Annotated in this window: 46 protein-coding genes (1 of these 46 running past the window's edge); 29 read left to right on the top strand and 17 right to left on the bottom strand. The window is 67.8% G+C overall.

Going from position 1 to position 57,671, the window contains the following annotated elements:
- Positions 1-1,295, bottom strand: partial view of a RimK family protein gene (locus ASD82_RS05375; protein WP_056716545.1) — the 5' portion only. 193 nt of this gene lie to the left of the window's left edge; 1,295 of the gene's 1,488 nt are visible here — the first part of the coding sequence; the start codon lies at positions 1,293-1,295; the stop codon falls past the left edge of the window.
- A gap of 245 nt (positions 1,296-1,540) precedes the next feature.
- Between ASD82_RS05375 and ASD82_RS05370 the strand changes: the two genes are divergently transcribed.
- Positions 1,541-2,008, top strand: coding sequence for an N-acetyltransferase (locus ASD82_RS05370; RefSeq protein ID WP_200950228.1), 468 nt, complete (start codon positions 1,541-1,543; stop codon positions 2,006-2,008).
- A gap of 12 nt (positions 2,009-2,020) precedes the next feature.
- Here ASD82_RS05370 and ASD82_RS05365 read toward each other — a convergent pair whose 3' ends face one another.
- Entirely contained in the window at positions 2,021-2,710 is a 690-nt protein-coding gene (locus ASD82_RS05365; RefSeq protein ID WP_056716556.1) for a hypothetical protein, read from the bottom strand.
- 112 nt (positions 2,711-2,822) lie between these two features.
- Here ASD82_RS05365 and ASD82_RS17655 point away from each other — a divergent pair, with 112 nt between their 5' ends.
- The 16 genes from ASD82_RS17655 (at position 2,823) to ASD82_RS05290 (ending at position 18,427) form a co-directional block, all read left to right on the top strand.
- Positions 2,823-2,978 (top strand): lipoprotein, encoded by a 156-nt coding sequence (locus ASD82_RS17655; RefSeq protein ID WP_157599192.1) that lies wholly within the window; start codon positions 2,823-2,825, stop codon positions 2,976-2,978.
- Between the two features lie 13 nt (positions 2,979-2,991).
- Positions 2,992-3,852 (top strand): diaminopimelate epimerase, encoded by an 861-nt coding sequence (dapF, locus tag ASD82_RS05360; RefSeq protein WP_056716539.1) that lies wholly within the window; start codon positions 2,992-2,994, stop codon positions 3,850-3,852.
- Between the two features lie 82 nt (positions 3,853-3,934).
- A complete protein-coding gene (locus ASD82_RS05355) occupies positions 3,935-4,621 on the top strand; it encodes a DUF484 family protein (RefSeq protein WP_056716536.1) in 687 nt (228 codons plus the stop codon).
- 7 nt (positions 4,622-4,628) lie between these two features.
- The gene (gene xerC / locus ASD82_RS05350) at positions 4,629-5,534 is read left to right on the top strand and encodes a tyrosine recombinase XerC (protein ID WP_056716533.1); all 906 of its coding nucleotides are present in this window, start codon (positions 4,629-4,631) and stop codon (positions 5,532-5,534) included.
- Positions 5,535-5,684: 150 nt separating this feature from the next.
- Positions 5,685-6,221 (top strand): ATP-dependent protease subunit HslV, encoded by a 537-nt coding sequence (hslV, locus tag ASD82_RS05345; protein WP_056716530.1) that lies wholly within the window; start codon positions 5,685-5,687, stop codon positions 6,219-6,221.
- A 99-nt stretch (positions 6,222-6,320) separates the two neighbouring features.
- The gene (gene hslU, locus ASD82_RS05340; RefSeq protein WP_056716527.1) at positions 6,321-7,664 is read left to right on the top strand and encodes an ATP-dependent protease ATPase subunit HslU; all 1,344 of its coding nucleotides are present in this window, start codon (positions 6,321-6,323) and stop codon (positions 7,662-7,664) included.
- A 27-nt stretch (positions 7,665-7,691) separates the two neighbouring features.
- Positions 7,692-8,324 carry a hypothetical protein gene (locus ASD82_RS05335; RefSeq protein WP_200950226.1) on the top strand — a complete coding sequence of 211 codons (633 nt, stop codon included), beginning with the start codon at positions 7,692-7,694 and terminating at the stop codon, positions 8,322-8,324.
- A gap of 139 nt (positions 8,325-8,463) precedes the next feature.
- Complete coding sequence (gene rbsK / locus ASD82_RS05330; RefSeq protein WP_056716524.1) at positions 8,464-9,348, top strand: ribokinase; 885 nt, start codon at positions 8,464-8,466, stop codon at positions 9,346-9,348.
- Positions 9,349-9,492: 144 nt separating this feature from the next.
- Entirely contained in the window at positions 9,493-11,076 is a 1,584-nt protein-coding gene (locus tag ASD82_RS05325; RefSeq protein WP_056716523.1) for an AAA family ATPase, read from the top strand.
- The gene (locus ASD82_RS05320) at positions 11,076-12,038 is read left to right on the top strand and encodes a hypothetical protein (RefSeq protein WP_056716520.1); all 963 of its coding nucleotides are present in this window, start codon (positions 11,076-11,078) and stop codon (positions 12,036-12,038) included. Before ASD82_RS05325 ends, ASD82_RS05320 begins: the two co-directional genes overlap by 1 nt.
- A gap of 121 nt (positions 12,039-12,159) precedes the next feature.
- Positions 12,160-13,914, top strand: coding sequence for a VWA domain-containing protein (locus tag ASD82_RS05315; protein ID WP_200950224.1), 1,755 nt, complete (start codon positions 12,160-12,162; stop codon positions 13,912-13,914).
- A complete protein-coding gene (locus ASD82_RS05310; protein WP_056716518.1) occupies positions 13,911-14,879 on the top strand; it encodes a radical SAM protein in 969 nt (322 codons plus the stop codon). Before ASD82_RS05315 ends, ASD82_RS05310 begins: the two co-directional genes overlap by 4 nt.
- A complete protein-coding gene (locus ASD82_RS05305) occupies positions 14,876-15,466 on the top strand; it encodes a hypothetical protein (RefSeq protein ID WP_056716515.1) in 591 nt (196 codons plus the stop codon). The genes ASD82_RS05310 and ASD82_RS05305 overlap by 4 nt, the downstream gene beginning before the upstream one ends.
- Positions 15,451-16,803, top strand: a complete 1,353-nt coding sequence (locus tag ASD82_RS05300; RefSeq protein WP_056716511.1) for an AMP-binding protein — start codon at positions 15,451-15,453, stop codon at positions 16,801-16,803. The genes ASD82_RS05305 and ASD82_RS05300 overlap by 16 nt, the downstream gene beginning before the upstream one ends.
- Positions 16,800-17,372: a nicotinamide riboside transporter PnuC gene (pnuC, locus tag ASD82_RS05295; RefSeq protein ID WP_056716509.1), complete on the top strand. Its 573-nt coding sequence runs from the start codon at positions 16,800-16,802 to the stop codon at positions 17,370-17,372. The genes ASD82_RS05300 and pnuC overlap by 4 nt, the downstream gene beginning before the upstream one ends.
- A complete protein-coding gene (locus ASD82_RS05290) occupies positions 17,369-18,427 on the top strand; it encodes an AAA family ATPase (protein WP_056716548.1) in 1,059 nt (352 codons plus the stop codon). Before pnuC ends, ASD82_RS05290 begins: the two co-directional genes overlap by 4 nt.
- Positions 18,428-18,442: 15 nt before the next feature.
- On the opposite strand, the gene ASD82_RS05285 is transcribed toward ASD82_RS05290, so the two are convergent.
- The 9 genes from ASD82_RS05285 to rpmH all read right to left on the bottom strand — a co-directional run bounded on the left by ASD82_RS05285 (position 18,443) and on the right by rpmH (position 29,762).
- Positions 18,443-19,630 (bottom strand): VWA domain-containing protein, encoded by a 1,188-nt coding sequence (locus ASD82_RS05285; RefSeq protein ID WP_056716507.1) that lies wholly within the window; start codon positions 19,628-19,630, stop codon positions 18,443-18,445.
- Positions 19,623-21,902, bottom strand: coding sequence for a DUF5682 family protein (locus ASD82_RS05280; RefSeq protein WP_056716502.1), 2,280 nt, complete (start codon positions 21,900-21,902; stop codon positions 19,623-19,625). The genes ASD82_RS05285 and ASD82_RS05280 overlap by 8 nt, the downstream gene beginning before the upstream one ends.
- 7 nt (positions 21,903-21,909) lie before the next feature.
- Positions 21,910-22,992 (bottom strand): AAA family ATPase, encoded by a 1,083-nt coding sequence (locus ASD82_RS05275; RefSeq protein ID WP_007809840.1) that lies wholly within the window; start codon positions 22,990-22,992, stop codon positions 21,910-21,912.
- On the bottom strand, positions 22,989-24,530 hold the full coding sequence (locus tag ASD82_RS05270) for a DUF5691 domain-containing protein (protein WP_157599191.1): 1,542 nt from the start codon (positions 24,528-24,530) through the stop codon (positions 22,989-22,991). The genes ASD82_RS05275 and ASD82_RS05270 overlap by 4 nt, the downstream gene beginning before the upstream one ends.
- Positions 24,527-25,858: an SWIM zinc finger family protein gene (locus tag ASD82_RS05265; protein WP_056716495.1), complete on the bottom strand. Its 1,332-nt coding sequence runs from the start codon at positions 25,856-25,858 to the stop codon at positions 24,527-24,529. The genes ASD82_RS05270 and ASD82_RS05265 overlap by 4 nt, the downstream gene beginning before the upstream one ends.
- 85 nt (positions 25,859-25,943) lie before the next feature.
- The gene (gene mnmE, locus ASD82_RS05260) at positions 25,944-27,287 is read right to left on the bottom strand and encodes a tRNA uridine-5-carboxymethylaminomethyl(34) synthesis GTPase MnmE (RefSeq protein WP_056716492.1); all 1,344 of its coding nucleotides are present in this window, start codon (positions 27,285-27,287) and stop codon (positions 25,944-25,946) included.
- A gap of 126 nt (positions 27,288-27,413) precedes the next feature.
- Positions 27,414-29,144, bottom strand: coding sequence for a membrane protein insertase YidC (gene yidC / locus ASD82_RS05255; protein WP_056716488.1), 1,731 nt, complete (start codon positions 29,142-29,144; stop codon positions 27,414-27,416).
- 64 nt (positions 29,145-29,208) lie between these two features.
- A complete protein-coding gene (gene rnpA / locus ASD82_RS05250; RefSeq protein WP_082585249.1) occupies positions 29,209-29,613 on the bottom strand; it encodes a ribonuclease P protein component in 405 nt (134 codons plus the stop codon).
- A 14-nt stretch (positions 29,614-29,627) separates the two neighbouring features.
- A complete protein-coding gene (gene rpmH / locus ASD82_RS05245) occupies positions 29,628-29,762 on the bottom strand; it encodes a 50S ribosomal protein L34 (RefSeq protein ID WP_008211413.1) in 135 nt (44 codons plus the stop codon).
- A 193-nt stretch (positions 29,763-29,955) separates the two neighbouring features.
- On the opposite strand from rpmH, the gene dnaA reads away from it, so the two are divergent.
- From dnaA to ASD82_RS05200, 9 genes are all read left to right on the top strand, one after another.
- A complete protein-coding gene (dnaA, locus tag ASD82_RS05240; RefSeq protein WP_056716482.1) occupies positions 29,956-31,290 on the top strand; it encodes a chromosomal replication initiator protein DnaA in 1,335 nt (444 codons plus the stop codon).
- A gap of 244 nt (positions 31,291-31,534) precedes the next feature.
- Positions 31,535-32,635, top strand: coding sequence for a DNA polymerase III subunit beta (gene dnaN, locus ASD82_RS05235; RefSeq protein WP_007809824.1), 1,101 nt, complete (start codon positions 31,535-31,537; stop codon positions 32,633-32,635).
- Between the two features lie 96 nt (positions 32,636-32,731).
- A complete protein-coding gene (recF, locus tag ASD82_RS05230; RefSeq protein ID WP_056716479.1) occupies positions 32,732-33,811 on the top strand; it encodes a DNA replication/repair protein RecF in 1,080 nt (359 codons plus the stop codon).
- 93 nt (positions 33,812-33,904) lie between these two features.
- Positions 33,905-36,337 carry a DNA topoisomerase (ATP-hydrolyzing) subunit B gene (gene gyrB, locus ASD82_RS05225; RefSeq protein ID WP_056716477.1) on the top strand — a complete coding sequence of 811 codons (2,433 nt, stop codon included), beginning with the start codon at positions 33,905-33,907 and terminating at the stop codon, positions 36,335-36,337.
- A 156-nt stretch (positions 36,338-36,493) separates the two neighbouring features.
- Positions 36,494-37,780, top strand: a complete 1,287-nt coding sequence (locus tag ASD82_RS05220) for a tetratricopeptide repeat protein (protein WP_235577681.1) — start codon at positions 36,494-36,496, stop codon at positions 37,778-37,780.
- Positions 37,781-37,993: 213 nt separating this feature from the next.
- Positions 37,994-38,653: an energy transducer TonB gene (locus ASD82_RS05215; RefSeq protein ID WP_056716471.1), complete on the top strand. Its 660-nt coding sequence runs from the start codon at positions 37,994-37,996 to the stop codon at positions 38,651-38,653.
- 97 nt (positions 38,654-38,750) lie between these two features.
- Positions 38,751-39,482 carry a MotA/TolQ/ExbB proton channel family protein gene (locus ASD82_RS05210; RefSeq protein ID WP_007809815.1) on the top strand — a complete coding sequence of 244 codons (732 nt, stop codon included), beginning with the start codon at positions 38,751-38,753 and terminating at the stop codon, positions 39,480-39,482.
- An 11-nt stretch (positions 39,483-39,493) separates the two neighbouring features.
- Positions 39,494-39,916 (top strand): biopolymer transporter ExbD, encoded by a 423-nt coding sequence (locus ASD82_RS05205; protein WP_007809813.1) that lies wholly within the window; start codon positions 39,494-39,496, stop codon positions 39,914-39,916.
- A gap of 6 nt (positions 39,917-39,922) precedes the next feature.
- Positions 39,923-40,327: a biopolymer transporter ExbD gene (locus ASD82_RS05200; protein WP_040673554.1), complete on the top strand. Its 405-nt coding sequence runs from the start codon at positions 39,923-39,925 to the stop codon at positions 40,325-40,327.
- An 84-nt stretch (positions 40,328-40,411) separates the two neighbouring features.
- Here the strand turns inward: ASD82_RS05200 and ASD82_RS05195 are convergent, their stop codons facing one another.
- Both ASD82_RS05195 and ASD82_RS05190 read right to left on the bottom strand, forming a co-directional pair.
- Positions 40,412-41,155: a pyridoxine 5'-phosphate synthase gene (locus tag ASD82_RS05195; protein WP_056716468.1), complete on the bottom strand. Its 744-nt coding sequence runs from the start codon at positions 41,153-41,155 to the stop codon at positions 40,412-40,414.
- A gap of 106 nt (positions 41,156-41,261) precedes the next feature.
- The gene (locus ASD82_RS05190; RefSeq protein ID WP_056716465.1) at positions 41,262-41,906 is read right to left on the bottom strand and encodes a 4'-phosphopantetheinyl transferase superfamily protein; all 645 of its coding nucleotides are present in this window, start codon (positions 41,904-41,906) and stop codon (positions 41,262-41,264) included.
- Positions 41,907-41,986: 80 nt separating this feature from the next.
- Between ASD82_RS05190 and ASD82_RS05185 the strand changes: the two genes are divergently transcribed.
- Positions 41,987-45,451, top strand: a complete 3,465-nt coding sequence (locus tag ASD82_RS05185) for a PAS domain-containing hybrid sensor histidine kinase/response regulator (protein ID WP_056716462.1) — start codon at positions 41,987-41,989, stop codon at positions 45,449-45,451.
- A 15-nt stretch (positions 45,452-45,466) separates the two neighbouring features.
- Here the strand turns inward: ASD82_RS05185 and ASD82_RS05180 are convergent, their stop codons facing one another.
- From ASD82_RS05180 to acs, 4 genes are all read right to left on the bottom strand, one after another.
- The gene (locus tag ASD82_RS05180; protein WP_056716457.1) at positions 45,467-46,912 is read right to left on the bottom strand and encodes a glutamate synthase subunit beta; all 1,446 of its coding nucleotides are present in this window, start codon (positions 46,910-46,912) and stop codon (positions 45,467-45,469) included.
- A gap of 16 nt (positions 46,913-46,928) precedes the next feature.
- Positions 46,929-51,638 (bottom strand): glutamate synthase-related protein, encoded by a 4,710-nt coding sequence (locus ASD82_RS05175; RefSeq protein WP_056716454.1) that lies wholly within the window; start codon positions 51,636-51,638, stop codon positions 46,929-46,931.
- Between the two features lie 148 nt (positions 51,639-51,786).
- Positions 51,787-52,458 carry a response regulator transcription factor gene (locus ASD82_RS05170; protein ID WP_056716450.1) on the bottom strand — a complete coding sequence of 224 codons (672 nt, stop codon included), beginning with the start codon at positions 52,456-52,458 and terminating at the stop codon, positions 51,787-51,789.
- 96 nt (positions 52,459-52,554) lie between these two features.
- Positions 52,555-54,495, bottom strand: coding sequence for an acetate--CoA ligase (gene acs, locus ASD82_RS05165; RefSeq protein ID WP_056716449.1), 1,941 nt, complete (start codon positions 54,493-54,495; stop codon positions 52,555-52,557).
- A 216-nt stretch (positions 54,496-54,711) separates the two neighbouring features.
- Here acs and ASD82_RS05160 point away from each other — a divergent pair, with 216 nt between their 5' ends.
- Both ASD82_RS05160 and ASD82_RS05155 read left to right on the top strand, forming a co-directional pair.
- Complete coding sequence (locus ASD82_RS05160; RefSeq protein ID WP_056716447.1) at positions 54,712-56,085, top strand: carbohydrate porin; 1,374 nt, start codon at positions 54,712-54,714, stop codon at positions 56,083-56,085.
- A gap of 154 nt (positions 56,086-56,239) precedes the next feature.
- A partial coding sequence (locus ASD82_RS05155; RefSeq protein ID WP_056716445.1) for an MFS transporter occupies positions 56,240-57,671 on the top strand: 1,432 nt, incomplete at its 3' end.

Genomic DNA, 57,671 nt, shown 5'->3' with positions numbered 1-57,671 from the left:
GGCTGGGTGGCCTTCAGCGCCAGCTTGACCACCTCGGCCGGCGCGTCCTTCACCGCAATCGTCTCGAAGCCGCCGGACTTCGCGGTGCCCTTGGCGCCGTGGTTGTAGATCTGCCAGTGGCCGCGCGACATGTAGTACTTGCACGCGTACAGCGGCTCGCGGTTGAGCACGCCGATGCGCCAGTCGAATTCGGTGTAGACGTATTCCTGCGCCAGCAGCAGGGCGCTGTGCTGGAACAGGCCGCTGGCCGCGGCGGCCAGCGCCGCCTCGTCCTCGACCTTGACCACGCCGCGCGAAAACGAGCCGTCGGGAATCTTCAGCACCAGCGGGAAGCCCAGCTTGGCGACGACTTCCTTCATGCCCTTGCTGTCGTCGCGGTAGAGGATTTCCGTACGAGGGACAGCAAGCTTGCGAGAGACCATCAGGTCGTTGAGGTAGATCTTGTTGGTGCAGCGCAGGATCGAGCTGGGGTCGTCGATCACCACCATGCCTTCCTTCTCCGCGCGATGGGCGAAGCGGTAGGTGTGGTTGTCCGACGCGGTGGTCTCGCGGATGAACAGGCCGTCGTATTCGGCCAGCCGCTGGTAGTCATTCTTGCCGATCGGATCGACCTCGATGCCGAGTTCCTTGCCCGCGTCGATGAAGGCCTTCAACGCCTTCTTGTTCGACGGCGGCATCTTTTCCTTCGGATCGACCAGCATCGCGATGTCGTAGCGGAACTGCCTGCGCGCGCGCGGCTTGCGCCACAACTTGCGCGAGAAGCGGTCGAGCTCCTCGGCGAAGGCGTCTTCCTGGGCGTCATCCAGCGTGTGCAGGCCCACCGGCTTGATCGAGCTGACCTGCCACACGCGATCGCGTTCGAACTCGATGCGCAGCAGCGGGCAGGGGAACATTTCGAACACCTGCCGGGCAAGGTCCTGCAGCGCCGGGTAGGCGGTCTCGCCGAAATAGACCAGGATGCCGAAGTCGGTGGTGTCGCGCCCGCCGGCGGGCAGGAAGTGGGTGAGCTTCTGGTTGAGGTCGTCGATGTCCAGGCCGTACAGCGAGCGTCGGCGCAGGTCGTTCACCGTGCGCACCGACGGCATCACCTTGTGCCCGCGCGCCTCGGCCAGCAGCGACACGTAGTAACCGGTGCCCAGATATTTGTAACTGCGGCACAGGTTGATCACGTGGGTGCGCTCGTCGTCGCCGCCGACCGGCTTGCGCAGGTAGTCCATCGCGCTCATGACATCGACGGACGGGTAATACGAGCCCCAGTCGGAGGCTTTTTCGACAACGATGACCAGACGGGTCATGACACCACTCAGGCGATGCGGCGACGGCGGACAGGCCTGCGTGGGCAGGGCGGTACGTGCAAGGCGCGCAGTTTGGCACAGCAACCACGCCGCACAAGGGCAGGCGCTGAAGCGTGACTAAACGGCACGACTGCGCTGCGAAGCGCACCTTCGGGCCCGCCGGCTGCTAGAGTCCGCGCGTGCCGACCCATACGCCCCAAGCCTCACCCGACTACGCGCGCCGCGTCGTGGCGGAATCCGCCGACATGCCGCCGGTTCCTGCTGGCACGCGCGTGCGCCGCGCTGCCTCGTCCGACCTGGATGAGCTGGTCGCCCTGGAACAGCGCAGCTTCAGCAGCGACCGGCTCAGCCGCGCGCAGTATCGTCGCCACCTGGACAGCGACAGCGCCGTGGTCCTAGTCGCCACCGGCCATCCCCGGCCGCTGCTGGGCAGTGCGGTGCTGTTCTTCCGCAAGCGCAGCATCGTGGGCCGGCTCTATTCGCTGGCGACCCGGCCCGAGGCACGCGGCCAGGGCGTAGGTGCGGCCTTGCTCGAAGCGGCGGTGAACGCCTGTCGGCACCGTGGCTGCCACGCGCTGCGACTGGAAGTGCGCACCGACAACGCCGCCGCGATCGGCCTGTACGAACGCGCGGGATTCCGGCGCATCGGCCGCTACGAGCGCTACTACCAGGACGGCGCGGATGCGTGGCGCTACGAGAAATCGCTGGACTGAGCGCCAGCTCGTTCAGCCGCCCAGCGGCTGCCCGATGCGCCGCTCGGTCGCCTCGTCCGGCCGCGCCACCAACGCGCCCGTGCGCATCAGGCTCACCGTGTAGTGACCCTGGTCGACCAGCGGCAGGAACGCGCCGCTGCCGTAGACCGTGTCCACTTCGGGCAGCCAGCGCGGGTACTGCTTCTTGAGGTCGAGTAGATCGAAGCCGCCGTTCTCGCCGAAGCCGATCACCGTGCGTGGCGCGTTCATTTCCTGCGCCGCATCGTCATAGCGGCCGGACAGGCGGTCGAGCCGGTACAGCGGCGGCACGCCGGCCAGCAGGGCCGGCAGTTTCCATTTCAGCACCACCGCCTCGATGCGCCACTGGTCTCCCGCCAGTTGCACCTGGCGCGTGCTGCCGTCCGGCCAGTTGAGGGTGACGTCCCAGCGCTGCGGCGACAGGATTCGCGCGTCGATCTCCACCACCGGCGCCTCCTCGCCGAGCAGGCGGTAGCCGCGCAAGGCATAGCCGGCGCCGGCCAGCAGCAGGGTCAGCGCGAAGCAGGTCAGGCAAAGCAGCGCGCGCCAGCTGGCCGCCAGTCGACGACCGCGTTGCAGGCGCTGACGCACGGCCACCAGTTGCACCAGGGTGACCAGTGCAAGCACGGCGGCCAGCACCATCAGCATGGTCGTCGGCAAGCGCAGCAGGGTGGCCCAGTCCATCGTGTTCATCCTCGTCGCCGCGGCCGGCGACCTGCGTCGGCATGATAACCGGCGCCCGCGAAGCAGGGCGGCCGGCCTCGCTATACTGCGCGAATCCACAGGAAATCCCGCCATGTTCCGTACCCTTTCGCTGCTGGCCTGCTGCCTCGTCCTCGCCTTGCTTGCCGGCTGTGGCAACAAGGGCCCGCTGGTGCTGCCGAGCCATCCCGCCGCCGCTTCCACCGCGCCGGCCCCGGCAGCGGTTGCACCGGCCAGCCAGCCGCGCTGAGCGGCGTGACCTGATGCGGCTGCACTTCTCCAAGATGCACGGCATCGGCAACGACTTCGTCGTGCTGGATTGCCGGCAGCACCCGTTTCCGCTGAACCCGGAACAGATCCGTGCGCTGGGCGATCGCCATGTCGGCGTCGGTTTCGACCAGTTGCTGAGCGTCGAGCCCGCGCGCGATCCGTCCTGCGCGTTCTACTACGGCATCTGGAACGCCGATGGTTCGCCGTCGGGCCAGTGCGGCAACGGCGTGCGTTGCGTGGCGGCGTGGCTGCATCGCGCCGGCGCACTGGCGCTCGGCGAGCAGGTGATGATCGAAAGTCCTTCGGGGCCGGTGACGGTGCGCCTGCTGGATGCCCACGAGGTGACCGTGGACATGGGCGAGCCACGGTTCGAACCCGGGCGCATTCCGCTGGTGGCCGAGGCGGGGACGGACCACCACGAAATCCTCGTCGGTGAGCGCAAGGTCGAGTTCGGCGCGGTCTCGATGGGCAATCCCCACGCCGTGGTGAGCGTGGCCGATCTGGCCGACCCGGCGCTGGAGCAGCTCGGTCCGCTGCTGACCAGCCATCCGCGGTTTGCCGAAGGCGCCAACGCCGGCTTCGTCCTGCAGCTGGACCGCACGCAGCTGCGCCTGCGCGTGCACGAGCGCGGCGCCGGCTGGACGCGCGCCTGCGGCACCGGCGCCTGTGCCGCGATGGCGGTGCTGCATCAGCGCGGCGAGGTGGACGACTCGGTGAGCGTCGAACTGCCCGGCGGCAAGTTGCGGATCGATTGGGCCGGCCCCGGCCATCCGTTGTGGATGACCGGCCCGGCCGCCTTCGTGTTCGAGGGCGAATGGCCGGTTCCGGCGGTCGACGGCGACCGGGGCGGTTGAAGCGCGCCCCGGTCCATCGCACACTCGCGCCAGGCGGCACGCATCCTGCGCGTGTCCCGGAACGGTTCGAGGAACTCCGCGCATGACCGCAACCCTGCTCGACGACGCCACCCAGGCCCGGGTGGTCGCCGCTTACCTGAAGCGCCATCCGGAGTTCCTCAGCGAGTATCCCGAGCTGGCGGCCAAGCTGACCATGCCGCGCCCCGAGGGCGCGGTGGCCTCGCTGACGGTCTATCAACTGCAGAGCCTGCGCGACAAGAACGCGGAGCTGGAACGCCAGCTGGCCGAGCTGGTCGCCATCGCCGCCGAGAACGAAAAGCTGATGGAGCGCGTCCATGCGCTGACCGTGGCCCTGCTGCGGGCGAACACCATGGAAGTCACCGTGCGCACGGTCATCGCCAGGCTGTCCGCGGATTTCCACACCGAACAGGTGCGCCTGCTGCTGTTCGGCGACGAGCCCCAGCTGCCGCGCACCGACTGGATGCAGCAGATTCCCGAAGGCGCCAGCGCACTGCCTGAGTTCAGCGAGTTCCTGCACAAGAACGAACCCGTGTCCGGGCGGCTGGCGAGCGAAAAACTCGTGCGCCTGTTCGGCGTCGATGCCCCGCAGATCCATTCGGTGGCGATGATGCGGCTGGGCGACTGCGGCATCCTGGCCATCGGCAGCGCCGACCCGGACCGCTTCCAGCCAGGCATGGGCACGCTGTTCCTGAAGATGATCTCGGCCACCATCACCGCGGCGCTGGCGCGCTCACGGGACGTCTCCTGAGCCGGCGATGACGCCCGAACAACAGGTCGAACGCTGGCTCGGCCGCCTCGCCGAAGAACGCCACGCTTCGCCGCATACGATCGCCGGCTACCGGCGCGACCTGGCCAAGCTGCTGCGCTTCATGCAGGCGCAACGACTGGCCTCGTTCGACGCGCTGGACGCGAACCGGATGCGCACCTTCATCGCCGGCGAGCATCGCGACGGGCTGGCGCCGAAGAGCCTGCAACGCCTGCTGTCGTCCTGCCGCAGCCTGTTCCGCCAGCTCACCCGCGAAGGCCAGCTGGCGAACGATCCGCTGCTGGGCGTGCGCGGCCCCAAGGTGCGCCGCAAGCTGCCCCAGGTGCTCGACGTCGACGAGGCCACCGCCCTGGTCGAGACCGACTGCGGCGGCCAGCTCGCCGTGCGCGACCGCGCGATGCTGGAACTGTTCTATTCCAGTGGCCTGCGCCTGTCCGAACTGGTCGGCCTGCGCTGGCTCGACCTCAACCTCGACGACGGCGAGGTGCGCGTGCTGGGCAAGGGCGGCAAGACCCGCATCGTGCCGGTCGGCCGTCACGCCGTGACGGCGCTGCGCGCACTCGGCGCGGAGCAGGGCATGCCGGCCGACGGTCCGGTGTTCCGCGGCCGCGGCGGCGCGCCGATCAACCCCCGCACGATCCAGCTGCGCATGAACAAGCTGGCGCTGCAACAGGGCATCCCGAAGCACATCCACCCGCACCTGCTGCGCCACACCTTCGCCAGCCACATGCTGGAATCCTCCGGCGACCTGCGCGCCGTGCAGGAGCTGCTCGGCCACGCCGACATCGCCACCACCCAGATCTACACCCATCTGGATTTCCAGCATCTGGCGAAGGTCTACGACGCGGCGCATCCGCGAGCACGGGTGAAGCGAAGGGCGAAAAGAGAGGAGTGAGTGGAGAGGAGTGAGGAATGAGAGAGAGCAGACCACGAGCCCGGCTTTCTCTCGCTTCTCCCTCCTCTTCACTCACTCCTGGCCCGCGCATTGAAGCCCGCCGCCCGCGGCCCCATCTCTTCCGCTCAGACATCCTCTTGCGGAGCTCTCATGGAATCGTTCCACGCCACCACCATCGTCTGCGTGCGGCGCGACGGCCGCGTCGTGATCGGCAGCGATGGCCAGGTCACCCTTGGCAACACGGTGATGAAGGGCAATGCGCGCAAGGTGCGCCGGCTCGGCAAGAGCGGCGAGGTGGTGGCCGGTTTCGCTGGCGCCACCGCCGATGCATTCACCCTGTTCGAACTGTTCGAGCAGAAGCTGGAAAAACACAACAACAACCTCACCCGCGCCGCGGTGGAGATGGCCAAGGAATGGCGCACCGACCGCCGCTTCGGCAAGCTCGAGGCGATGCTGGCGGTGGCCGACAAGGAAACCTCGCTGCTGATTTCCGGCAACGGCGACGTGGTCGAGCCCGAACACGGCCTGATCGCGATCGGCTCGGGTGGCCCGTTCGCCCAGTCCGCGGCGATGGCCCTGCTGGAAAACACCGAACTGGATGCCCGCAGCATCGTCGAGAAGGCGCTGAAGATCGCCGGCGACATCTGCATCTACACCAACCACAACGTGTCGATCGAAGAGCTGTGAATCGGGTATGGGGCATCGGGCATGGTCAGAGTACCCGCGCCCGGTAACCCAAGCCGTTCCGATTCCCGATTCCCTACTCCCCATTCCCGGCGAAGCCCCATGTCCGAACTGACCCCCCGCGAAATCGTCAACGAACTCGACCGCTACATCATCGGCCAGCACGACGCCAAGCGCGCCGTGGCGGTGGCACTGCGCAGCCGCTGGCGGCGCATGCAGTTGCCGGCCGAGATGCGCAACGAGATCACCCCGAAGAACATCCTGATGATCGGCCCCACCGGCGTGGGCAAGACCGAGATCGCGCGGCGCCTGGCCACGCTGGCCAATGCGCCGTTCGTGAAGGTCGAGGCGACCAAGTTCACCGAGGTGGGTTACGTGGGCAAGGATGTCGAGTCGATCATCCGTGACCTGGCCGACGGTGCCTACAAGCTGACCCGCGAGCAGGCAGTCAAGCGCGTGCGCTCGCAGGCCGAGGACCGCGCCGAGGATCGCATCCTCGACGCGCTGCTGCCGCGCCGGCAGTCCCAGCCCACCGACTGGAGCCACGACGCCACGCCCGAGCCCGCCATCGAAAGCGACACCCGCCAGAAGCTGCGCAAGCAGTTGCGCGAAGGCGTGCTGGACGAGCGCGAGATCGAGCTGGATTTCGCCATGAACGTGGGCGTGGAAATCATGTCGCCGCCGGGCATGGAGGAGATGGGTGCGCAGCTGCGCCAGATGTTCCAGAACATCGGCGGCGCCAAGACGCAGAGCCGCAAGCTGGCGATCAAGCTGGCGCGGCCGCTGCTGATCGACGAAGAAGCCGGCAAGCTGCTCAACGACGAGGAGATCCGCGCCCAGGCGATGGAAAACGCCGAGCAGAACGGCATCGTCTTCATCGACGAGATCGACAAGGTGGCCCAGCGCAGCGACCACGGCCACGCCGGGGTCAGCCGCGAGGGCGTGCAGCGCGACCTGCTGCCGCTGGTGGAAGGCTCCACCGTGTCGACCAAGTACGGCCCGATCAAGACCGACCACATGCTGTTCATCGCCTCCGGCGCGTTCTCGCTGGCCAAGCCGTCCGACCTGATCCCCGAGCTGCAGGGCCGGTTGCCGATCCGCGTCGAGCTGTCCGCGCTTTCGGTGAACGACTTCAAGCGCATCCTGCGCGAACCGCACAACGCGCTGACCAAGCAGTACGTGGCCCTGCTGGGCACCGAAGGGGTGGGCATCGAATTCACCGATGCCGGCATTGATCGGCTGGCCGAGGTGGCCTTCCAGGTGAACGAGCGCACCGAGAACATCGGCGCCCGCCGGCTGCACACCGTGATGGAACGGCTGCTGGAGAAGATTTCCTTCGAGGCCGCGGACAAATCCGGCGAAAAATACCTGATCGACGCCGAACATGTAGACAAAAACCTCGGAAGTCTGGTCCAGAACGAAGACCTCAGCCGCTACATCCTGTAAACAAGCCGCTCAGGCGGCTCTGCTAAAATGGACGCCGTGAATAACGTTATCGAATTGAAAGGCACCGGCCAGCGCGCCCAGTTGCGCGAGGCGCAGCAGAACCAGACCCTGATCCGGTTGTGGCGCGAAGGGCTGGAGCACGGCAGCTTCTGCGGTTACGTGGGTGGCGTCGGGCGCGAGTTCTTCCTGCTGTGGGTGGTCGGCGACGGCATCACCTACGACGGCATGTACGTGATGCGTCACCGCGACATCTCCGAACTGGAGGCGCCGGACAAGCACCACGTGTTCTTCGCCAAGGCACTGGCCCTGAAACACATCCAGCCGCGCCCGCCGCGCGGCTTCCCGCTGGACAACATCCGCGAAGTGATCCAGGCCGCCGGCGCCCAGGCGCCGGTGATCGGCGTGCACGTGGACAGCGAGGACGAGTCGGAAGTCTGCTACATCGGCCGCCTGATCGACGTCGAGGAAGACGGCTTCAACATGCAGGAACTGAGCCCCGACGCGGAATGGATGCGTGAGCCCTCGTTCTTCAGCTGGGACGAAGTCTCCACCGTCAGCATCGAGGATGCCTACGCGCAATCCCTGCTGGCCGTGGCCGGCCCCGCCCCCGACCTGCTGCCCGGCGGCGACACCGGCATCGGCCGCGTTCCGTCCCCCTGACATTCAGCTCTTCTCCCTCTCCTGCTTGCAGAGGAGGGCCGGGGGTGGGTCGCTCTTCGCCCCCGCCCAAGCCCGCCCCACCGCCCGCAGCAGCTAAGCTCTCCCCTCCACCGTGAAACCTGCGCAAGGGGCTAGAGGCATGACACGCATCGTCGTCGTCGGCAGCATCAACATGGATCTGGTCACCCAGGCGCCGCGCTTCGTCGGCCCGGGCGAGACCATCCTTGGCGAACGCTTCCTCACCGTGCCCGGCGGCAAGGGCGCCAACCAGGCGGTAGCCGCCGCGCGACTGGGCGCCGAGGTGGCACTGGTCGGTGCACTGGGCTGCGACACCTTCGGCGACCAGTTACACGCCGGACTCGCCGCCGAACACATCGACCTGGCCCATGTGGCGCGCCTCGCCGACTACGCCAGCGGCACCGCCTCGATCACTGTCGCCGACGGGGAAAACCAGATCATCGTGGTCCCCGCCGCCAATGCGCACGTCACCCCCGCCCAGGTCGAAGCGGCGCGCTCACTGATCGAACGCGCCGACGCGGTGCTGGTGCAGATGGAGATCCCGCTGGAAACCGTCGAGACCACCGTGCGCCTGGGTCACCGTCTCGGCGTGCCGGTGATCCTCAACCCCGCGCCCGCGCAACAGCTGCCCGTCGACTGGCTGAAGCTGGCCCGCTACGTCACCCCGAACCAGCACGAGCTGGCGATCCTGCTCGGCGCCGATCCCGGCGAAGACTTCAAGGCGCTGATGCAACGCGCCCCATGCCCGGTCGTGCTCACCCGCGGCGGCGAAGGCGCGTGGTATCGCGAGCAGGGCGAACCGCTGCACCAAGCCGGCTTCAAGGTCGACGTGGTCGACAGCACCGGCGCGGGCGACACCTTCAACGCGGCATTGGCGGTGTTCCTGAAAGAAGGCCTGCCCGCCGCCGTGCGCAAGGCCTGCGCCGCCGCCGCGCTGTCGGTGACCAAGCTGGGCGCGCAGGGCGGCATGCCGCGGCTGCAGGAGCTGGACACACTGCCGGGCTGAACCACGCGCCGACCCGTCGGCGCGCTGCGACACCGACGCGCTTCCGCGCCCTGCGTCGTTGGCCAGAACCCGCCGCATGCGCCAGAATTCGCGCCGAGGCCAAGGACGGCAACGTTGCCGCCGTGGCATGACACAGGGGTCCGCATGTCCGGCTTCAAGCTCTTCCAGCGCGTCTCCAAGGCGCCCACCAATCCGCGTGCCGTGCCGGCCACGACACGCGAGTTCGATGTCGCCAGCCTGTACGAGGGACCGCTGGATGCTGGCGAGGAGACCGCCGCCACGGCGCTCCCGCTCGACGAAAAGCTGCGCCAAGCCTACTTCTGGATCGTCAACAACGCGGTGATCAGTCCGCACTACGACATCGAGTACAACGACGGCGCCGCCGCGGCGTTCACCATCGGCGACAGCAAGCGCACGCTGAACCTGCCCTCGGCGCAGAGCTACTCCAGCTTCATCCTGCTGCCGCTGCTGACCTTCGCCACCCGCCGCAAATGCCTGTTCGTGGGCGGCCCCGGCCGCGGCAAGACCGCCAGCGCGATCCTGATGGGCGTGCTGGCCGGCTATTCGGTCAAGGACGTGCGCCGCGCGATGCAGCACGGCCACCCGCAGATGACCCTGGCCGACCTGCTCGGCAATCCGCTGCCGGCCGACCTGGCCGGCGCGCAGAGCATGGAGGACATCCGCATCGCCTGGCGCAGCTGGCTGGGCATGCGGGTGAAGATCATCGACGAATACAACCGCATCCCCACCCGCACCCAGAGCGCCCTGCTCACGGTGATGGGCGACAACTACGCGGAGATGCTCAACCACGTCTACGAGTGCCCGGAATCGGCCTGGTACCTCACCGCCAACGACGACCAGGGCGGCGGCACCTACCAGGTGATCGAGGCGCTGCGCGATCGCATCGACGTGATCGTGCAGGCGCTGTCGTTCAACCCGCGCTTCCTCGACGAGCTGCTGCTGCGCATCGAATCCGGCGTGCGGCCGGAGGAGATGGTGCCGCCGGAGATCGTCTTCAGCGCCGCCGACATCGACGCGGCCGGCAAGCAGGTCCTGGCGGTGACGGTGCCGGAAGAACTGCGCCGGCGACTGGAGTTCTTCAGCAGCCAGTTCGAGCTGATGGAAACCGCGGGCAGCCAGTTCGAGTACATGACCAAGGACACCGCGCGGCTGTCCGGCGCGGAATGGCACCAGCTCACCGCCGCCGACAACGGTCGCGACCGGCTCAAGGACCTCGGCTGCCAGACCCGCAACGGCCTGTCGGTGCGCAACCTGATGACCTTGCTGGTGTACGCCAAGGCGATGGCGTGGTTCCGCGGCAACCCGGCGATCGAGCTGGAGGATCTGCGCCAGGTGCTGCCGTTCGTGCTGCACGACAAGCTGCAGCCCGACCTCGACGCGCCGTTCTTCGCGCTGCCCGAGCACGCCGCCTTCCGCAGCGACCGGCTGAGCTGGCTGCGCCACCTGTTCGACCTCTCCAACGCCGAATACGACCGGCTGGACCTGGACCGCAACGACCCGGTCGGCGAGCTGTCCGCCGAATTTGCCAAGGGCCTGGATGGACTGGGCGAGCGCGAGACGCGGGCGCGGTTGTCGAAGATCGAGCACCTGGTGGAACAGCGCGCCGCCGGCCGCAAGCTCTACGGCCCGTTGTACGACGACCTGCTGAAACTGAAGTACCTGCACCAGCGCTACACCAACTACCTGAACTGGCTGCGGGCTTCCTGATGGCCGTCAGTGCACCGCTGGCCCGTGTACTCGCGGCCGGCCGCAGCCGCTTCAATGCGCGCGCGGCTGAAGTTCGCCACCGCCATCCCGGGTTCGACGACGCCGCCTTCGCCGGCTTCGTCGGCAGCGCGCTCGATCGCGTGGTGCAGGCCGTCGATGCGGTCGCGCCCGAACGAGTCCATGCGGTGGCGATCGCCGGCTACGACATGGCGCTCGATCTGGTGGCGCAAGGCCTGGCCGGCCCCGGCGCGCGCCAGCCGTGGGTCGATCGGGTGTGGCTGGAACTGGCGCCGCGCCACGCCGGCCTGCTCGCCGCGCAACCGCAGGCGGTGCTCGGCGCGCTGGGCAATGCGGTCATCCAGCTGGGAGAGTGGCCGCAGGTGCGCGTGGCCGACTGGCTGCAATGGATGACCGCGCTGGCCGGCGAGGTGGCCGAGCTGACGCAACTGCGCGCGCTCGGCCAGCTGCTGGCCTGGCGTGCCGGCATGGCGCACTACCGACGCGGTGCGCTGACCGCCGCGAACATCCTGCCGCCCGCACTGGCGCTGGCCGCGCTGGACGCCGACCCGGCCGGCGACTGGCCCGCGCTGCGCGACGCGCTGCTGGCCGATCCCTGGCACGGCGCGCAAAACCTGCCGGACAGCGGTGTGCAGATCGGCGCCTTCAGCGGCTTCGGCGGCCACTTCGCGCAACCGCCGGAACTGCGCGCCGCCGACGAAGGCTTCATGGTGCGCAGCGCGGATCGCCACCGGCTGCTGCTCGCCGACCGCCACGGCGCCGTGCTGCTGCCGGCCAGCGCGGCGGAATTCGAGGCGGCATCGACAAGCCAGGTGACCGCGCCGCCACAACACGTCGCCGCGCTGGGCTGGCCGCGCGACTCGCTGCTCGCGGTGGCCGACGTGCACACGCTGGCGCTGAGCTCGCCGTACACCCACGCGATCGCGCTGTTCCCGCGCCCATGAAACCGAAAATCACGCACACGGCCTTCGTAGGGCGGGCACTGCCCGCCGCTCTTTGCCGCGACGCACGGACAAGCCGGCGGGCACTGCCCGCCCTACGCGATGTCCACCCGGCGAGTAGCGCGTGAACACACCGGCGGCCGCCACCAACCTGCTCGAACGCTGGCGCGCCGGCTGGCCCGTCGCGCTGGCCACCTGGAGCAAGTACACCCGCCTGCGCGACCCGCGCTTGTGCGAGAGCCGCGTCGACGCCGCCGGCGAAGGCCTGAGCGGCAGCTTCGCGATGATCCGGCTGGCCGACCAGCGCGTAGTGGTGGACCTGCAGCAGGTACGCGCGCTGGCGCTGGACGACTACGCGCTGGAGATCCTCGCCCACGAGATCGGCCACCACGTGCTGGCGCCGGCCACGGCCACCGACCAGTTCCGCCTGCTGGCGCGCATCCGTCGCGCGCTGCCCACGCTGGAACGACACGCGCCGATGGTCGCCAACCTCTACACCGACCTGTTCATCAACGACCGCCTGCAACGTCAGGCCGGCCTGCGCATGGCCGACATCTACCGCAAGCTGGCCGCCGCCACGCCCACGCACGATCCGCTGTGGGCGCTGTACATGGGCATCTACGAAAACCTGTGGCAGCTCGATCGCGGCAGCCTCGGCGGTGCCGATGACGACGCCACCTGCGGCGATGCCTGGCTGGGCGCCCGGCTGGTGCGCGTCTACGCCGGCGACTGGCTGGAGGGCGCCGGCCGCTTCGCCACCTTGCTGCTGCCGTACCTGGTCGAAAGCGACCAGCGCCACGGCGCGATCGGCTTCCTGCACGACACCGCCCAGGCTGCCGCCGACTGCGATGCCAGCGGCGTGCTCGATGTGGAGGCGGACGAAATCGACGGCGCGATCCACCCCGGCCGCGACCCCGGCATCACCGGCGACGCCGCGCCGCCCGCGGCACCATTGCCGAACACGCAGCAGTCGAAAGGCCAGGCGCGCGAGCCGTTCGAATACGGCGAACTGCTGCGCGCCGCCGGCATCACCCTGACCGATCACCAGATCGCGGTGCGCTACTACCGCGAGCGCGCGCTGGCCGACCTGGTGCCGTTCCCGGTGCGGTTGTCGCCCGCCTCGCCCGAACCGCAGCTGGAAGGGCTGGAGCCGTGGCAGATCGGCGATCCGCTGGACGAGATCGACTGGCTGCAAAGCACCCTGCAATCGCCACAGGTGATCCCCGGCCTCACCACCGTGCGCCGCGTCTACGGCAACGCACCGGCGCGCGAGCGCGAGCGCGTGCCGGTGGACCTGGACATCTACGTGGACAGCTCCGGCTCGATGCCGAACCCGCAGCAGCGCACCTCGTTTCTCACCCTGGCCGGCAGCATCATCGCGCTGTCCGCGCTGCGCGCCGGCTCACGCGTGCAGGCCACGCTGTGGAGCGGCAAGCACGAGGTCACCGCCACCGACGGCTTCGTCCGCGACGAGGACGCGATCCTGCGGGTGCTCACCGGCTTCTACGGCGGCGCCACCTGCTTCCCGATCCATCGCCTGCGCGACACCTACGCCAGCCGCGGCAAGCACGCGCGGCCGGTGCACATCCTGCAGATCTCCGACGACGGCATCACCACGATGTTCGAACCGGACGAGCGCGGCAACAGCGGCTGGCAGGTCGCCGCCGACGCACTCGCCCGCGGCGGTGCCGGCGGCACCATGGCGCTGAACCTGCCGCCGCGCTGGACCGACGCGAAGTATGGCCACTGGGCCGCCGACCTGATCCGCGCCCGCGACGAACAGGGCTGGGACATCCACGCGGTGACCGCGATGGAGCAGCTGGTCGCGTTCGCCCGCGCCTTCGCCCGCAAGCATTACGCCGGGGAGGCGCCGCGATGATCGTGCTGTGGCGGGTCAGCGAGCGGTGCAACCTCGGCTGCAGCTTCTGCGCCTACGACCGTCGCCGCCCCGGCCCGCGCCACGAGATCGATGCGGCCACGGTCGAGCGCCTCGGCCGCTTGTTCGGCGAATACCGGCAGGCCACCGGCCAGCGCGTGCTGTGGAGCTGGCTCGGCGGCGAGCCGCTGCTGTGGCCGCCGCTGTGGCAGCTGTCGCGGATGCTGCACGACGAAGCAGGGCTGGCGATCAGCGCCACCACCAACGGCAGCACGCTGCAGCAGGCCGCAGTGCGCCGGCGGTTGCTGCAACACTTCGCCGAGCTCACCGTCAGCATCGACGGCCCGGCCGATTTCCATGACGCCATGCGCGGCTGGCCCGGTGGCTGGCAGCGCCTGCGCGAAAGCATCCTCGCCCTGGTCGCCGAACGCCACGACGGCGGCGCGCCGCTGAAGCTGCGCGTGAACACCGTGCTGATGCGGCAGAACGTGGCGTCGTTCGCCGAGCTGTGCGAGACGCTGGCCGGCTGGGGCGTGGACGAGATCAGCTTCAATCCGCTGGGCGGCCGCGACCGCCCCGAGTTCTTCCCGGCCCACCGGTTGCGCCCGCAGGATGTGGCCGAGCTGGGCGAACTGCTGCCGGGCTTGCGCCAACGGCTGCTTCGTCACGGCACGCGGCTGGCCGGCAGCGCGCATTATCTGCAGCGCATCGAAGCCAACGCGCACGACCGCGCCGTGGCTGTCGGCGACTGCGCGCCGGGCGAGGATTTTCTTTTCATCGACGAGCGCGGCCGCATCGCCCCGTGCAGTTTCAGCGTCGACGACTACGGCCTGCACGTGGACGAGCTGCGCACGATCGACGACCTGCAGGCGCTGTCGTCGCACTGGCGCGCCGCGCGCAGGCAACACGCTGCCCCAGCCTGCGCCGACTGCCGCGCCAACCATGTATTCGCCAAGTTCGAGGTATGAGCGTGCAACGTGAAGGCCCGCTGCTGGAAACCCTGACCCGCCGGCTGGCGGAAACGCCGCCGGACTTCCTCGACGAGCCGCGCATCGGCGAAGGCGGCAGCGTGGCCGTGCCGGCACTGGTACACGACCTGCTGCGCATGCACGGCGCCCGGGCCGGGCGCGACGTGCTGCAGCGCTTTGCGTCGAACGACGCCCGTGCCGATCGCAACCGCCTCGCCCTGGTGCAGATCGGCTGCTGGCTGCTCGCCGACGACTGGTTCCTGGGCGCCGGCTGCAGCGGCGAGGCCTTGCTGGCGCGGCTGGACGGCGACCTCGCCGAACTGGCTGCCGCCACGCCCGCACCGCGCTTCGTGCAGGACCCGGACCGTCGCGAAGAACTCGCCCGCGTGCTGCTGGCCCACCTCGGCTATCGCCCGGCCGGCGAGACCGAAGCCCAGGCCAGCGACCGGCTGTCGCGCATCAGCGGCACCGAACGCCAACGCCTGCTCGCCGCCAGTCGCGCCGCCGAAGAGCGCGCCCGCGCGATTCGCGAGGCGCTGGCGAAGAAGGCCGCCGAGGAGTCCGCCGACAAGTGGACGCGCGAGTGACCGAGGCCAGCGACCACGACCGCTACCCCACGCTCACCGACGCCGGCCGGCGCATGCTGCAACGGCTGCGCGAGCACCCGAGCGCGCCGATCTTCCGCAACTGCAGCGGCAATCGCCTGACCCACGACGACGTGGCGGCGCTGGGTGAATTCGAACAACATACGCTGGCGGCCTCGCCCGGCTGGCCAGCGACGGGAACGCCGGCATGGCTCGACGCCTTCGTGCAGCGCGTGTTTGACGAGGTGCCGTACTACCGCGCGCTGGGTTCGCCGCCGCGCGACTTCCGGCAGCTGCCGACGATTTCGCGCGCCGAGCTGTCGGCCGACATCACCCGCTTCGTGCCCGATCCGCTGCCGCTGGACCGGCTGATCAATTTCCGCACCACCGGCACCACCGGCCACCCGCTGCTGGTCCCCTCGCATCCGCAAGTGGCCGGGCGCTACCTGGCCTTCCACAAGCGCGCGCTGCGCCGCTTCGGCATCGTGCCGCGGCACGGCCGCGACCAGGTCGGCGTGATCCTGCTCGGCCACCAGCGCAAGTGCTTCACCTATGCCTCGGTGACGCCGACGATGGACGAATCGGGGCTGGCCAAGATCAACCTGCATCCCGACGACTGGCGCGATCCCGCCGACCGCGCCCGCTATCTCGACGCGATGGCGCCGGAAATCGTGGCCGGCGATCCGATCTCCTTCGCCGAGCTGCTGCGCCTGCCGACCCGGATGCGGCCGCGCGCGTTGCTGAACGTCTCGATGACGCTGACCGCCGGCCTGCGCGCCGAACTGGAACAGCGCTTCGCCTGCCCGGTGCTGGACATCTATTCGATGAACGAGGTCGGCCCGATCGCCGTGTTCGATGCCGCGGCCGGCGGCCACGTGCTGCTGCAGGACCGGCTGTACGTGGAGATTCTCGATCCCGCCGGGCGACCGGTAGCCGAAGGCCAGCGCGGCGAGGTCACCGTCAGCGGCGGCTTCAACTTCTGCCTGCCGCTGCTGCGCTATCGCACCGGCGACCACGCCGCACTAGCGCACACCGCCGCCGACCCGGTGCTGTGCGAACTGGCCGGTCGCGCACCGGTGCGCTTTCGCCACGCCGACGGCCGCTGGCTCAACAATATCGACGTCAGCCACGCGCTGGGCCATCTGCCGCTGGCCCATTACGGCCTGCACCAGCAAGCGGACGGCGCACTGGCCTTGCGGCTGCCTGCGCAATCAAGCTGCGACGACGACGCCCGGCTGGCGCTGCGTGTCCTGCTCGGCGAACTGCCGCTGAGCCTCCACGCCATCGAGGAAGACGACAAGATCATGCAGTACAGCTCCGACCTGGACGACGCCCGATGAACCTGCTGGAAATCGCCGCCAACCTGATCACCGGCGCCTCGATCCTGCTGGCCGGGCGCAACAGCGTGCATACCTGGTGGACCGGCATTGTCGGCTGCAGCCTGTTCGCCTTCGTGTTCCTGGAAAGCCGTCTATACGCCGATACGGTGCTGCAGGCGTTCTTCGTGGTCACCAGCGTGGTGGGCTGGTGGCAGTGGCTGCATGGCAGCCATGGCGAGGCGCTGCCGGTCACGGATTTGCCGATGCGCCGGCTGTTGTGGCAGCTCGTCTACGGCACGCTGGGTGCGCTCGGCTACGGCATGCTGCTGCATCGCTTCACCGACGCCTATGCGCCGTTCCTCGACTCCACCGTGCTGGCCTTCAGCATCGTGGCGCAGCTGCTGATGATGCGCCGCCACGTGCAGAGCTGGCCGTTCTGGCTGCTGGTCAACTCCATCGCGGTGCCGCTGTACGCCAGCCGCGGCCTGTATCTCACCTCGGTGCTGTACGCGGTGTACTGGATCAACGCGGTGGTGTCGTGGCGGCACTGGCTGCACCTGCGCGGGGCCGAACCGGCGGCTGCGGCGTGAGCGAGCGGCATCATCGCGGCCTCGTGGTCGGCAAGTTCTGCCCGCTGCATCGCGGCCACGAGCTGGTGATCGACGCCGCGCTGGCGCAATGCGACGAGGTGCTGCTGATCAGCTACACCCAACCCGCGTTCGAGCGCTGCGACGCCGACGCGCGCGAGCGCTGGCTGGCCGAACGCTTCCCGCAAACGCGGCGGCTGGTGCTCGACGTCGAACGCTTCGCCGCACTCGCCGCCGCGCACCACGGGCGCGGCCCCGCCACGCTGCCGCACAACGACGACGCGGACGCCACGCACCGCGACTTCGTCGGCTGGCTGTGCGATCGCGTGTTCGACTGCAGCGTCGATGCCGTGTTCACCAGCGAGGATTACGGCGACGGCTTCGCCGCCGCGCTGACCGCGTATTTCCGCCAGCGACGCGATCCGCGACACGCCGAGGTCCGACACGTCTGCGTGGATCGCGAACGCCACGCCATCCCGATCTCCGGCAGCGTGCTCCGCCGCGATCCGCACGCGCACCGCGAACACCTGTCGCCCACGGTCTACGCCGACTTCGTGCAGCGAGCCTGCCTGCTCGGCGGCGAATCCAGCGGCAAGACCGCGCTGGCGCAAGCCCTCGCCGAACGCCTCGGCACCGCCTGGGTTCCCGAATACGGCCGCCAGCGCTGGGTGGAGCAGGGTGGCGCACTCGTCTATGACGATCTGCTGCAGATCGCCCGCACCCAGCTCGACCACGAACGCGAGCTCGCCGCCCACGCCCACCGCTGGCTGTTCTGCGACACCAGCCCGCTCACCACCCTGCTGTACTGCCGTGAGCTGTTCGGCCGCGCCGACCCCGAACTCGAACGTCTCGCCACCCGCCACTACGACCACGTCTTCCTGTGCGCCCCCGACTTCGCCTTCGTGCAGGACGGCACGCGGCGGGATGACGCGTTCCGGCGGCAACAGCACGACGAATACCTGAGGCAACTGGCTACGCGCGGCGTGCCGTTCACCCTGCTGGAAGGCAGTCCGCAACAGCGTGTCGCCACGGCGCTGCGCGTGCTCGCGGCGAGCTGAGCGAAACGCTCCGGCTCAATCCTGCCCACGCGTGGACACCAGTCCCTGGGTCGCGGCCCACTGGCCGATGTCGTCGCGGCGGATCGCGGCGGCCATCAGGCCGGGGAAGGCGTCGGGGGTGCAGGCGAAGGAGGGCACGCCGAGCGCGGCGAGTTTGGCGGCGAGGGCCTTGTCGTACGACGGGCGGCCTTCGTCGCTCAGCGCGAGCAGGGTGATGAACTGCACGCCGGCGTCGACCAATTCGCGGGCGCGGGCCAGCAGGCGTTCTTCCACGCCGCCTTCGTAGAGGTCGGAGATCAGCACCAGGATCGCGTTGTGCGGTTCGCGGATCAGCGACTGGCTGTAGCTCACCGCGCGGTGGATGTCGGTGCCGCCGCCGAGCTGCACGCCGAACAGCAGGTCGACCGGATCGTCGAGCTGCTCGCTCATGTCGACCACGCTGGTGTCGAACACCACCAGCCGCGTCGACACCGCCGGCAGCGAGGCAAGCACGGCGCCGAAGATGCTGGAGTACACCACCGAGGCGGCCATCGAGCCGCTCTGGTCGATGCACAGGATCACCTCGCGCTGCGGCTTGCGCGCCTTGCGGCCGAAACCGACCAGGGTCTGCGGGATGATCGTGCGATGGCTGGGCTGCCAGTGCCGCAGGTTGGCGCGGATGGTGCGGTGCCAGTCGATCTCGGCGTGCCGCGGGCGGCGGTTGCGGCGGGCGCGGTCCAGCGCGCCGCTGACTGCCGAGCGCATCGGCTCCTCCAGCTTGCGCAGCAGCGCGTCGACCACCTGGCGCACCACCAGTCGCGCGGTTTCCCTGGTGCCGGCCGGGATCACCTGCGACAGCGAGATCAGGTTGGCCACCATGTGCACGTCGGGCTGGATGCTTTCGAGCATCTCCTTTTCCAGCAGCATCTGGCGCATGTCCAGCCGCTCCAGCGCATCGCGTTGCATCACCTGCACCACCGAGGCGGGAAAGTATTTGCGGATGTCGCCGAGCCAGCGCGCCACGTTCGGCGCGGAGCCGCCGCGACCGCCGCGTCGCTGCAGGCCGTGCTTGCCGTCGGGTTCGTACAGCGCGGCCAGCGCCGCATCCATCTGGCCCAGCGCACCGTCGAGCGTGCCGCAGCTGTCGGCGGCGTCGCTGCCCAGCACCAGCCGCCAGCGTTCGGCGCGGCTGGTGGAAGGCAAGTTGTCGTCGTGCTCAGCCATCGGCCACTCCCAGCAATTCGCGCAGCATCGGCAAGGCGCGACGCGCGCGGTTTTCGTCCCACACCAGTTCGGTGACGGCGGCACGCGAGGTGCCAGCCGGCCGCTGCACGCGCAGGCCCAGGTCGCGCCGGTCGGCGGCCGCGAACGCGGCGAAGCTGCGCCGCACCAGCGGCAGCACGCGCACGAAATGCTCCTCGCCGAGGCCGGCGATCCATTCGTCGATAAGGGCCCACAACGCGTCGCTGTGCAGCAGCACGGTGGCGTTGCGGTTGAGGAAACCGTCCAGCCATTGCGCGGCGGGCAAGGGTTCGGCACCGGGCGACAGCTGTTGCGACAACTGCCGGCGCACTTCGTCCAGCGGCAGCACCGCGGCATCCAGCAGCAGGCGGCAGCACAAGCCGCGCAGCAGCGGCGTGCCGCTGTCCGCGTGGGCGACGATGTGCAGGGCACGTTGCCAGGCTTGCTGCTGCGATTCGCCCTGGCGCAGCTCGACGGCGCGATCGGCGGCGGGGATCTGCTCGCGCGCCTGCGCCGCCGGCTCGTCGTCCAGATCCGCCAGCGCCAGCGGCAAGCCGAGGCTGGCGCGCAGCAGCATGCTGTCGAACAGCTGCGCGACCTGGGCCACGTCGGTCTGGCGCACATTGCCGTAGCGATACACGTTGGCCAGCGCGGGCAGGGCGCCGAGCAGGGCCAGCGGATCGGCATCGGTGGCGGCGCGCGCCTGCAGTTCGGCGGCGACCTGCTCGACCGCGTCGGGCAGGTTCGCCAGCAGCACGCGATCGATCAGCGATGCCAGCTCGGACAGCTGGTTCGCCGCGCGCGCCTGCTCCAGCGCGCGCGCCGTGGCGGCCAGCGCCAGGGTGTGGCCGTAGCGACTGGCCACGATCAGCTCGACCGCGAACGACGGCTCCCACGCCAGCTGCCACACCTCGTGGAAGGTGCCGCGACTGGAACGGCCGACCGCGCCGAGCCGGCCCCACTCGATGCCGAGCAGGGCCAGCCGGTGCAGCAGCTGGCTGCGCTGGCGGTCGTTGTCGTTGCGCAGGTCCAGATCGAGCGTGCGGCTCAGCGCCTCGGGCTTCAGGCGCAGGCGCTTCTGCTGGGCTTCCAGGTCGCGCTGCAAGGGCACGGTAGGCACCGCGGACGGCACGCTGCCGAGCGCATCGCCGAACATCAGCCGTTCGGCGATCAGCCGCATCGGCGCGTCGTCGCCCATACAGATCACGCTGCGGGTAGCTTCGTTGAGTTCGTCCAGCCCGGGCGCAGGACGCTCGCGCAGTGCGGCCAGGGTATCGGCCAGCCGGCTGGCCTCGATCAGGTGGGCGCTGGAGCAATCCAACTCGTGTTCGCGCAGCAGCCGCGCCACCCGCGCGAACCAGCCGATCGCGCGGCTGCCGGCGGCAGGCTGGCGCCACAGGTGGTCGTACCAGCCCGGCGCGGCGATGCCGGCGGCGTAGCCGCTGCGGCGAGCCAGGTGGCGATACGTCCACGGCACCCAGGTGGTCTGCGCCTTGAGCTTGTCGACGCCCTTGAGCACGGCCTTGTCGGCCGCCGCGGTGACGCTGGCGGCGAGCGCCGGCACATGCCACGCGCCGCAGACCACCGCGATGCGCGCGTGGCCGGCCTTGCGCGCGTCGCGCAGCAGGCTGCGCATGTGCGCCTCGCGGATCGCTTCCTGCACCTCGTCGCCGCGCGGGCGTTGCGGCGCGTGCGTGCGCAGTTCGGTCATCGCGGCGGCGATCGCCTCGAACAGCCCTTCGCCGTCGCCGCGTTCCTCGACCATGTGGTTCCACCAGCTCTCACCGTCGTCGTAGCCGGCGGCGTGGGCCAGCCAGTCGAGCGGATCGTGCGGCAAGCCTGCGCTGACTTCGTCGACGGCCGGCTCCTCGTCGGGCGCCGCTTCGTCGACGTCCGCGGCCGCTTCCTCCACGCGGCGCGCCTGCTGCTGCCAGGCCAGGCTGATCCCCGCCGGCACGTCGATGAACTGCACCGGTACCGCGGCCTGCGCCGCCCATTGCAGCGCCTGCCACTCGGGTGAGAATTCGGCGTAGGGATGGAACACCGCCAGCTGCGGATCGTCGACGGCGTGCGAGAGCAGCGCCACCGGCGGCTGCATCTCGGCATCGGCCAGGTGCGCCAGCAACGGCTCGCTGCCGGCCGGGCCTTCGATCAGCACGCAGTCCGGCTGCAACGTTTCCAGCGCACGGCGCAGGCTGCGCGCGCAGCCCGGGCCGTGGTGGCGGATGCCGAACAGGGTGACCGCGTCGGTCATCGCGAGCTCACGCCTGCTCGCGGAAGGCGCGGTACAGGTCCTTCCATTCGCTGCGTTCCTTCACCACGGTTTCCAGGTATTCGGTCCACACCACCTGGTCCTGCACCGGGTCCTTCACCACCGCGCCGATCATGCCGGCGGCCATGTCGGCCGGGCGCAATACGCCGTCGCCGAAGTGACCGGCCAGCGCCATGCCGTTGTTGATCACCGAGATCGCCTCGGCGGTGGACAGCGTGGCGCTGGGCGATTTCAGCTTGGCCTTGCCGTCCTCGGTCTGGCCGTTGCGCAGTTCGCGGAAGATCCGCACGATCCGCGTCACCTCCTTCAGCGCCGGTGGCTCGGCCGGCAGCTGCAGCGCCTGGCCGAGTTCGGCCACGCGCTTGACCACGATCGACACCTCTTCTTCCTCGCTGGCCGGCACCGGCAGGATCACCGTGTTGAAACGGCGCTTCAGCGCGCTGGACAGTTCGTTGACGCCCTTGTCGCGGTTGTTCGCGGTGGCGATCACGCTGAAGCCGCGGGTGGCCTGCACTTCCGAGGCCAGCTCGGGAATCGGCAAGGTCTTCTCGGACAGCACGGTGATCAGCGCGTCCTGCACGTCGGCCGGGATGCGGGTGAGTTCCTCGATGCGCGCGATCTTGCCCAGCTTCATCGCCTGCATCAGCGGGCTGGGCACCAGCGCCGCTTCGCTGGGGCCGTTCGCCAGCAGTTGCGCGTAGTTCCAGCCGTAGCGGATCTGCTCCTCGCTGGTGCCGGCAGTGCCCTGCACCAGCAGGGTGGAGTCGCCGCTGATCGCAGCGGCAAGGTGCTCGGACACCCACGACTTGGCCGTGCCGGGCACGCCGAACAACAACAGCGCGCGATCGGTGGCCAGGGTGGCCACGGCGATCTCCATCAGGCGCCGGCTGCCGATGTACTTCGCGCTGACCTCGAAGCCGTTGTCGAGGCGGCCGCCGACCAGGTAGGTGACCACCGCCCACGGCGACATCAGCCAGTTGCCGGGACGCTGTCGCGTGTCGACCTTCCTCAGCTGATCGAGTTCTTCAGCGAATTGGACCTCGGCATGTTGACGCAGGACGGCAGTGCTCATCGAAGCTCCGTGGAACGCGTGGATCGGGCAAGGGAATCGTGCAGCGCGCGGCGCACCGCGACGATGCGCTGGAAGTCGGTCAGGCATTCGGCCAGCGCCGGGGTCTCGTCGCCGCGACGCGGCGGCAGGCGCAGCGCCGGCAGGCTGTCGGGATGCAGCAGGGTGGCCAGCTCGAGCAGCACGGCGCGCAAGCCGTAGTCCTGGCGCAATGCATCGCCTTCCAGCAAGGCGTGCAGGCTGGGCAGCAGCGCGGCGGAATAACCGGCGGACAGTGTTTCGCCAGGGGCGCACGCGCCGATGATCGGGCCGAGCAGGCCGGCTTGCTGCAATTCGGCGAGATTCCGCGGCCAGTGCCGCTCGCGTTGCGCCATCGGCAGCAGCGCCAGCAGGTCGGACATGCCGTGGCGGAAGATCGGCGCGTTCGAGGCCAGCATCGCCTCGATCCATTCGGGGTCCGCCGCGCCGACGCGCTCGCGCCAGCCACGCTGCAGCGCCTCGGCCCAGTCCGACTTGCCGGCCCAGGCCAGCAGTTCCGCCGCGCGCATCCCGGTGTGTTCGCACCACCACGCCAGCGGCACCTGCCGCACCAGCTGGTACAGCCACCAGCCACGTTCGCCCAGCGTCTCGTGCTGCGGCCGGCTGGACTCGATCGCGGCGCCGGCCCAGTCCGGGTCGGCCGTCGCAGGCGCTTCGCACTGCCAGCTGCGACCAAGCATGCCGCGTCGGGATGTCACCAGTTCAGCCGTCCATGCGCACAGGCGTCGCGCGTGGGCCGCATCGGGCAGCAGGGCCAGCAGGCGGGCGGCGAGGTAGCGCACCTCGCGGCTGCGATCCTTCAGCAGGCTTTCGAGCAGGGCGGCATCGTCCGCCTGCAGGCCGATCGCCAGCAGCTCGACCAGCGCCGCGCGCTCCTTCGCCGCCAGCTCGCCCAGTTGCGCCTGCAGCAAGGCGTTCGCCGCCGCCGGATCACGGCTGCGCAGGGCGCGGAAGTACTGCGATCGCTGCTCGATGCTGCCTTGCTGCCACCGTTGTTCCTCGTCGTTCGCGGCCGGTGCGATATCGATCGACGACGCGGCATAGCGCCAATCCGGATTGAACGCGGCCAGCCACTGACCGCGCGCGCCGAGCCGTGGCAACAGCGCCGCACGCAGAACTTGCTGCCGCTGGCCAGCCTGCAACGCTGACGGCAGCAGCGCCGCGGGCAAGTGCGCATCGACCTCCGCCAGCCGGAGGCAGGCCTCGTACTGCAGGCGCAACGGGCCATCGGCGAAGGCCGAGGCCAGCGCGGCGCAGGCGGGGTGATCGTCCGCCAGCGCCTGTGCATCGGCGGCGGCGGCAGTCGGCAGGACCACCGGCGGCGGCAGGCTCAGCGCCGCGAGGCGGCAGGCCGCCAGGATGCCGGCGACGCGGCAGTAACCTTGCGTCGGATCATCGCCGTGCGCGGCCACCGTCGTCATCAACGCGCCGATCTCGCCGTCGGCAGGCATCGGCGCACTGGCTTCGATGCCGACCAGGGCGGCCTTCAACCAGCCGTTCATGCGCGCGTCTCCAGCGCCCACGTCGCACCCGTCGACGCGCGCGCAGCGAGCACGTGCAGACGCCGGCCATCCCACTCGCCCATCAACTGCAGCGGATGTCCGCCGCTGAACGCGAGCAGCGACCAGCCGTTGGCCAGGTCGGTGCGCAGGGGAAACGTGCCGGCTCGGGTATGCAGCAGCCACTGCTCGTCCTGCCGCAGCGGCGTGGCCTCGGCCAGCAGCAGCGGCACGGCAGGCAGCCACGGATTGCCGGCCAGCGCATGCGAGGCCTGATCGATCGCTACGTCCGCGTCGACCGTCGGCCAGGCTTGCGCCACGCCGCTGCCCTGCTCCCCCGCGATCGCCCGCAACGGCACGCTGCCCGGATAGAAGCGCAAGGTGGCCGGATAGGCGCAGCCGTTGTTCCACGCGCCTTCCCAGCCACGGCCCTGATAGGCGTAATCCAGCAACAAGGCATCACGACCGCTGTCGCGACCGCGCAGCCAGATGCGTCGCTCGCTGAGCCGCTCGTCGTCGCTTTGTACCCGCTGGCCCAGCACCAGCCAGTGATCGGTGATCGCTTCGCCGCCGGCCAGCACCTCGTCCCTGTCGTGCGGCCAGCCCAGCGCGCTGCGCAGGTCGGCCAGTCGGGGCGGGCTCAGCGTGTCGCGGCGGGCGACGCCGTCGATCAGCAACTGCAGCAGGCCGAAGCGCTCGATCGCTTCCTCGTGGCGGCCGCCGGCGAGGGCATCCAGCGCCTCACCCAGCCGCTGGGCCAGGCCGCTGGCCTGGGCATCGACCATCCGCGCCGCCATCGCGGCGCCGTCCTTGCGCTGCGCCTCGCCGAAGCGGGCCAGGCCGTGGCGAAACTGGTCGGCCATCCAGCGCTGCAATTCGGCGCTGCCGTCCTCGATGCGTTTCCAGCGCGCGGCCTCGCGTTTTGCCGCGGTGGCGGCGGCCTTCTGCGGATCGGCGGTCGGTTGCTCGGCCGCCTGTTCCTTCTTCGCCGCCTTGTCGCGACGCGAGGCCAGCCATTCGCCGACCCAGGCCGGCGGCTCGCTCGGCGTGGCCAGCCGCGGCTGGCCCTGCGCATGCATCAGCAGCAAGGCCAGCGCGTGCTTGCAGGGAAACTTGCGGCTGGGGCAGGAGCAGCGCGTGACCAGCGCGGAGAGATCGACCTGGGTCTGGTACGGCTTGGCACCGCTGCCCTTGCACTCGCCCCATAACGCCTCGCCATCGACCCCCAGGCTTGGCCACTGGCCGTCACCGAGCAAACCGCCGGCCGCTTTTGCCGAGGCGCTGTCCGGCGCCAAGGCCAGCACCTGGTCTCGAGTCAACGCGGTGGTCATGTGTCTGCCGGTTCCCTTCGGTCGTCATCCATGTCCGGCGAAGCATAGCCGAGGCAGGGCGTTTCTGAAGAGCGGCGTGGCCGGCTTACTTGCCGATACAGAAGCTCGAAAAGATCGCGCCGAGCAGGTCGTCGCTGCTGTAGTCGCCGGTGATTTCACCCAGCGCGTGCTGGGCCTGGCGCAGTTCCTCCGCGGCGAGTTCGCCGGCGCGGGTGGTGCTCAGCGCGTGGGCGGTCTGGTCGAGGTGGATGGCGACTTGCTGCAGGGCGAGCACGTGGCGGCGCCTGGCGCTGAAGGCGCCTTCGCCGCTGCCGGCGCCGGCCAGCAACTTGAGATGCTCGCGCAAGGTGTCGAGGCCTTCGCCGGTCTTGGCTGACGCCCACAGCCAGTGCATGCCTTCGCACTGATCGTGTCGCGCGGGCAGATGGTCCAGGTCGATCTTGTTGATCAGCACGATGCGTTCGACGCCGACGGGTACGCCTTCGAAAAAGGCGAGGTCCTCGGCGTAGCCGCTGTGGGTGGTCACCAGCAAGGCCACGTCGGCGCGCTGCAGTTCGCCGTGGGCACGGCGCACGCCTTCGCGTTCGACTTCGTCGTCGGTGTCGCGCAGGCCGGCGGTGTCGGCCAGTTCGAGCGCGATGCCGTCGAGGCTCAGGGATTCGCGCAGCACGTCGCGGGTGGTGCCGGCGACCGGCGTGACGATGGCGCGGTCGCTGCCAGCCAGCGCGTTGAGCAGGCTGGACTTGCCGGCGTTGGGGCGGCCCACGATGGCGACCCTGAGGCCGTCGTTCAAACGCAGGCCGCGTTGCGCTTCGCGCAGGAGTTCGGCGTGTTCGGCGCGCAGATTTTCCAGTCGCGCGGTGATCGCCGGATCGGCGAGGAAGTCGATTTCCTCTTCGGGGAAGTCGATCGCCGCCTCGATGTGCACGCGCAGGGTGATCAGCGATTGCAGCAGTGCCCCGACCTTGCGCGAGAACACGCCTTCCATCGACTGCAGCGCGGCGCGGGCGCCGGCCTGCGAGCGGGCGGCGATCAGGTCGGCGACGGCTTCGGCCTGGGCCAGGTCGAGCTTGCCGTTCAAGAAGGCGCGCTCGGTGAATTCGCCGGGGCGGGCCAGCCGTGCGCCGAGTTCGCAGACGCGGCGCAACAGCAGGTCGAGCAGCACCGCGCTGCCGTGGCCCTGCAGCTCCAGCACGTGTTCGCCGGTGTAGGAGGCGGGGGCGGGGAAATGCAGCAGCAGGCCACGGTCGATCAGCTCGCCGGCACCGTCGCGGAACGCGGCGAAGTGGGCGTGGCGCGGTTGCGGCGGGCGGCCGAGCAGGGCTTGCGCGATGCCCGAGACGGCGGGACCGGAGACCCGGACCACGCCGACGCCGGCCGCGCCGGGGGCGCTGGCGATGGCGGCGATAGTGTCGGTTTCGGCGGTCATGGATTCAACTTTACAGGGCGTTTCCGGATTGGGTCGGAGGCGCGAGGTGTGATGCCCTTTCGACCAGAAACGACACAGCCGCGATGGTTGCCCGGTCGCGGCTGTCGGTTGCCGTTCGGCGCGATATCAGGCCGCCTTGGGCTTGACCACTTCCTCGCGATCGATGTGATGGGTGATCCACCACTGCTGGCCGAGGCCGACGATGCCGTTGACGGCGTAGTACAGGCACAGGCCGGCGGGGAAGAAGGCGAACATCACGGTGAACAGCAGCGGCATCACCTTCATCATCTTCGCCTGGGTCGGGTCCATGCCCGCGGCGACCGGGTTCAGCACTTGCGTGCCCAGCATCACGACCGCGTAGATGATCGGCAGGATGTACCACGGATCGGGCGCGCTGAGGTCGGGGATCCACAGGAACGGCGAATGATGCAGTTCCAGGCTGTACTCGAGCACGAAGTACAGGCCGTAGAACACCGGCATGGTGATCAGCACCGGCAGACAGCCGCCCATCGGGTTGACCTTCTCCTTCTTGTACAGCTCCATCATCGCAGTCTGCATTTTCTGCTTGTCGTCGCCATAGCGCTCCTTGAGCGCCTGGACACGCGGCTGCAGCTTGCGCATGCGGGCGCTGGAGCGGTACTGGATGGCGGTGAGCTTCCAGCTCAGGCCCTTGATCAGCAGCACCAGCAGGATGATCGCCACGCCCCAGTTCTTGGTGATGGCGTGGAATTGCGACAGCACCCAGTGCATCGGCACGGCGATGATCTTGAACATGCCGTAGTCGATGGTGAGATCAAGACCCGGCGCGATCGCGTCCATCGTGCCCTGGCGATTCGGGCCCACGTACAGGCGCGATTCGCTGGTGGCAGTCTGGCCCGGCGCCACGCTGATGGCGGGACCCACGGTGCGGATCAGGAAGCGCGGATGGGCACTGTCCGGATTGATCGTGTCGGTGAGGTAGTGCTCGGTCTGGCCGGCCGGCGGAATCCAGGCGGTGACGAAGTACAGACGCAGCATCGCCGCCCAGCCGCCCTTGATCTGCGCGTTGAGCTGGTCCTTCGGTTCGGCGAAGTCCTTGAACGGCAGCTTTTCGAACTTCTCGCCGGTGAACCAGGCCGCGCCCTGGAAGCTGCGCTGTTCCGGATTGGAATAGTTCGCCAGCCAGTTGCTGGCCTTCGGCGGCTCGACGCGCAGCAGCTGCTGGTAGGCGTTGCCCTGCCACGGCGTGGCGGCGCCGTTGTCGATGCGCTGGCTGACGCCGATCACGTAGCTGCCGCGCTTGAACGTATAGGTCTTGGTGACCTTGAGCCCCGCGGCGTCCTGCCAGACGAGGTCGACCTTCAGCTCGTCCTGGCCATCGGCCAGGACGTACGAGGTCTTGTCGCTGTGGAACAGCGCCAGGTGGTTCGGCTGGTCCGCCGGTGCGGCATCGCTGCTGCTGACCAGGCCATTCTGGGCGACCGAGTAGTGCGCATCGTCGCTGGACAGCAGCACCGTCGGCGGCGGGTTGGGATTCTTGTGCGTGCGTGGCGCGTTCGGGTAGGCCAGCAAGTCGGCGTGCACCAGGCTGCCTCCGCGGCTGTCCACGCTGAGCTTCAACACGTCGGTCTGCACCGTGATCAGCTGTGCAGCGGCGGGAGCCGGGGCATTGGCCACGTTGCCGACGGCGGGGCTGGCCACAGCGGTTGCAGTCGAGCCGGGGATCGCGCCCGGCACGCTGGCATCGCTGCTCGGCGCCGCGGTGGCCGTCACGGTGTTCTGCGGCGGCTTGGGTGCGTAGTCCTTCTGCCAGGCCATGAACAGGAAGTAGGCCACGGCGACCAGGGCGAACAAGAGGAAGGTGCGCGTTTGATTCATCTCGTAGCAGATCCGGGTAACGCCACGACACTTGTCAACGCCGCGGAGACAGGTAAGAAGGAGGTCAACGCTCGATTGTGGTGGTGTCGCCGGCGCGCTTCAATGGTCCGGACGATGTGGTCTGGCTGGCCAGCAGCTTTTTCCACAGTCCATCCAGTTCGGTGAGCAACTGCGGCCCCGGCACACCGGCGGCCTGTTCGCGCGCCATCACCATCATGTCCACCGGAGGAAGCTGGTGGCGCACGCGACGGAACGATTCGCGCAACAGCCGCTTGATCCGGTTGCGTTCGACCGCCCGCTTGGAAACGCGCTTGGAGATCGCCAGGCCCAGGCGGGCATGGCCGAGCTCGTTTTCGCGAAAACGCATATGAAAACAGCGGCCGCCTGCGCGTCCGCTGCTTGTCCGCAAGGCGGCGAAGTCACCCGGCCGACGTAACCGCGCGTCGCGCGGCAGCCCGGCGCTGGACATCACGCCAGGCCTGATTACGGGATCAGGCGCTTGCGGCCCTTGGCGCGACGGGCATTGAGGATCTTGCGACCGTCGGCGGTGGCCATACGGGCACGGAAACCGTGGGTGCGAGCGCGCTTGAGCTTGCTGGGCTGGAAGGTCCGCTTCATGGCTTACTCCGAAGGGAATATGGATAAAAAGGTTGGAAAGTATGGCGGGGATTTGTCACGGCTGTCAAATGCCTGCCAGGCGCAAGCTGTGGACATCCATGTGGATATCCGTGCGGTCTGCCTGTGGAGGCAGCTGTTAGACTAGCCCATCACCCCGCGCAGCAGCGCTTCAAAGCAGTGGTTGATTTCATTCATGAGTGATCTGTGGCGGCGCTGCCTTGAGCGCCTGGAGGGCGATCTGAGCGCCGAAGACCTGCACACCTGGCTGATGCCGTTGCAGGCGCGCGAAGATGGCCATGGCCTGCAGCTGTTCGCACCCAATTCGTACACCCTGGAAACGGTTCGCGGACGCTATCTGGAGCAGATCGAAACTGTGCTGGCGCAACTTGCGGGCAAACCCTGCGCCGTGCGGCTGGAAGTGGGTTCCAGCTCGATCCGCCCAGCCCCGGTCAGCAAACCGGCAGCCGCCCCTGCGCCGCGCCCTGCGGCGGCGCCGGCAACCCCGCATCTCCACAATCTGGACCCCCACTACACCTTCGAAACCTTCGTCGAGGGCAAGTCGAACCAGCTCGGCAAGGCCGCGGCGATGCAGGTGGCGACCAACCCGGGTCGAGCCTACAACCCGCTGCTGCTGTACGGCGGCACCGGCTTGGGCAAGACCCACCTGATGCACGCCGCAGGCAACCTGATGCGCGAGCACAATCCCGACTGCAAGGTGCTGTACCTGCGTTCCGAGCAGTTCGTCGGTTCGATGATCGAGGCCTTGCGTGCCAAGAGCATGGACCAGTTCAAGCAGCGCTTCCGCTCGGTCGACGCGCTGCTGATCGACGACATCCAGTTCTTCGCCGGCAAGGACACCACGCAGGAAGAATTCTTCCATACATTCAACGCCTTGTTCGAATCCAAGCAGCAGATCATCCTCACCTGCGACCGCTATCCGAAGGAAGTGGACAAGCTGGAGCCCCGGCTGAAGTCGCGGCTGGGCTGGGGTTTGAGCGTGGCGATCGAACCGCCGGATTTCGAAACGCGGGCGGCGATCCTGCTGGCCAAGGCGCACGAGAAGGGCGTGGCGGTCGACGAGAACGTGGCGATGCTGCTGGCCAAACGCATCCGTTCCAACGTGCGCGACCTCGAAGGCGCGTTGAACACGCTGGCGGCACGGGCGAATTTCTACGGCAAGCCGATCACCACCGACTTCGCCGAGGAGACCCTGCGCGACCTGCTGGCCACCCATGCGCAGGCGGTCACCATCCCGAACATCCAGAAGATCACCGCCGAGTATTTCAACGTCCGGCTGCAGGACCTGCTGTCCAAGCGCCGCGTCCGTTCCCTGGCACGTCCGCGCCAGATCGCGATGACGCTGTCCAAGGAACTGACCGAACACAGCCTGCCGGAGATCGGCGAGGCCTTCGGTGGGCGCGACCACACCACGGTCATGCACGCGTGCAAGACGATCCGCAAGTTCATCGAGACGGACCCGCGGATACGGCAGGACTGGGAACAACTGATTCGAACACTGACCGGTTGAGGCGGAAATCAGCGAAAGCTATGGATAAGCGGGCGCGCAGGTTGTGGATAATGGGTGGATGGATTGGCCGCTAGACTTATCCACAAATCACGCACCGGCAACCCGCCTCTCGGGACACAGTGTGGAAACGCGACAACTTTTTGATTTATCTGTGGTTTTTGAGATATAAAAGTTATACACCGCACCAACAACCACTACTAACTTCTTTTAAAGATAGAACAGCAGGTATAGGGGAAGCACAGCCATGCAATTCAGCATCCAACGAGAAGCCCTGCTCAAGCCGCTGCAACAGGTTGTCGGCGTGGTCGAACGGCGGCAGACCCTGCCGGTTCTGGCCAACCTTCTGGTCAAGGTCGGCGACGGCAAGCTGTCCCTCACCGGCACCGATCTCGAAGTCGAGATGGTGGCCACGGCAGACGCGGAGAAGCTGGCCGACGGCGAGATCACGATTCCCGCGCGCAAGCTGTTCGACATCGTGCGCGCCCTGCCGGACGGCGCCCGCATCGACCTGAAGTTGAACGGCGACCGCGTGGCGCTGAATGCCGGACGCAGCCGCTTCACGCTGACCACCTTGCCGGCCAGCGAATTCCCCACCGTCGACCAGATCGAACTGGTCGAGAAGGTCAGCCTTCCGGAGGAGGTCCTGCGGGACCTGATGGAACGCACGGCATTCGCGATGGCAAACCAGGACGTGCGCTATTACCTCAATGGCATGCTGCTGGACTTGCAGGAACACACGTTGCGCTGCGTGGCCACCGACGGTCATCGACTGGCCATGAAGGAAACCGAGCTGCAGAGTTCGGTAAGCACCCGCCGGCAGATCATCATTCCGCGCAAGGGCGTCAACGAACTGGTCGGCCTGCTCGAGACCGGCGATGGCGAGGTCGAGCTGGAGTTCGGTCGCAATCACCTGCGCGTGCGTCGCGGCGAGGTGGTCTTCACCTCCAAGCTGATCGACGGACGTTTCCCGGACTACGAGGCAGTGATTCCGCTGGGCGCCGACAAGACCGCCACGCTGGATCGTGAAGTGCTGCGCGGCGCCCTGCAGCGTGCCGCCATTCTCTCGAACGAGAAGTACCGCGGCGTTCGCCTGGAACTGTCGCCGGGCAAGCTGCGCATCGTTGCGCACAACCCCGAGCAGGAAGAGGCGGTCGAGGAAGTGGAGGCTGATACGCACGTGTCGGATCTGGCCGTGGGTTTCAACGTGGGATACCTGCTGGATGCGCTGGCGGCGTTGCGTGGCGACCAGGCCCGCTTGAGCCTGCGAGATGCGCAGTCCAGCTGTCTGGTGCAGGAACACGACAACGAGCACGCCCGTCACGTGATCATGCCGCTGCGGCTCTGACGGCCACGGCATGGTTTTCAGGAGCTGGGGCAGGAAGTCGAAGCGCCGGAGTATCCGAGAGGAACTCCGGCGTTGCTGTTTGCGGCGTGGCTGCGCATGAACATCGAACAGCTGCGCATTGCCGGCCTTCGCTGCTTCGGCGAGGCAGCCGTGGCGCTGGACCCCGGCATCAATGTCTTTACCGGCGACAACGGCGCGGGCAAGACCAGCGTGCTGGAAGGGGTGTTTCTGCTTTCCCACGGTCGCTCCTTTCGTAGCGGCGCGAAGGATGCCTTGTTGCAGCGAGGGGCATCGGGACTGTCCATCTTCGCCGAACTGCGCCATGCGGATGGCCGACTCGCACGGCTCGGCTTGGGGCGGACGGGATCCCGCTGGGAAGGGCGGATCGACGGACTCAACGCTCCGTTGGGTGAACTCGTTCGGGAGTGTGCCGTGGTCTGTTTTGATCCAGGTTCGCACGCACTCATCTCCGGGGGGGCCGAGGAACGCCGCCGCTATCTCGACTGGGGCGTGTTCCACGTGGAACATCAGTTCCTGTCGACCTGGCGCCGTTATCAGCGGGCTCTGAAACAACGGAACAGCCTGCTTCGCAGCTACCCGCTGGCCGCTGACGCACTCTTCCTGCCTTGGGAAGCCGAGCTGGCCCAGACAGGGCAACAGATCGACCTGCAACGGCAGGCGTATCTCGATCTGTTGCGACCCAGGCTGGCGCGAAGCATGGAAGGACTGCTGGGTGAGTTGGGCGCGCTGGAGCTGCGTTATCGCAGGGGGTGGGCGGAAGATCAGGACCTGGCCTCGCAGTTGCGCGTCCAGCGGGAGAGGGACGTCGCTCGTGGGCACACCACGATGGGAGTCCACCGCGCAGACTGGACGCTGGCGTTCGCGCATGCGCCGCTGCGCGAGCACCTGTCGCGCGGCCAGGGCAAGCTGGTCGCATTGGCCTGCATGCTCGCTCAAGCGGAACTCTACGCGGAGCATCACGGCGACTGGCCCATTGTTTGTCTGGATGACCTGGCTTCGGAACTCGACCAAGCCCATCAACGCGCAGTCATCGGACAATTGATGGGGGCCAGCGCCCAGATTCTGCTGACGGGGACCGAGCTGCCGGCAGCGATGCAGGGACTGCCCGCCCGGGTGTTCCACGTGGAACAAGGCGAGCTGTCCCGCCTGCTATAATCGAAAGGTTGCATCCCCACGGATCGCATAACCCTGTCCGGCCTTTACGGCGCCGCGTCGGGCGGGTAGCTGGCGCCAGGACACGGTCACCGCATGAACGAATCCACGAACGAATCGCACTACGACTCAAGCAACATCAAGGTCCTCAAGGGCCTGGAAGCGGTGCGCAAGCGCCCGGGCATGTACATCGGCGACACCGATGACGGCACTGGCCTGCATCACATGGTGTTCGAGGTGGTCGACAATGCGATCGACGAAGCGCTCGCGGGTTACTGCGACAAGGTGGTGGTCTCCATTCTTGAAGACGGCTCGGTCAGCGTCAGCGACAACGGCCGCGGCATTCCGGTCGACATCCACCCGGAGGAAGGTCGCTCCACCGCCGAAGTCGTGATGACCGTGCTGCACGCCGGCGGCAAGTTCGACGCGAACTCGTACAAGGTCTCGGGCGGTCTGCATGGTGTGGGCGTCTCGGTGGTGAACGCGCTGAGCGATCACCTGTGGCTGACGATCTATCGCGACGGTTTCGAATACCTGCAGGAATACGCGCTCGGCGAACCGCTGTACCCGTTGAAGGAAGTCGCCCCTTCGACCCGGCGCGGTACCGTGGTGCGTTTTCTTCCCAGTCCGGCCACCTTCACCAACAACATCGATTTCCATTACGAGATTCTGGCCAAGCGCCTGCGCGAACTGGCCTTCCTCAACTCGGGCGTGACCATCGATCTGAAGGACGAACGCGGGGAAGGGCGAGCGGACACGTTCGCGTACGAGGGCGGTATCCGCTCGTTCGTGCAGCACCTGGCGCAGCTGAAGACCGCGCTGCACCCGAACGTGATCAGCCTCCTCTCCGAGCAGGACGGCATCGTCGTCGACCTCGCGATGCAGTGGACCGACTCCTACCAGGAGACGATGTTCTGCTTCACCAACAACATTCCGCAACGTGATGGCGGTACCCATCTCACCGGTTTCCGCGCCGCGCTGACCCGCTCGCTGCAGAACTACATCGAGAAGGAAGGCCTGGCCAGGAACGCCAAGGTGGCGCTGTCCGGCGACGACATGCGTGAGGGCATGATCGCGGTGCTGTCGGTGAAGGTGCCGGATCCGAAGTTTTCCTCGCAGACCAAGGACAAGCTGGTTTCCTCCGAGGTGAAGACCGCCGTGGAGCAGGCGGTCAACGAGAAGCTGAGCGAGTTCCTGCTGGAACACCCGAACGAGGCAAAGGCGATCGCCTCCAAGGCGGTCGATGCCGCGCGTGCCCGCGAGGCTGCGCGCAAGGCGCGTGAGATGACTCGCCGCAAGGGCGCGCTGGACATCGCCGGCCTGCCCGGCAAGCTGGCCGACTGCCAGGAAAAAGATCCGGCGCTGTGCGAACTGTTCCTGGTCGAGGGTGACTCCGCCGGCGGCTCCGCCAAACAGGGCCGCAACCGCAAGACCCAGGCCGTGCTGCCACTGAAGGGCAAGATCCTCAACGTCGAGAAGGCGCGCTTCGACAAGATGCTGTCCTCCGCCGAAGTCGGCACCCTGATCACCGCGCTGGGCACGGGTATCGGCAAGGACGACTACAACCCGGACAAGCTGCGCTACCACCGCATCATCCTGATGACCGACGCCGACGTCGACGGCTCGCACATCCGCACCTTGCTGCTGACCTTCTTCTACCGCCAGATGCCGGAGCTGATCGAGCGCGGGCACGTCTACATCGGCCTGCCGCCGCTGTACAAGGTGAAGCAGGGCAAACAGGAGCTGTACATCAAGGACGACGCGGCCCTGAATGACTACCTGATCTCCAGCGCTGTCGACAACGCTTCGCTGACCTACAGCCCGGATGCGCCGCCGATCACCGGCGAGGCCCTGGAAAAGCTGTTGCGAGGCTATCAGCACGCGCTGGATCAGATCGCCAAGCTGGCGCATCGCTTTGATGCGGCGGTGTTCAACGCGCTGCTTGAACACCCACCGATCCATGCCGAGCTCTGGGCCGATGAAGCCGCCATGCAGGCATGGCTTGATGGCGCCGCCGGGCGGCTGGCCGCCAGTGGCCTGGGCAAACCGCACTACCGCATGGCGTTGCGCCCGGCGCAGGGCGAGCAGGTGGCCGCGATCGAGGTGGTCAGGGAACAGCACGGGCTGACCCATACCTGGCTGTTGCCGCAGCCGTTCTTCAGCAGCAACGAATTCCGGCCGATCCTGGCGATGAGCCAGCAGATCGCCGGCATGATCCAGCCCGAAGCCGTCGTACGTCGTGGCAACGCCTCGCGTGGCGTGCTGAGCTTCCTGGAAGCGCGCAACTGGCTGCTGGACGAGGCCAAGAAGGGCCGCAGCATCCAGCGCTTCAAGGGTCTGGGCGAAATGAATCCCGAGCAGCTGTGGGATACCACCGTGAATCCGGAAACCCGGCGCATGCTGCAGGTGGGCATCGAGGACGCGATCGCCGCCGACCAGATGTTCTCGATGCTGATGGGCGAAGCCGTGGAGCCGCGCCGCGACTTCATCGAGGCCAACGCGCTGAAGGTCGCCAACCTCGACATCTGACCATTCGCCAGAGTATGCACGAGTCATCGCCAAGTGACTGATTTTTAACAAACTTCCATGCGGCGTTGCAACTTGTTATCGCACGCCGGCTCGGGTTAATCTCCACAGTTCCCCCGCGTCACTCGACCGATACGCGCAGACAATACGAGGATCACCATGAAGCATGTCCGTGGATTGACCATGCTGGCGAGTGCGGCACTGTTGCTCGGCCTTGCCAGCAGCCCGGTTCTGGCGCGCAAGCACGAGGACACGCCAAAGAAGGAAGTGCTTTATCCCGACACCAGTCGCAAGGAGCCGAAGCTCGACCTGACCAGCGAGAAGGACCAGAAAAACCTCAGCGAGGGTCTGGACGCGGTCAACGCAGGCGACAAGGCCAAGGCGCAGGAACTCCTGCAGCCGATCGTCGACCACAGCAAGAGCAAGTATGCGCAGGGCCTCGCTCTCCAGGGGCTGGCCAACCTCGCCTACAACAACCAGGACGTGAAGGGGGCGATCAGCCTGCTGCAGCGCTCGTTGTCCGTCGGCCTGCTGCCGAACGACACCTATTTCCAGCTCCAGTACATGCTCGCCCAGTTCCAGATGGCCGACGAGCAGTACCAGGCCGCGCTCGACACGATCACGAAGTGGCGCGCGGAAGGCAAGAAGGAAACCGCCGATTCCTACGCGCTCGAGGGCAACGCGTATTACCGCCTTGCCAAGTATCCCGAGGCGATCGCCGCGATCACCAAGGCCAAGTCGCTGAGCACCAAGGCCGAGCCGAGCTGGGACCAACTCCTGATGGCCAGCTACGCCGAATCCGGCCAAGACGACAAGGCGGCCGCGCTGGCGACCGATCAGCTCAATTCAAACCCGACTGACCCCAACGCGCTGAACAACGCCGTGGCCGTGTTGATGCAGGCGCACAAGTATCCCGAAGCGATCCAGCTGATGGAGAAGGCTCGTGCGGCCGGTACGCTGACCAAGGAATCGCATTACGTGAACCTGGCCAAGCTGTACCTGATCACCGGCCAGGAAAGCGCGGACCCTGGCCCGAATGCGGCCAAGGCTGCGCAGGTCCTGGAAGAAGGCATGAGCAAGGGTGTGGTCAAGCCGACAGCGGAAACCTATGTGCTGCTCGGCCAGGCCGCCGAGATCGGCAACAAGATCGACAAGGCCGTCGGCTACTACGCGAAAGCCCAGCCGCTCGCCAGCGACGGCGAACCCGCGCTCCGTGCCAGCCGCCTGATGCTCAGCGAGAGCAAGTACAAGCAGGCCAGGACGCTGGTGCAGACCGCCCTCGACAAGGGTGTCAAGGAGAAGGGCAAGGCCTACATGATCCTGGCCGAAAGCGAGCGCGGCATGAAGAACAAGCCCGCTGCAATCGCGGCCATGAAAAAGGCCGCGCAGGATCCGGAAACCGCCGCGAAGGCCAAGGCCTGGCTGCAGAAGGCCGGTGCCGGCTGAAAGCAGAAAGATCATGGCAAGCTGCGGGATGGAATGGCCGTCAATCCGCCCTGCAGCGCTATACAAAAGCCATGTGCTGTTGTAACGTTGAAACCTTCCCCTGCGTCTCCCCAGTGGCAAGTTCTCTCCGGCTCCGTCCAGACATCAGACGGATCCGGGCCAAGCCCTGCGGCAACGTTCTCTTCCGATTGATCAGCTCCAGACTAGTGACAGATGGCCTCAAGTAACGAAGAAATCGGGCGCGAGCCATTCAGTTGGAAGCGCACCTGGGCATTGGCTGTAGCTATTGGGCTGCACGCGTTTGCGTTCCTGTTGATCGTGGCGCCAATGGCACCACCGCATCAGAACCACAAGGAGAAGGAACGCATCGTCCAGGTGAACTTCATCGAGCCGCCGCCGCCGCCGCCACCGCCACCGCCTCCGCCGCCGGAGCCGCCGAAGCAGCCGCCACCGAAGGTCATCAAGCAGGTGGTGCCGCCACCGACGCCGCCGCCGCCGACCCCGCCACCTCCGGTGGAAGAAGTCTCGGCGAACGCGACCCCGGCACCGCCGCCGGCGCCGCCTGCTCCACCGGCGCCGCCATCGGACATCACGGCCAGCTCGGATCTCAGCTACAACAGCAGGCTTCAGCCGAAGTACCCGCCGCAGGCGATCCGCCAACGGCATGAAGGTACGGTGGTGCTGATGATCCTGGTGGGCGTGGATGGTTCGCCGAAGGACATCAAGATCGACCGGTCCAGCGGTTACCACGAACTCGATCGTGCCGCCATGGATGCCGCACGTCGTTGGCGCTTCAATCCAACGATTCGAAATGGACAAAAAGTCGAGGGGTACGCCCGCGTTCCCGTCAACTTCAATCTCAGCCAGCTGTAACCGGATCCACCCGGTTACAGTTACAGTTCACGCTTGACTTCCCTAGGGTAGCGTTATGTTCCTACAGACTCCTGCAACGACCGATGCCGCACAGGCCATGGGTGGCAATACCAACGCCGAAGCCATGAAGCAGATGGGCTTCGACAACCTTATCCAGAACTTCGACTGGCTCGGCTGGGTCGTCTTCGTGACCCTGGTCGTGATGTCGTTCCTGTCGTGGTACTTCATCATCGCCAACGGCATCCGCAATGCTACCGTTCGCGCTCGCGCCGACAAGGTCATCGACGGCTTCTGGGGCAACGGCTCCACCCAGGACGCGATCCGCGAACTCGAGGCGCAGCCGCGCAGCGAGCCGTTCTCGAAGATTGCGCTGGACGCTGCCTCGGCGGTTGCCCATCACCAGCAGGCCACCGCGGCTGCCGGCACCACCGGTCGTCTGGCCGAGTCGCTGAGCCGTTCGGAGTTTATCGATCGCGCCCTGCGTCAGGCCGTGGCTCGCGAGAGCCTGCGTCTGGAAGGCGGCATGACCCTGCTCGCCACCGTCGGTTCGGCGGCTCCGTTCGTCGGTCTGCTCGGTACGGTGTGGGGCATCTATCACGCGCTGATCCGCATCGCCGCTTCGGGCAACGCCTCGATGAACGCCGTGGCAGGCCCGGTCGGTGAGGCGCTGATCATGACCGCCTTCGGTCTGTTCGCCGCTATCCCGGCGCTGTTCGCGTACAACTTCTTCAGCCGCTCGAACCGCCTGACCTACGCCCGCTTCGACGAATTCGCACACGACCTGCACGACTTCTTCGCTACCGGTTCGCGCGTCGACAGCTCGAAGTGAGGGATTGACCCATGGCGATGAGCACTGGAGGCAATTCCGGCGGTCCGATGTCGGAAATCAACGTCACGCCGCTGGTCGACGTGATGCTGGTTCTGCTGATCATCTTCATGATCACCGCACCACTGATGTCGCACTCCATCACGATCGACCTGCCTACCGCCAATCCAAAGACCAAGGAACCGGAAATGGTGGTTCCGCCCCTGGATCTGGCGGTCAAGCAGGACGGCAGCATGTACTTCAATGACCATGCGGTCACGGAAGCCGAGCTGAGGTCGCTTCTGGCGGTGAACGCCCAGAAGTCGCCCCAGCCGGAGCTGCAGATCCGCGCGGACAAGGGCACCGAGTTCAAGATCGTGAAGAAGATCATCGGCGACACGAAGGATTCCGGCATGGTGCATGTCGCCTTCATGACCACTGACGCGCCGAAGGGGTGACCTGAGATGGCTTTCACTACCAAGACAACAGGTCCGATGTCGGAGATCAACGTCACGCCGCTGGTCGACGTGATGCTGGTCCTGCTGATCATCTTCATGATCACGGCGCCGGTGCTGGCCCACAAGATCCAGGTCGACCTGCCGCAGCCGAACGTGAACAATCCGCCGCCGACCAATCCGCTCGATCCGATTCATCTGAAGATCGATCAGGCCGGCGCGCTGTATTGGAATGACACCCCGGTCGACGAACTCGGCCTGAAAGCCCAGCTGGCGGTGATCGCGCAGCAGAGCAATCAGCCGGAGATCCAGATCGCGGCAGCCGACGGCGTGGCCTATGAGCACGTGGCCCGCGTGCTGGCGGATGCGAAGAGCTACAACCTGGTCAAGATCGGCTTCACCGAAGACTTCTGATCGGGCTGCCTCGGCAGCATGCAACAGACAAGACCCTCGCCCCGTGCGGGGGTTTTTGTTGGCGTGACGGTTGTCGGAACGGTGTCAGCGCAGGATCTGCAGGTAGTTGCGCACGGTGGTGGCAAGTCCCTCGTACAAGGCCTCGCCAATCAGTGCGTGTCCGATGGACACCTCGGCCAGGCCGGGAATCGCGGCGCGGAAGGTGCCCAGGTTCGCCTGGCTGAGATCGTGCCCCGCGTTCACGGCCAGCCCGGCCTGTTGCGCGCGCCGCGCGGTGTCCGCACAAGCGGCCAGCACCGTGGCGGGCTGGCCGTCGGCAAAAGCCTGGGCGTAGGGCCCGGTGTAGATCTCGATGCGCTGTACCCCGATCACCGCGGCCAGGTCGAAATCCTGGCTGCCGGCGTCGACGAACAGGCTGACCCGGCAACCGAGATCGCACAACTCGCCCACCAGCGGGCGCAGCTGCGCAATGTCCCGGCGCAGGTCGAAGCCGTGATCGGAGGTGATCTGGCCATCGCCATCGGGAACCAGGGTCACTTGGGTGGGACGCACTTCGCGGGCCAGTTCGACCAGGCCCGGATAGTCCCCCCGCGCGCCGGCAAACGGGTTGCCTTCGATGTTGTATTCGACCCGTCCGCGCAGCATCGCGGCGAGTGCCCGCACGTCGTGTGGGCGCACATGGCGCTGATCGGGCCGCGGATGGACGGTAATGCCGCCGCAGCCCGCGTCGATGCAGGTTTGCGCGGCACGGCAGATGTCCGGTTCGTCGCCGCCGCGCGAATTGCGCAGCACGGCGATCTTGTTGAGGTTGACGCTGAGCAGGGTCATGGCGTTCCGGCAATCCGCTGGGGATGAAAGGCTATCGCAAGGACGATCGGGCGAGGCAGCCGACGGCCGATACGTAGCCGTCGATCGACCGGAAACAGTGCGCCGATCACTCGCTGCTGGCAAGCGTCCCGAACCGTATCCGGCGCTCGTCCCCCCGCCACGCCAGTGCCGCGACCAGGCCGGTGTCCAGCTCGAGCCGGCGCAGTTGCCAGGCGTCGACGTCGTCACCTTGAAGGTGTCGCAGGCGCAGCTGTCCGGCATCGCTGGTGACGCTGAAGCGGTCGAGCCCGAACGCGATGCCGCGTCCCAGCGCCTTCACCACGGCCTCCTTGGCCGTCCACAGTTCCAGAAAGGCCGCGTCGCGCGCCGCCGCCGGCAGCGCCGCCAGGGCCGCCGCTTCATCGGCGCTGAAGAAGCGCCGGGCAATCTCCAGACTGCGCTGGCGCGGTCGCGCGCGCTCGAGGTCGATCCCGGGCGCCACGTGCCGTCCCACCGCTATCAGCGCCTGATCACCGCTGTGCGACCAGTTGAAGCCCAGCGACTGATCGTGGAACGCGCCCAGCGCGGGACGGCCATGCTCGCCATCCACCAGCGCCACCCGTTCCAGGCTGACATCGAGATAGGCGGCAAGCACCGCGCGCAGCGGGTTCCGTCCCAGCGCCTGTCGATAGTGCACCCGCCACACATGAATCTCGTCATCGCGCAGGGCCTCTGCTACGTTGGCAAGCACGAGTTCGGGCGGGGCGATCATCAGGGCATGGTGCCGTCCGGCTCGCCGGGGCACAAGCGCGGATCGCCCGCCGCGCCGCCCATCTGCCGGGGGAGATTGGCTTGATCCAGGGCTGGCTGCTGCTGCTGGTGTCGCTGCTCTACGTGGGACTGCTGTTCGTGGTGGCCTACGCGGGCGACCGGCGACCGCTGTATCCGCGTCAGCCGCGCCTGCGCCCGATCGTCTACAGCCTGGCGCTGGCCGTCTATTGTTCGTCGTGGACGTTCTACGGCGCCGTGGGCACGGCCGCGCGCGACGGCCTGGCCTATCTGCCGATCTATCTGGGCCCGATCCTGCTGTACGTGTTCGGTTTCGGCCTGCTGCGTCGGCTGGTGCAGGTGGTCAGGCAGCGCAACATCACGTCGATCGCCGACTTCATCGGCGCGCGCTTCGGCAAGTCGCACGGGCTGGCGGCGCTGGTCGCGGTGATCGCGGTGATCGCGGTGGTGCCGTATATCGCGCTGCAGTTCAAGGCCGTGGCGATGTCGTACGGCGTGCTGGGCGGCGCGGCGTTCGGTGCGATGAAGGCGGGCGGGATTGACAGCGCGATGTGGTGTGCCGTGCTGCTGGCCCTGTTCGCGATCCTGTTCGGCACGCGCAGCATCGATGCGACTGAGCACCACCATGGCCTGATGCTGGCGATCGCGCTGGAATCGCTGATCAAGCTGTTCGCCTTCGTGGCGCTGGCGGGCTACGCGCTGTGGCGTGGCCCCGGCCTGCTCGGCACCGTGCAGCCGCCGATGGCCCAGCTGAGTCACGGACTGAGCCCCGGCTTCATGGCGCAGACGATGCTGGCCTTCTGCGCGATGTTTTGCCTGCCGCGCCAGTTCCAGATCGGCATGGTCGAATGCGAGGACGCCAGCGATCTCAGCCGGGCGCGCTGGATGGTGCCGCTGTACCTGGTGATCGTCAGCCTTGCGGTGCTGCCGATCGTGGCGGCCGGCGCGCACATGCCGCTGGTGCGCGACGGCGCGGCTGACGCGTGGGTGCTGACCCTGCCGTTGTCGCACGGCGATCGGGGTATGGCCCTGCTGGCTTTCGTGGGCGGATTCTCGGCCGCCACCGGCATGGTGATCGTGGCGGCGGTGGCATTGTCCACGATGATCAGCAACGACCTGGTGATGCCGGCCCTGCTGCGCATCCGCCGCCTGCGGCTGGAACATCGCAGCGACCTGTCGCAGCTGGTGCTGGCCGTGCGGCGAATCGCGATCATCCTGCTGGCGGCGATGGCCTATGCGTACTACCGCGTCGCCGCCAATGCGGAGAACCTGGCCGCCACCGGACTGCTGGCATTCGCCGCGGTGGCGCAGTTCGCCCCGGCCCTGGTCGCCGCGATGTACTGGCGCGGCGCCAGTCGTCGTGGCGTGGTGGTGGGCCTGGCCGGCGGCTTCATCGTATGGGTCTACACCCTGCTGCTGCCGGCACTGATCCGCTCGGACCAGTGGCTGCAGCACGGTCCGTTCGGCTGGGACTGGCTGCGTCCGCAGGCGCTGTTCCACCTCAGCGGCTGGGAACCGGTGATGCACGGCACGTTCTGGTCGCTGCTGGTCAACGTGGGCTGCCTGGTGTTCGTCTCGCTGCGCTTCCGGCCCAGCCTGGAAGAGCGCCTGCACGCGGCGGTGTTCATGGATGCCGATCCGGCCAGTCGCAGCGGCGCGGGCGACTGGCGTGGCCGCGTGGTGGTGGCCGACCTGCGCACGATCGCCGAACGCATCGTCGGCGAGCGCAGCAGCACGCGCGCGTTCGAGGAGTACGGCCACCGCCTGGGCAAGCCGCTGCTGCCCGGCGCCGCCGCGGATCGCGCGCTGATCCAGTTCACCGAACGCCTGCTCGCCTCGGCCGTCGGCGCGGCGAATGCACGGCGCATCCTGATCAGCGCGCTCTCCGGCAGCGGGCTGGACCTGGCCGAGTCGATGGCGCTGCTGGACGAAGCCTCGCAAGAACTGCGCTTCAACCGCGAACTGCTGTCCACCACGCTGGAAAACGTGTCGCAGGGCATCAGCGTGGTCGACGCCAGCATGCGCCTGGTGGCATGGAACCGGCGCTACCTGGAGCTGTTCGACTATCCCGACGGCATGGTCCACGTCGGCGTGCCGGTGGCCGAGCTGATCCGCTGGAACGCCGAGCTGGGCGAGTGCGGTCCCGGCGAAGTGGACGGCCATGTGGCCAAACGCATCGACTACATGCGCGCCGGTTCCTCGCACCTGTTCCAGCGCATCCGGCCGGACGGCACGGTGATCGAGATGCACGGCCGCGCCCTGCCCGGCGGCGGCTACGTGACCACCTATACCGACGTGACCGCCTACAAGAACGCCGAGCAGGCGCTGATGGAAGCCAACGAGACGCTGGAGCTGCGAGTGGAGCAGCGCACCGCCGAACTGTCCGAAGCGCTGGTGGCCACCGCCCAGGCGCGTCGTGCGGCCGAGGCGGCGAACATTTCCAAGACGCGCTTCCTCGCCGCCGCCAGCCACGACCTGCTGCAGCCGCTGAACGCCGCGCGGCTGTTCACCTCGGCGCTGCGCCAGCATCCGGGGCTGGACAGCGAGGCCGAACAGCTGGCCGAACGCATCGATGCCTCGTTCCGCGCGGCCGAGGACCTGCTGGACGCACTGCTCGACACCTCGCGCCTGGACACCGGCAGCTATCGTCCCGACGTGTCGGGCTTTGCGCTGGCCGACCTGTTCGATTCGCTGAAGGCGCAGTTCGCCGTGGTGGCCGAACAGCGCGACCTGCGCCTGCGCGTGGCGCCGACGCGACTGGCCGTGCGCAGCGATCCCCAGCTGTTGCGGCGGATCCTGCAGAACTTCCTTTCCAATGCCTTGCGCTACACGCGCCACGGCGGCGTGCTGCTGGGCGCGCGCCGGCTCGGTGACCAGGTTCGCATCGAAGTATGGGACACCGGACCGGGGATTCCGCCGGAGCAGCGGGCGCGGATCTTCGACGAATTCCAGCGCCTGGAGCAGCCGTCGCCGTGGGGCGAGAAGGGCCTGGGCCTGGGCCTGTCGATCTGCGACCGGCTGGCCGGCATCCTCGGCCATCGCCTGGACCTCGACTCACGCGTGCAGCATGGCAGCCGTTTCGCGGTGAGCGTGCCACGCAATGAAAGCGTGCCGATGCGGCGTCGGCGCGTGGCGCGCAGCGGCCCGGACACGCAGCTGCCGCTGACCGTGCTGTGCCTGGACAACGACGAGTCGATCCTCGACGGCATGCGCGCGTTGCTCGGGCGCTGGGGCATCGACTGCCGCACCGCGGTCGACGTGGATCAGGCGCGGGCGGAACTGCGGCGTGGCCCGATCGACCTGATCCTCGCCGACTACCACCTGGCCAACGATGTCGATGGCCTGCAGGCCCTGCAGCAACTGCGCGACGCGGTGGTGCAGATGCCGCCGGCGGCGATCATCACCGCCGACGGCAGCAGCGAGCTGAAGCAGCGGGCGCGGGCGCTGGGCTATCCGCTGTTGCACAAGCCGGTGAAGCCGGCGGCCCTGCGCGCGCTGCTGGCTGCGCCGCTGCGCGGCCAGCACTAGGCTGACGAGGTCGTTTCAGCGGGGCAGCTTCGAACGGCCCATCAGATATTCGTCGACCGCACGAGCGCACTGCCGCCCCTCGCGAATCGCCCACACCACCAGCGATTGTCCGCGCCGCATGTCGCCGGCAGCGAACACCTTGTCGATACTGGTGCGGTAGTCCTCGGTGCCAGCCCTTGCGTTGCCGCGCGCGTCCTTCTCCACACCGAACGCGTCCAGCACATGCTGCAGCGGCGAGACGAAACCCATCGCCAGCAGCACCAGCCCCGCAGGCACCTCGAATTCGCTGCCGGCGACCTCGGCCATCTTGCCGTCCTTCCACTCCAGCCGTACCGCGGTGAGGCTGCGCACGTTGCCCGCGCCGTCGTCGTTGAAACACTTGGTGGCCACCGCCCAGTCGCGCTGGCAGCCTTCCTCGTGCGAGCTCGAAGTGCGCAGGCGGATCGGCCAGTACGGCCACACCAGCGGCTTGTTCTCCTGCACCGGCGGTTGCGGCAGCAGCTCGAACTGGGTCACCGACGCGGCACCGTGGCGGTTGGAGGTGCCCACGCAATCCGAACCGGTGTCGCCGCCACCGATCACCACCACGTTCTTCGCCGTGGCCAGGATCTGTCGGTCGAGCCGGTCGCCGGCGACCACCTTGTTCTGCTGCGGCAGGAAGTCCATCGCGAAATGCACGCCGTTCAGTTCGCGCCCGGGCACCGGCAGGTCGCGCGGCGTCTCGGCGCCGCCCGCGATCACCACCGCGTCGAAATCCTGCTTCAGCTGATCGGGCGTGATCGTCTCGCCGGCCCTTCCCGCGGCGGCATCGCCCACGAACACGCCGGTGCGGAACTGCACGCCTTCGCCGCGCAGTTGCTCCACGCGGCGATCGATCAGCATCTTGTCCAGTTTGAAATCGGGGATGCCATAGCGCAGCAGGCCGCCGATGCGGTCGTTCTTCTCGAACACCGTCACCGCATGTCCCGCCCGCGCCAGCTGCTGCGCGGCGGCGAGTCCGGCCGGACCGGAGCCGACCACCGCGACGCTCTTGCCGCTGGGCCGCGCCGCCGGTTGCGCGGTGACCCAGCCTTCTTCCCAGCCCTTGTCGATGATCTTGTGCTCGATCGACTTGATGCCCACCGCCTCGCTGTTGATGTTCAGCGTGCACGCCGACTCGCACGGCGCCGGGCAGATCCGCCCGGTGAACTCGGGGAAGTTGTTGGTCGAGTGCAGCACCTCGAGCGCGCGCCGCCAGTCCTGCTGGTGGACCAGCTCGTTGAAGTCGGGGATCAGGTTGTTGACGGGGCAGCCGTTGTGGCAGAACGGAATGCCGCAATCCATGCAGCGGGCGGCCTGGGTCGACGCGTCGGCGTCGCCCAGATGGCGGATGAACTCGCGCCAGTGCTTCTTGCGCTGCGCGGGCGCCTCGCTGGTTTCGCTGAGCCGCGGATAGTCGAGAAAGCCGGTGATCTTGCCCATCTGTCTTCCCCTGGCCTCAGGCCGTGGCCGTGGCCGTCGCGGTGGATGCCGTGGCGGACGCGGCGTTCGCATCGCCCAGTGCGCGCCGGTATTCGTGCGGCATCACCTTGACGAAGCGCGCGCGCGCGCTTTGCCAGTCATGCAGGATGTCCTTGGCGCGGAAGCTGCCGGTGTGACGGAAATGCGCCTCGATCAACTGGCGCAGGATCGCCTCGTCGGTAGCCCGCGGCGCACCGCGCGAAACGGCATGCCAGTGATGCGGCGGCACGCGGACCTCCTGCTCCACGCCGGCAAGCACCGGCTCCAGCGCCACCATGGCGAGGTTGCACTTGCGCTCGAACGCGCCGCGCGGGTCGTACACGTAGGCCACGCCGCCGGACATTCCCGCCGCGAAGTTGCGCCCGGTATCGCCCAGCACCACCACGGTGCCGCCGGTCATGTATTCGCAGCCGTGGTCGCCGACGCCTTCGACCACCGCGCTGGCGCCGGAATTGCGCACGGCGAAGCGTTCGCCGGCGACGCCGTTGAAATGCGCCTCGCCTTCGGTGGCGCCGTACAGCACGGTGTTGCCCGCGATGATGTGCTCCGGGCCGAAGCCGTGGAAGTCGTTCGGCGAGCGCACGATGATGCGGCCGCCGGACAGGCCCTTGCCCACGTAGTCGTTGCCTTCGCCGACCAGGTCGAGGGTGATGCCGCGGGCCAGGAACGCGCCGAAACTCTGCCCGGCGACGCCGGACAACTGCACGTGGATGGTGTCGTCGGGCAGGCCGGCGTGGCCGTAGCGCCGCGCCACTTCGCCGGACAGCATGGTGCCCACGGTGCGGTTCACGTTGCGCACGCCGAGCATGAAGCTGGTCTTCTCGCCCTGCTCCAGCGCGGCGCGGGCCTTCTCGATCAGCACGTGGTCGAGCGCCTTGCCGCCTTTCTCCAGGCCGTGGTCCTGCGATTCCACGTGGCGGCGGGCGACCTCGGCGGGCACCTCGGGGCGATGGAACACCCGCGAGAAATCCAGCCCGCGCGCCTTCCAGTGCGCGATGCCCTGGCGCACGTCGAGCAGGTCGGCGCGGCCGACCAGGTCGTCGAAGCGGCGGATGCCCAGCTGGGCCATGATCCGGCGCGCTTCCTCGGCGACGAAGAAGAAGAAATTCACCACGTGCTCCGGCTTGCCGGCAAACTTCCGGCGCAGCACCGGGTCCTGCGTGGCCACGCCGACCGGGCAGGTGTTGAGGTGGCATTTGCGCATCATGATGCAGCCTTCCACCACCAGTGGCGCGGTGGCGAAGCCGAACTCGTCGGCGCCCAGCAACGCCCCGATCACCACGTCGCGGCCGGTCTTCATCTGGCCGTCCGCCTGCACCCGGATGCGTCCGCGCAACCGGTTCAGCACCAGGGTCTGCTGGGTCTCGGCCAGGCCCAGTTCCCATGGCGTGCCGGCGTGCCTGATCGACGACCACGGCGAGGCGCCGGTGCCGCCGTCGTGGCCGGCGATCACCACGTGGTCGGCCTTGGACTTGGCCACGCCCGCGGCGACCGTGCCCACGCCGATCTCGGACACCAGCTTCACCGAGATCGAGGCCTGCGGATTGCAGTTCTTCAGGTCGTGGATCAGCTGGGCCAGATCCTCGATCGAATAGATATCGTGGTGCGGCGGCGGCGAGATCAGGCCCACGCCGGGCACCGAGAAGCGCAGCCGCGCGATGTATTCGGACACCTTGTGGCCGGGCAGCTGGCCGCCCTCGCCGGGCTTGGCGCCTTGCGACACCTTGATCTGGATCTGGTCGGCCGAGACCAGGTAGGCCGCGGTGACGCCGAAGCGGCCCGAGGCCACCTGCTTGATCCGCGAGCGCAGCGAATCGCCGGCTTCCAGCGCGATGTCGCTTTCGATGTGCTGCGCGCCGATCACGCTGGCCAGGGTGTCACCGGACTGGATCGCGATGCCGCGCAATTCGTCGCGGTAGCGCGCCTCGTCCTCGCCGCCTTCGCCGGTGTTGGACTTGCCGCCGATCCGGTTCATCGCCACCGCCAGCGTGGCGTGCGCCTCGGTGGAGATCGAGCCCAGCGACATCGCGCCGGTGGCGAAGCGCTTGACGATCTCCCTGGCCGGTTCCACCTCGTCCAGCGGAATCGCCGCCGCCGGATCGATGCGGAACTCGAACAGCCCGCGCAGCGTCATGTGGCGGCGGGTCTGGTCGTTGATCAGCTGCGCGTATTCCTGGTAGGTGCCGGGGCTGTTGGCGCGGGTGGCGTGCTGCAGCTTGGCGATCGAGTCCGGCGTCCACATGTGTTCGTCGCCGCGCGTGCGCCAGGCGTACTCGCCGCCCACGTCGAGCGCGTCGGCCAGCAGCGGGTCGTCGCCCCAGGCCGCCCGGTGCTGGCGCAGCGCCTCCTCGGCCACCTCGAACAGGCCGATGCCCTCGATGTTCGAGGTGGTGCCGGTGAAGTAGCCATCGACCAGCTCGCGGCTGAGACCCACCGCCTCGAAGATCTGCGCGCCGGTGTAGGACATGTAGGTCGAGATGCCCATCTTGGACATCACCTTCTGCAAGCCCTTGTCGATCGCCTTGATGTAGTTGTGGATCGCCTTGTCGGCGCTGATCCCGCCCGGGCTGGCGGCGAACTGCTGCGCCAGCACCTCCATCGCCAGGTAGGGATGGATCGCCTCGGCGCCGTAGCCGGCGAGCAGGGCGAAGTGATGCACCTCGCGCGCCGAGCCGGTCTCCACCACCAGGCCGGTGCTGGTGCGCAGGCCGCGGTTGACCAGGTGCAGATGGACCGCCGAGGTGGCCAGCAGGGCGGGAATCGCCACGCGCTCGCGGTCGGCGTGGCGGTCGGACACCACCAGGATGTTGTGGCCCTGGCCGATCGCGTCCACGGCCTGCGCGCATAGCGAGGCCAGCCGCGCCTCGATGCCTTGCTTGCCCCACGCGGCGGGGTAGGTGATGTCGAGTTCGAAGCTGCGGAACTTGCCTTTGGAGTAGCGGCCGATCTTGCGGATCTTCGCCATCTCGGCGAAATCCAGCACCGGCTGCTGCACTTCCAGTCGCAGCGGCGGGTTGATGTTGTTGATGTCCAGCAGGTTCGGCTTGGGCCCGATGAAGGACACCAGCGACATCACCAGCTGTTCGCGGATCGGGTCGATCGAGGGGTTGGTGACCTGGGCGAACAGCTGGCGGAAATAGCTGTACAGCGACTTGTCGCGATCGGACAGCACCGCCAGCGGTGCATCGTTGCCCATCGCGCCGATCGCTTCCTGGCCGTCCAGCGCCATCGGCAGCAGCTGGAATTTCAGGTCTTCCTGTGTGTAGCCGAACGCCTGCTGGCGATCGAGCAGGTCATCGCCCAGGCGCGCCTCGGCGCGCGGTTCCGGCAGTGCGTCCAGCTTGATCCGGATGTGCTCGATCCACTGCTTGTACGGCTTGGCGTTGGCGAGCTGGTCCTTCAGTTCCTGGTCGTCGATGATCCGCCCGGCCTCCATGTCGATCAGCAGCATCTTGCCCGGTTGCAGCCGCCACTTCTTCACGATGCGCGATTCGGCCACCGGCAGCACGCCGGCCTCGGAAGCCAGGATCACCAGGTCGTCGTCGGTGATCAGGTAGCGCGCCGGGCGCAGGCCGTTGCGATCCAGCGTGGCGCCGACCTGGCGGCCGTCGGTGAAGGTGATCGCGGCCGGTCCGTCCCACGGCTCCATCATCGCGGCGTGGTACTCGTAGAACGCGCGATGGTTGTCGTCCATCAGGGTGTGCCGTTCCCACGCCTCGGGAATCATCATCATCATCGCGTGCGACAGCGGGTAGCCGGCCATCGTCAGCAGTTCGAGGCAGTTGTCGAACGAGGCGGTGTCGGACTGGCCCGGGTAGATCAGCGGCCACAGCTTGGCCAGGTCGTCGCCGAGCACCGGCGAGGAGATCGCGCCGGTGCGCGCGTTGATCCAGTTGACGTTGCCCTTGACCGTGTTGATCTCGCCGTTGTGCGCGATCATCCGGTATGGATGGGCCAACTCCCACGCCGGGAAGGTGTTGGTGGAGAAGCGCTGGTGCACCATCGCCAGCGCCGACACCGTGCGCGGGTCGGCCAGGTCGAGGTAATACTGGCCGACCTGGTCGGCCAGCAGCAGGCCCTTGTAGACCACGGTGCGGGTGGACATCGACGGCACGAAGTATTCCTTGCCGTACTTCAGGCCCAGCGCGCGGATCGCGTGGCTGGAGGTCTTGCGGATCACGTACAGCTTGCGCTCCAGCGCGTCGGGCACCATCACGTCCGGGCCGCGGCCGATGAAGATCTGCCGGATCACCGGCTCGCGCCCCCGCACGGTGGGCGACATCGGCATCGTGGCGTCCACCCGCACGTCGCGCCAGCCCAGCACCTGCTGGCCCTCGGCCCGCACCGCGCGTTCCAGTTCCTGCTGGCAGGCCAGCCGCGACGCCTGCTCGCGGGGCAGGAACACCATGCCCACGCCGTACTCGCCCGGTGGCGGCAGCACGATGTCCCGGGCGGCCATTTCCTCGCGATAGAACTGGTCGGGAATCTGGATCAGGATGCCGGCGCCATCGCCCATCAGCGCATCGGCGCCGACCGCGCCGCGATGATCGAGATTGCGCAGGATCAGCAGGCCCTGCTCGATGATCGCGTGGCTTTTGCGGCCCTTGATATGGGCGACAAAGCCCACGCCGCAGGCGTCGTGTTCGTTGCGTGGGTCGTACAGACCCTGGGCCTGCGGCTGATCCATTGACTCCCCTCCACGGGCATGGCTGCTTATCGACTATAGTGCGATGCAGCAAAAGCGCAAGGGGTTTTTCGCAATTGGACGTCTATAGGGATGGACGGCTATTCGCCTGGTGGCCACGACCGACGGGCGGCGGCTGTCCGCGGCCCACTCAGTCTTCCTCGGGCGGCAGTACCGGCATCGCCTCCTGGTCCACCGCCAGCTGGCTGGCGGCCAGCGCGACCTGGGTGCGGTTGCTGACCCCGAGCTTGCGCATGATCGCGGTCATGTGGGCCTTCACGGTCGCCTCGGAAACGCCGAGCTCCCAGGCGATCTGCTTGTTCAGCAGGCCCTCGGCGATCATCGTCATCACCCGGAACTGCTGCGGTGTCAGCGTGGCGATCTGGGCGGCGGCGGCGGCTTCGTCGGGTCGCAGTTCGTCGGAACCGCCCAGCAGGGCGTGCGGCAGCCAGACGTCGCCATCGAGCACGGCGCGGATCGCCGCCACGATGTCCTCGCCCGCGGTGGACTTGGGCACATAGGCCGACGCACCGTGGGCCAGCGCGCGCCGCGCCACCTGGGCCTCTTCATGGCCGGACACCACCATGATCGGCAGTCCCGGATATTGCCCGCGGATATGCGCCAGCGCCGAATAGCCCCGCGCGCCGGGCATGTGCAGGTCGAGCAGCAGCAGCTCGGCGTCGGGGAATTGCTCGATCAGCCCGAGCAGCGCATGCACGCTGTCCGCACTGTGCACCCGCGCCTGCGGCACGGCCGCCAGCACCGCGCGCTGCAACGCGTCGCGGAACAGCGGATGGTCGTCGGCGATCAGGATGTCAGTCATAAGGCGAGTAGTGAGAGGTGAGGAGTGAGAAACGAGAGAGAACGTCGAGCTGGCCGGCCTTCTCTCACTTCTCACTTCTCTTCACTCACTCCTGCTTCACTTGATCAACCGCTCATCAACCAGGTTCTTCACCACGCCAGGATCAGCCAGCGTGGTGATGTCGCCGAGCTGGTCGGGCAGGTTCTCGCCGATCTTGCGCAGGATGCGACGCATGATCTTGCCCGAGCGGGTCTTCGGCAGGCCGGGTGCCCACTGCAGGTAGTCCGGCGTGGCGATCGGGCCGATCTCCTTGCGTACCCAGGCGATCAGCTCCTTGCGCAGTTCGTCGCTGCCGGTCTCGCCGGCGACCAGGGTGACATAGGCGTAGATGCCCTGGCCCTTGATCTCGTGCGGACAGCCGACTACGGCGGCTTCGGCCACTTTCGGGTGGGCCACCAGCGCGCTCTCCACCTCGGCGGTGCCCAGGCGATGGCCGGAGACGTTGATCACGTCGTCGACGCGGCCGGTGATCCAGTAGTAGCCGTCCTCGTCGCGGCGCGCGCCGTCGCCGGTGAAATAGTTGCCGGGGTAGGCGCTGAAATAGGTTTCGATGAAGCGCTGGTGGTCGCCGTAGATGGTGCGCACCTGGCCGGGCCAAGAGTCGGTGATCAACAGGTTGCCTTCGGCCACGCCCTCTTTCACTTCGCCATCGGCGTTGACGATGGCCGGCTTGATGCCGAAGAACGGCAAGGTGGCGGAGCCGGGCTTGGTGGCGATCGCGCCGGGCAGCGGCGAGATCAGGATGCCGCCGGTCTCGGTCTGCCACCAGGTGTCGACGATCGGGCAGCGCTCGTCGCCGACCACGCGGTGGTACCACTCCCACGCTTCGGGATTGATCGGTTCGCCGACCGAGCCGAGCAGGCGCAAGGACGCGCGCGAGGTCTTTTTCACCGGCGCCTCGCCCTCGCGCATCAGCGCGCGGATCGCGGTGGGTGCGGTGTAGAACAGGGTGACCTGATGCTTGTCGATCACCTGCCAGAAGCGGCTGAAGTCGGGGTAATTCGGCACGCCTTCGAACATCACCGTGGTGGCGCCGTTGCACAGCGGGCCGTACACCACGTAGCTGTGGCCGGTGACCCAGCCGACGTCGGCGGTGCACCAGTAGACGTCGTCCTCGCGCAGGTCGAACACCTGCTCATGGGTGTAGCTGATGAACACCAGGTAGCCGCCGGTGGAATGCTGCACGCCCTTCGGCTTGCCGGTGGAGCCGGAGGTGTACAGCACGAACAGCGGATGCTCGGCCTCGACCGGGGTGGCCGGGCAGTCGGCGCTCTGGCCTTCCATCAAGGTGTGCCAATAACGGTCACGCGGCGACTGCATGTGTACCGCGCTGCCGGTGTGGCGCACCACGATCACGGTTTCCACGCTGTTGGTGCCGGGGCGTTCGAGTGCGGCGTCCACGTTGACCTTGAGCGGAATGTGCTTGCCCGCGCGCAGGCCCTCGTCCGCGGTGATCACCACCTTGGCCTGCGAGTCCACGATGCGCCCGGCCAGCGAGTCGGGCGAGAAGCCGCCGAACACCACCGAGTGGATCGCGCCCAGCCGGGCACAGGCCAGCATCGCCACCGCGGCCTCGGGAATCATTGGCAGGTAGATCGCAATGCGGTCGCCCTTGACCACGCCAAGGTTCTTCAGCGTGTTGGCGAACTTGCACACTTCGGCGTGCAGCTCGCGGTAGGTGATCTTGCGCGAGTTGGCCGGATCGTCGCCCTCGAAGATGATTGCCACCTTGTCGCCGCGCTCGGCCAGGTGGCGGTCGAGGCAGTTCGCGCTGACGTTGAGCTCGCCGTCCTCGTACCAGCGGATGTGCAGATCCTTCGGATCGAACGACACATCCTTGATCTTCGTCGGCGGCTTGATCCAGTCCAGCCGCTGGCCGATGCGACCCCAGAAGCCCTCCGGGTCGCCGACCGACTCGGCGTACAGCCTGGTGTAGTCGTCGTGGCGCAAACGCGCTGCGGCGGCAAACGACGGGTCGACCGGATAAAGCTTGGACATGGCTGGCTCCTGCTGGCGGCGTCACCAGTGGCGACGGAATTCGCGCGCCTGGCGTCAGCGCCCGGCGCAGCACGGACTTCGAGTGTAGCCCGATCAAGCCGGGGCCTGCGGCGCCTGGCGCGATCGACTTTGGTCGAACTTCGACCAATGGCGAATAGTCGCGCGCGCTGCAGCATGGCCATGCTCGGCCTGTCATCGACCTGGGGAGACGCACGCATGACTACGCGACACACCAATCGCCGCAACGCGCTTGCCCTGAGCATGGCATGCGCGCTGATGCTTCCGCTCGCCGGCCACGCGCAAAGCGACACGCGCGAACAGCAACTCGAACAACGGGTGGCCCAGCTCGAACAACAGTTGAACGAACTCAAGGCGATGGTGCAGGCGCAGAAGGCCGCGCCCGCTCCCGCTCCCGCCCCGGTGCAGCAGGTCGCTGCCGCGCCGGCGACGCCGGTGTTCAGCAGCGCGCCCGGCGTGTCGGTGGCCCTGCATGGTTTCATCAGCGCCAGCGCCTTCAGCCAGAACAAGAGCTTTTCCTACGGCAACGGGCAGAACGCGCTGTATCCGACGCCCGGCTCGAAAGGCTCCCTCAGCGGCGTCGACGTTCGCAACACGCGCTTCTGGCTCGACTTCAAGGGCGCCAAGTTCGCCGGCAACTGGAGCGGCGGCGGTCGCATCGAGATGGACTTCTTCGGCGGCTTCAACGGCACCGGTGCCTACAGCCAGCAGCAGCCGACGCCGCGCCTGCGCCAGGCCTACATGGACCTGACCAACCCCGAGAGCGGCACCACGGTGCGCATCGGCCAGCAATGGGACCTGATGTTCCCGATCGACAACTCGGCCACCTCGCTGGCGCATATCGCATTCCCGCTGGGCTATGGCTCGGGCGTGATCGGCTGGCGCTTCCCCGGCCTGGTGGTGATGCAGGACTTGAACCACGGCAGCACCGGCGCACAGTGGCGGCTCGACGTGGGCGTGTTCGAAGGCCACTGGAGCGGCCCGGGCAACAACGTCAATTACCTGACCGCGGGCAGCGCCGGCTTCCGGCCGCAGCTGGAGGCGCGCCTGCACGTGCAGGACAAGAACTGGCTGGCCTACTTCGCGGCGCATTACAGCAAGGTCGACCTGCGCGGCGTGGGCGGCACCGCGCCGACGCCGGTGAAGTCCGAGGTCACCAGCGTGGGCTACGAGCTCGGCGGACAGTGGAAGCCCGGCCCGTGGACCTTCAAGGGTGCGGCGTACAGCGGCAAGGGCCTGGGCCAGATCTTCGGCGCGATGTCGCAGTTCGGCCACATCCAGGAAACCGGCGGCTATGCACAGGCCGGTTACAGCTTCACGCCGAACTGGAGCCTGTACGCGTTCTACGCCTACAACAAGCCGGACCGGAACGACGTGGTCGACTGGATGGGCAACGGCGCCACCGGCCTGCTGCGCAATCGGCAGACCGCGTTGAGCCTGCAGTACGCGGCCGGTTCCTACGAGCTGGGCATGGAGTGGCTGCACGACAAGCTGGATTCGACCAGCAACGGCACCGACCACAAGACCACCAGCGGCAACCAGGTCAGCCTCAACGCTCTTTACCGCTTCTGACTTCACCGGCGATGCCTGGCATCGCCGCACAGCCTCCCGCCTTGCGGGGGGATGACGGGGTGCGGTCCGGGGCTTGCCGGGGGACCGCATCGGTCGACTTCTCTTCCACCCTGGCGGAGAGCGGCATCCCACTATCCTGAGAGGGGAAACATCCATGGCCACCACCGCGATCGACGGGCGCGCCGCGCTCGATGTCAGCCACAAGCGGGTCATCCTGGCGTCCAGCCTGGGGACCGTGTTCGAGTGGTACGACTTCTACCTGTACGGCTCGCTGGCCGTGATCATCGGCAAGCAGTTCTTCTCCGGGCTCAACGAGGCCAGCCAGCTGGTGTTCGCCCTGCTGGCGTTCGCCGCCGGCTTCGCCGTGCGTCCGTTCGGCGCGCTGGTGTTCGGCCGGGTCGGCGACCTGGTCGGGCGCAAATACACCTTCCTGATCACCATCGTGATCATGGGCCTGTCCACGTTCTTCGTGGGCCTGCTGCCCAGCTACGGCTCGATCGGCGTGGCGGCGCCGGTGATCCTGATCCTGCTGCGCATGCTGCAGGGCCTGGCGCTGGGCGGCGAGTACGGCGGCGCAGCCACCTACGTGGCCGAACATGCACCGCCGGGCAAGCGCGGCCTGTACACCAGCTTCATCCAGATCACCGCCACCTTCGGCCTGTTCCTGTCGCTGCTGGTGATCCTGGGCTGCAAATGGATGATGGGCGACAAGTTCGAGGACTGGGGCTGGCGCATTCCGTTCCTGATCTCCTCCCTGCTGCTGGCGGTGTCGGTGTACATCCGCCTGCAGCTGGCCGAGTCGCCGGTGTTCCAGCAGATGAAGGAAGAGGGCAAGACCTCGAAGGCGCCGCTGACCGAATCGTTCGCCCGCTGGGGCAACCTGAAGCTGGTGATCCTGGCCCTGCTGGGCGCCACCGCCGGCCAGGCCGTGGTGTGGTACTGCGGCCAGTTCTACGCGATGTATTTCCTCGGCAGCACGCTGAAGATCGATTCGACCACCACCCAGTTGCTGATCGCGGCCGCGCTGCTGATCGGCACGCCGTTCTTCGTGGTGTTCGGCTGGCTGTCGGACAAGATCGGCCGCAAGCCGGTGGTGCTCGCGGGCTGCCTGCTGGCCGCGCTGACCTACTTCCCGATCTTCAAGGCGATCACCCACTACGGCAATCCCGGCATCGAGGCGGCCCGCACCACGGCGCCGGTCACCGTGCATGCCGACCCGGCCAACTGCCACCTGCAGATCAACCTCACCGGCACCTCCACCTTCACCAGCTCCTGCGACATCGCCAAGAGCACGCTGGCCAAGCGTGGCGTGCCGTACGACAACCAGGCCGCCCCGGCGGGCACGGTGGCAAAGGTCACGGTGGGCAGCGCCAGCATCGACGCCTTCGAGGGTGGCACGCTGGCCAAGGCCGACTTCGCGGCCCAGGGCAAGACGTTCGCGGCCAGCCTCGGCGCGGCGCTGGACCAGGCCGGCTACCCGGCCAAGGCCGATCCGGCACGCAGCAATTACCCGATGCTGGTGTTCCTGCTGTTCCTGCTGGTGCTGTACGTGACCATGGTCTACGGCCCGATCGCGGCGTGGCTGG

The organism is Rhodanobacter sp. Root179, from assembly GCF_001428465.1.
Taxonomy (GTDB): Bacteria; Pseudomonadota; Gammaproteobacteria; order Xanthomonadales; family Rhodanobacteraceae; genus Rhodanobacter.
The sequence above is the reverse complement of the archived record's forward strand: the minus strand, read 5'-3'. Positions and strand labels throughout refer to the sequence as shown.

Coding starts and splice junctions, on each gene's coding strand:
- mnmE (WP_056716492.1), bottom strand. CDS start 27,287: ATGACCGCCGAAACCGACACTATCGCCGCCATCGCCAGCGCCCCCGGC.
- ASD82_RS05365 (WP_056716556.1), bottom strand. CDS start 2,710: ATGGACTGGGCCACCCTGCTGCGCTTGCCGACGACCATGCTGATGGTG.
- gyrB (WP_056716477.1), top strand. CDS start 33,905: ATGAACGAATCCACGAACGAATCGCACTACGACTCAAGCAACATCAAG.
- pnuC (WP_056716509.1), top strand. CDS start 16,800: ATGAACCTGCTGGAAATCGCCGCCAACCTGATCACCGGCGCCTCGATC.
- ASD82_RS05210 (WP_007809815.1), top strand. CDS start 38,751: ATGGGTGGCAATACCAACGCCGAAGCCATGAAGCAGATGGGCTTCGAC.
- ASD82_RS05285 (WP_056716507.1), bottom strand. CDS start 19,630: ATGGCTGAGCACGACGACAACTTGCCTTCCACCAGCCGCGCCGAACGC.
- xerC (WP_056716533.1), top strand. CDS start 4,629: ATGACGCCCGAACAACAGGTCGAACGCTGGCTCGGCCGCCTCGCCGAA.
- hslU (WP_056716527.1), top strand. CDS start 6,321: ATGTCCGAACTGACCCCCCGCGAAATCGTCAACGAACTCGACCGCTAC.
- ASD82_RS05195 (WP_056716468.1), bottom strand. CDS start 41,155: ATGACCCTGCTCAGCGTCAACCTCAACAAGATCGCCGTGCTGCGCAAT.
- dnaA (WP_056716482.1), top strand. CDS start 29,956: ATGAGTGATCTGTGGCGGCGCTGCCTTGAGCGCCTGGAGGGCGATCTG.
- recF (WP_056716479.1), top strand. CDS start 32,732: ATGAACATCGAACAGCTGCGCATTGCCGGCCTTCGCTGCTTCGGCGAG.
- yidC (WP_056716488.1), bottom strand. CDS start 29,144: ATGAATCAAACGCGCACCTTCCTCTTGTTCGCCCTGGTCGCCGTGGCC.
- ASD82_RS05270 (WP_157599191.1), bottom strand. CDS start 24,530: ATGAACGGCTGGTTGAAGGCCGCCCTGGTCGGCATCGAAGCCAGTGCG.
- hslV (WP_056716530.1), top strand. CDS start 5,685: ATGGAATCGTTCCACGCCACCACCATCGTCTGCGTGCGGCGCGACGGC.
- ASD82_RS05335 (WP_200950226.1), top strand. CDS start 7,692: ATGGACGCCGTGAATAACGTTATCGAATTGAAAGGCACCGGCCAGCGC.
- dapF (WP_056716539.1), top strand. CDS start 2,992: ATGCGGCTGCACTTCTCCAAGATGCACGGCATCGGCAACGACTTCGTC.
- ASD82_RS05190 (WP_056716465.1), bottom strand. CDS start 41,906: ATGATCGCCCCGCCCGAACTCGTGCTTGCCAACGTAGCAGAGGCCCTG.
- ASD82_RS05205 (WP_007809813.1), top strand. CDS start 39,494: ATGGCGATGAGCACTGGAGGCAATTCCGGCGGTCCGATGTCGGAAATC.
- ASD82_RS05200 (WP_040673554.1), top strand. CDS start 39,923: ATGGCTTTCACTACCAAGACAACAGGTCCGATGTCGGAGATCAACGTC.
- ASD82_RS05370 (WP_200950228.1), top strand. CDS start 1,541: ATGCCGCCGGTTCCTGCTGGCACGCGCGTGCGCCGCGCTGCCTCGTCC.
- ASD82_RS05275 (WP_007809840.1), bottom strand. CDS start 22,992: ATGAGCACTGCCGTCCTGCGTCAACATGCCGAGGTCCAATTCGCTGAA.
- ASD82_RS17655 (WP_157599192.1), top strand. CDS start 2,823: ATGTTCCGTACCCTTTCGCTGCTGGCCTGCTGCCTCGTCCTCGCCTTG.
- ASD82_RS05355 (WP_056716536.1), top strand. CDS start 3,935: ATGACCGCAACCCTGCTCGACGACGCCACCCAGGCCCGGGTGGTCGCC.
- ASD82_RS05175 (WP_056716454.1), bottom strand. CDS start 51,638: ATGGATCAGCCGCAGGCCCAGGGTCTGTACGACCCACGCAACGAACAC.
- rpmH (WP_008211413.1), bottom strand. CDS start 29,762: ATGAAGCGGACCTTCCAGCCCAGCAAGCTCAAGCGCGCTCGCACCCAC.
- ASD82_RS05180 (WP_056716457.1), bottom strand. CDS start 46,912: ATGGGCAAGATCACCGGCTTTCTCGACTATCCGCGGCTCAGCGAAACC.
- ASD82_RS05320 (WP_056716520.1), top strand. CDS start 11,076: ATGGCCGTCAGTGCACCGCTGGCCCGTGTACTCGCGGCCGGCCGCAGC.
- ASD82_RS05160 (WP_056716447.1), top strand. CDS start 54,712: ATGACTACGCGACACACCAATCGCCGCAACGCGCTTGCCCTGAGCATG.
- acs (WP_056716449.1), bottom strand. CDS start 54,495: ATGTCCAAGCTTTATCCGGTCGACCCGTCGTTTGCCGCCGCAGCGCGT.
- ASD82_RS05310 (WP_056716518.1), top strand. CDS start 13,911: ATGATCGTGCTGTGGCGGGTCAGCGAGCGGTGCAACCTCGGCTGCAGC.
- ASD82_RS05265 (WP_056716495.1), bottom strand. CDS start 25,858: ATGACCACCGCGTTGACTCGAGACCAGGTGCTGGCCTTGGCGCCGGAC.
- ASD82_RS05305 (WP_056716515.1), top strand. CDS start 14,876: ATGAGCGTGCAACGTGAAGGCCCGCTGCTGGAAACCCTGACCCGCCGG.
- rbsK (WP_056716524.1), top strand. CDS start 8,464: ATGACACGCATCGTCGTCGTCGGCAGCATCAACATGGATCTGGTCACC.
- ASD82_RS05215 (WP_056716471.1), top strand. CDS start 37,994: ATGGCCTCAAGTAACGAAGAAATCGGGCGCGAGCCATTCAGTTGGAAG.
- ASD82_RS05220 (WP_235577681.1), top strand. CDS start 36,494: ATGAAGCATGTCCGTGGATTGACCATGCTGGCGAGTGCGGCACTGTTG.
- rnpA (WP_082585249.1), bottom strand. CDS start 29,613: ATGTCCAGCGCCGGGCTGCCGCGCGACGCGCGGTTACGTCGGCCGGGT.
- ASD82_RS05280 (WP_056716502.1), bottom strand. CDS start 21,902: ATGACCGACGCGGTCACCCTGTTCGGCATCCGCCACCACGGCCCGGGC.
- ASD82_RS05325 (WP_056716523.1), top strand. CDS start 9,493: ATGTCCGGCTTCAAGCTCTTCCAGCGCGTCTCCAAGGCGCCCACCAAT.
- dnaN (WP_007809824.1), top strand. CDS start 31,535: ATGCAATTCAGCATCCAACGAGAAGCCCTGCTCAAGCCGCTGCAACAG.
- ASD82_RS05170 (WP_056716450.1), bottom strand. CDS start 52,458: ATGACTGACATCCTGATCGCCGACGACCATCCGCTGTTCCGCGACGCG.